Source organism: Mesorhizobium sp. M8A.F.Ca.ET.202.01.1.1, assembly GCF_004791595.1.
GTDB lineage: Bacteria > Pseudomonadota > Alphaproteobacteria > Rhizobiales > Rhizobiaceae > Mesorhizobium.
The window spans coordinates 114559-157343 of sequence record NZ_SRUN01000016.1 but is presented as its reverse complement, the minus strand read 5'-3'; the positions used below and the strand labels follow the sequence as shown (position 1 = coordinate 157343).

The 42785-nt window shown below is 60.8% G+C and carries 48 protein-coding genes, 2 pseudogenes and 1 riboswitch (1 of these 51 running past the window's edge); of the genes and pseudogenes, 41 read left to right on the top strand and 9 right to left on the bottom strand.

Annotated elements, in window-relative coordinates; translation table 11 throughout:
* A pseudogene (locus tag EN845_RS29125) lies at nucleotides 1-307 on the top strand (integrase); the annotation flags it as partial.
* Nucleotides 308-438: 131 nt separating this feature from the next.
* Here EN845_RS29125 and EN845_RS29120 read toward each other — a convergent pair.
* Complete coding sequence (locus EN845_RS29120) at nucleotides 439-996, bottom strand: dihydrofolate reductase family protein (RefSeq protein ID WP_127873267.1); 558 nt, start codon at nucleotides 994-996, stop codon at nucleotides 439-441.
* Nucleotides 997-1362: 366 nt separating this feature from the next.
* On the opposite strand from EN845_RS29120, the gene EN845_RS29115 reads away from it, so the two are divergent.
* Nucleotides 1363-2112 (top strand): outer membrane beta-barrel protein, encoded by a 750-nt coding sequence (locus EN845_RS29115; RefSeq protein ID WP_245511834.1) that lies wholly within the window; start codon nucleotides 1363-1365, stop codon nucleotides 2110-2112.
* 473 nt (nucleotides 2113-2585) lie between these two features.
* On the opposite strand, the gene EN845_RS29110 is transcribed toward EN845_RS29115, so the two are convergent.
* Together EN845_RS29110 and EN845_RS29105 are read right to left on the bottom strand one after the other, a co-directional pair.
* Complete coding sequence (locus EN845_RS29110) at nucleotides 2586-3467, bottom strand: hypothetical protein (protein ID WP_135897777.1); 882 nt, start codon at nucleotides 3465-3467, stop codon at nucleotides 2586-2588.
* 253 nt (nucleotides 3468-3720) lie between these two features.
* Nucleotides 3721-4065 (bottom strand): annotated as a pseudogene (locus tag EN845_RS29105) (transposase); the annotation flags it as partial.
* 144 nt (nucleotides 4066-4209) lie between these two features.
* Here EN845_RS29105 and EN845_RS29100 point away from each other — a divergent pair.
* Nucleotides 4210-4779 (top strand): hypothetical protein, encoded by a 570-nt coding sequence (locus EN845_RS29100; RefSeq protein ID WP_127873264.1) that lies wholly within the window; start codon nucleotides 4210-4212, stop codon nucleotides 4777-4779.
* Nucleotides 4748-4873 carry a hypothetical protein gene (locus EN845_RS36670; protein ID WP_281040993.1) on the top strand — a complete coding sequence of 42 codons (126 nt, stop codon included), beginning with the start codon at nucleotides 4748-4750 and terminating at the stop codon, nucleotides 4871-4873. Before EN845_RS29100 ends, EN845_RS36670 begins: the two co-directional genes overlap by 32 nt.
* Nucleotides 4874-5227: 354 nt before the next feature.
* Here the strand turns inward: EN845_RS36670 and EN845_RS29090 are convergent, their stop codons facing one another.
* Nucleotides 5228-5845, bottom strand: a complete 618-nt coding sequence (locus EN845_RS29090; protein WP_127873262.1) for a methyltransferase domain-containing protein — start codon at nucleotides 5843-5845, stop codon at nucleotides 5228-5230.
* A 348-nt stretch (nucleotides 5846-6193) separates the two neighbouring features.
* Here EN845_RS29090 and EN845_RS29085 point away from each other — a divergent pair, with 348 nt between their 5' ends.
* On the top strand, nucleotides 6194-7963 hold the full coding sequence (locus EN845_RS29085) for a portal protein (protein ID WP_127873261.1): 1770 nt from the start codon (nucleotides 6194-6196) through the stop codon (nucleotides 7961-7963).
* A complete protein-coding gene (locus tag EN845_RS29080) occupies nucleotides 7960-8283 on the top strand; it encodes a hypothetical protein (RefSeq protein WP_127873260.1) in 324 nt (107 codons plus the stop codon). The genes EN845_RS29085 and EN845_RS29080 overlap by 4 nt, the downstream gene beginning before the upstream one ends.
* An 82-nt stretch (nucleotides 8284-8365) precedes the next feature.
* On the opposite strand, the gene EN845_RS29075 is transcribed toward EN845_RS29080, so the two are convergent.
* On the bottom strand, nucleotides 8366-8740 hold the full coding sequence (locus EN845_RS29075) for an endonuclease domain-containing protein (RefSeq protein ID WP_127873259.1): 375 nt from the start codon (nucleotides 8738-8740) through the stop codon (nucleotides 8366-8368).
* Nucleotides 8741-9017: 277 nt separating this feature from the next.
* Here EN845_RS29075 and EN845_RS35585 point away from each other — a divergent pair, with 277 nt between their 5' ends.
* The 9 genes from EN845_RS35585 to EN845_RS29030 all read left to right on the top strand — a co-directional run bounded on the left by EN845_RS35585 (nucleotide 9018) and on the right by EN845_RS29030 (nucleotide 17176).
* Nucleotides 9018-11597: a hypothetical protein gene (locus EN845_RS35585; RefSeq protein ID WP_189522903.1), complete on the top strand. Its 2580-nt coding sequence runs from the start codon at nucleotides 9018-9020 to the stop codon at nucleotides 11595-11597.
* A gap of 3 nt (nucleotides 11598-11600) precedes the next feature.
* Nucleotides 11601-12038, top strand: coding sequence for a hypothetical protein (locus EN845_RS29065; protein WP_127873258.1), 438 nt, complete (start codon nucleotides 11601-11603; stop codon nucleotides 12036-12038).
* Nucleotides 12039-12126: 88 nt separating this feature from the next.
* Nucleotides 12127-12522: an SMI1/KNR4 family protein gene (locus tag EN845_RS29060; protein WP_127873257.1), complete on the top strand. Its 396-nt coding sequence runs from the start codon at nucleotides 12127-12129 to the stop codon at nucleotides 12520-12522.
* The gene (locus tag EN845_RS29055; protein WP_127873256.1) at nucleotides 12519-12719 is read left to right on the top strand and encodes a hypothetical protein; all 201 of its coding nucleotides are present in this window, start codon (nucleotides 12519-12521) and stop codon (nucleotides 12717-12719) included. Before EN845_RS29060 ends, EN845_RS29055 begins: the two co-directional genes overlap by 4 nt.
* 267 nt (nucleotides 12720-12986) lie before the next feature.
* Nucleotides 12987-13265, top strand: a complete 279-nt coding sequence (locus EN845_RS29050) for a hypothetical protein (RefSeq protein WP_127873255.1) — start codon at nucleotides 12987-12989, stop codon at nucleotides 13263-13265.
* A gap of 573 nt (nucleotides 13266-13838) precedes the next feature.
* Nucleotides 13839-14267 carry a hypothetical protein gene (locus EN845_RS29045; protein WP_127873254.1) on the top strand — a complete coding sequence of 143 codons (429 nt, stop codon included), beginning with the start codon at nucleotides 13839-13841 and terminating at the stop codon, nucleotides 14265-14267.
* A 209-nt stretch (nucleotides 14268-14476) separates the two neighbouring features.
* A complete protein-coding gene (locus EN845_RS29040) occupies nucleotides 14477-14647 on the top strand; it encodes a hypothetical protein (RefSeq protein ID WP_189522902.1) in 171 nt (56 codons plus the stop codon).
* Between the two features lie 332 nt (nucleotides 14648-14979).
* On the top strand, nucleotides 14980-15486 hold the full coding sequence (locus EN845_RS29035; protein ID WP_189522901.1) for a hypothetical protein: 507 nt from the start codon (nucleotides 14980-14982) through the stop codon (nucleotides 15484-15486).
* Between the two features lie 634 nt (nucleotides 15487-16120).
* Nucleotides 16121-17176, top strand: a complete 1056-nt coding sequence (locus EN845_RS29030) for a cell wall hydrolase (RefSeq protein ID WP_127873252.1) — start codon at nucleotides 16121-16123, stop codon at nucleotides 17174-17176.
* An 821-nt stretch (nucleotides 17177-17997) separates the two neighbouring features.
* On the opposite strand, the gene EN845_RS29025 is transcribed toward EN845_RS29030, so the two are convergent.
* Nucleotides 17998-18315 (bottom strand): YMGG-like glycine zipper-containing protein, encoded by a 318-nt coding sequence (locus EN845_RS29025; protein WP_127873251.1) that lies wholly within the window; start codon nucleotides 18313-18315, stop codon nucleotides 17998-18000.
* Nucleotides 18316-18626: 311 nt separating this feature from the next.
* Between EN845_RS29025 and EN845_RS29020 the strand changes: the two genes are divergently transcribed.
* From EN845_RS29020 to EN845_RS28940, 16 genes are all read left to right on the top strand, one after another.
* Complete coding sequence (locus EN845_RS29020; RefSeq protein ID WP_127873250.1) at nucleotides 18627-19199, top strand: hypothetical protein; 573 nt, start codon at nucleotides 18627-18629, stop codon at nucleotides 19197-19199.
* Between the two features lie 80 nt (nucleotides 19200-19279).
* Nucleotides 19280-20191 carry a hypothetical protein gene (locus EN845_RS29015; protein ID WP_127873249.1) on the top strand — a complete coding sequence of 304 codons (912 nt, stop codon included), beginning with the start codon at nucleotides 19280-19282 and terminating at the stop codon, nucleotides 20189-20191.
* Nucleotides 20192-20234: 43 nt separating this feature from the next.
* Nucleotides 20235-21224 (top strand): Coat protein, encoded by a 990-nt coding sequence (locus EN845_RS29010; protein WP_127873248.1) that lies wholly within the window; start codon nucleotides 20235-20237, stop codon nucleotides 21222-21224.
* A gap of 316 nt (nucleotides 21225-21540) precedes the next feature.
* A complete protein-coding gene (locus EN845_RS29000; RefSeq protein WP_127873246.1) occupies nucleotides 21541-22140 on the top strand; it encodes a hypothetical protein in 600 nt (199 codons plus the stop codon).
* Nucleotides 22140-24608, top strand: coding sequence for a hypothetical protein (locus tag EN845_RS28995; RefSeq protein WP_127873245.1), 2469 nt, complete (start codon nucleotides 22140-22142; stop codon nucleotides 24606-24608). Before EN845_RS29000 ends, EN845_RS28995 begins: the two co-directional genes overlap by 1 nt.
* Before the next feature lie 97 nt (nucleotides 24609-24705).
* Nucleotides 24706-25407 carry a hypothetical protein gene (locus tag EN845_RS28990; protein ID WP_245511832.1) on the top strand — a complete coding sequence of 234 codons (702 nt, stop codon included), beginning with the start codon at nucleotides 24706-24708 and terminating at the stop codon, nucleotides 25405-25407.
* A gap of 15 nt (nucleotides 25408-25422) precedes the next feature.
* Nucleotides 25423-25944, top strand: a complete 522-nt coding sequence (locus EN845_RS28985; RefSeq protein ID WP_245511831.1) for a hypothetical protein — start codon at nucleotides 25423-25425, stop codon at nucleotides 25942-25944.
* A gap of 1 nt (nucleotide 25945) precedes the next feature.
* Nucleotides 25946-28429, top strand: a complete 2484-nt coding sequence (locus EN845_RS28980) for an HNH endonuclease (RefSeq protein WP_127873244.1) — start codon at nucleotides 25946-25948, stop codon at nucleotides 28427-28429.
* 5 nt (nucleotides 28430-28434) lie between these two features.
* On the top strand, nucleotides 28435-28728 hold the full coding sequence (locus EN845_RS28975) for a hypothetical protein (protein ID WP_127873243.1): 294 nt from the start codon (nucleotides 28435-28437) through the stop codon (nucleotides 28726-28728).
* A gap of 8 nt (nucleotides 28729-28736) precedes the next feature.
* On the top strand, nucleotides 28737-29051 hold the full coding sequence (locus tag EN845_RS28970; protein WP_127873242.1) for a hypothetical protein: 315 nt from the start codon (nucleotides 28737-28739) through the stop codon (nucleotides 29049-29051).
* Between the two features lie 103 nt (nucleotides 29052-29154).
* Nucleotides 29155-29628: a hypothetical protein gene (locus EN845_RS28965; protein ID WP_245511829.1), complete on the top strand. Its 474-nt coding sequence runs from the start codon at nucleotides 29155-29157 to the stop codon at nucleotides 29626-29628.
* 352 nt (nucleotides 29629-29980) lie between these two features.
* Complete coding sequence (locus EN845_RS28960; protein WP_127873240.1) at nucleotides 29981-30229, top strand: hypothetical protein; 249 nt, start codon at nucleotides 29981-29983, stop codon at nucleotides 30227-30229.
* Nucleotides 30230-30445: 216 nt separating this feature from the next.
* Nucleotides 30446-30925, top strand: coding sequence for a hypothetical protein (locus tag EN845_RS28955; RefSeq protein WP_245511828.1), 480 nt, complete (start codon nucleotides 30446-30448; stop codon nucleotides 30923-30925).
* Between the two features lie 139 nt (nucleotides 30926-31064).
* Nucleotides 31065-31757 carry a T6SS immunity protein Tdi1 domain-containing protein gene (locus tag EN845_RS28950; RefSeq protein WP_127873239.1) on the top strand — a complete coding sequence of 231 codons (693 nt, stop codon included), beginning with the start codon at nucleotides 31065-31067 and terminating at the stop codon, nucleotides 31755-31757.
* A gap of 61 nt (nucleotides 31758-31818) precedes the next feature.
* On the top strand, nucleotides 31819-33687 hold the full coding sequence (locus EN845_RS28945) for a hypothetical protein (protein WP_127873238.1): 1869 nt from the start codon (nucleotides 31819-31821) through the stop codon (nucleotides 33685-33687).
* A 38-nt stretch (nucleotides 33688-33725) separates the two neighbouring features.
* Nucleotides 33726-34499 (top strand): hypothetical protein, encoded by a 774-nt coding sequence (locus EN845_RS28940; protein WP_127873237.1) that lies wholly within the window; start codon nucleotides 33726-33728, stop codon nucleotides 34497-34499.
* Nucleotides 34500-34634: 135 nt separating this feature from the next.
* On the opposite strand, the gene EN845_RS28935 is transcribed toward EN845_RS28940, so the two are convergent.
* Complete coding sequence (locus EN845_RS28935) at nucleotides 34635-34919, bottom strand: hypothetical protein (protein ID WP_127873236.1); 285 nt, start codon at nucleotides 34917-34919, stop codon at nucleotides 34635-34637.
* A 177-nt stretch (nucleotides 34920-35096) separates the two neighbouring features.
* On the opposite strand from EN845_RS28935, the gene EN845_RS28930 reads away from it, so the two are divergent.
* The 6 genes from EN845_RS28930 to EN845_RS28905 all read left to right on the top strand — a co-directional run bounded on the left by EN845_RS28930 (nucleotide 35097) and on the right by EN845_RS28905 (nucleotide 37523).
* Nucleotides 35097-35837 (top strand): glycosyl hydrolase 108 family protein, encoded by a 741-nt coding sequence (locus EN845_RS28930; protein WP_127873235.1) that lies wholly within the window; start codon nucleotides 35097-35099, stop codon nucleotides 35835-35837.
* A gap of 2 nt (nucleotides 35838-35839) precedes the next feature.
* Entirely contained in the window at nucleotides 35840-36040 is a 201-nt protein-coding gene (locus EN845_RS28925) for a hypothetical protein (RefSeq protein WP_127873234.1), read from the top strand.
* Complete coding sequence (locus EN845_RS28920; protein WP_127873233.1) at nucleotides 36037-36276, top strand: ABC transporter permease; 240 nt, start codon at nucleotides 36037-36039, stop codon at nucleotides 36274-36276. The genes EN845_RS28925 and EN845_RS28920 overlap by 4 nt, the downstream gene beginning before the upstream one ends.
* Nucleotides 36261-36455 (top strand): hypothetical protein, encoded by a 195-nt coding sequence (locus tag EN845_RS28915; protein ID WP_127873232.1) that lies wholly within the window; start codon nucleotides 36261-36263, stop codon nucleotides 36453-36455. The genes EN845_RS28920 and EN845_RS28915 overlap by 16 nt, the downstream gene beginning before the upstream one ends.
* A gap of 103 nt (nucleotides 36456-36558) precedes the next feature.
* Entirely contained in the window at nucleotides 36559-36876 is a 318-nt protein-coding gene (locus EN845_RS28910) for a hypothetical protein (protein ID WP_127873275.1), read from the top strand.
* Between the two features lie 176 nt (nucleotides 36877-37052).
* Nucleotides 37053-37523: a GNAT family N-acetyltransferase gene (locus EN845_RS28905; protein WP_127873231.1), complete on the top strand. Its 471-nt coding sequence runs from the start codon at nucleotides 37053-37055 to the stop codon at nucleotides 37521-37523.
* A gap of 178 nt (nucleotides 37524-37701) precedes the next feature.
* On the opposite strand, the gene EN845_RS28900 is transcribed toward EN845_RS28905, so the two are convergent.
* The gene (locus EN845_RS28900; RefSeq protein WP_127873230.1) at nucleotides 37702-38409 is read right to left on the bottom strand and encodes a hypothetical protein; all 708 of its coding nucleotides are present in this window, start codon (nucleotides 38407-38409) and stop codon (nucleotides 37702-37704) included.
* Nucleotides 38410-38586: 177 nt separating this feature from the next.
* Between EN845_RS28900 and EN845_RS28895 the strand changes: the two genes are divergently transcribed.
* The 3 genes from EN845_RS28895 to EN845_RS28880 all read left to right on the top strand — a co-directional run bounded on the left by EN845_RS28895 (nucleotide 38587) and on the right by EN845_RS28880 (nucleotide 42235).
* Nucleotides 38587-40155 (top strand): glycosyltransferase family 39 protein, encoded by a 1569-nt coding sequence (locus tag EN845_RS28895; RefSeq protein ID WP_245511827.1) that lies wholly within the window; start codon nucleotides 38587-38589, stop codon nucleotides 40153-40155.
* 176 nt (nucleotides 40156-40331) lie between these two features.
* Nucleotides 40332-40850 (top strand): peptide-methionine (S)-S-oxide reductase MsrA, encoded by a 519-nt coding sequence (gene msrA / locus EN845_RS28890; protein ID WP_127873229.1) that lies wholly within the window; start codon nucleotides 40332-40334, stop codon nucleotides 40848-40850.
* A 569-nt stretch (nucleotides 40851-41419) separates the two neighbouring features.
* Nucleotides 41420-42235, top strand: a complete 816-nt coding sequence (locus EN845_RS28880; protein ID WP_168247830.1) for a formyltransferase family protein — start codon at nucleotides 41420-41422, stop codon at nucleotides 42233-42235.
* A 57-nt stretch (nucleotides 42236-42292) separates the two neighbouring features.
* Here the strand turns inward: EN845_RS28880 and EN845_RS35580 are convergent, their stop codons facing one another.
* Nucleotides 42293-42550: a hypothetical protein gene (locus EN845_RS35580; RefSeq protein WP_167531512.1), complete on the bottom strand. Its 258-nt coding sequence runs from the start codon at nucleotides 42548-42550 to the stop codon at nucleotides 42293-42295.
* Nucleotides 42545-42658: riboswitch (TPP riboswitch) on the top strand. It overlaps the preceding gene by 6 nt.
* Here EN845_RS35580 and EN845_RS28875 point away from each other — a divergent pair.
* Nucleotides 42649-42785, top strand: the 5' portion of a protein-coding gene (locus EN845_RS28875) for a YkoF family thiamine/hydroxymethylpyrimidine-binding protein (protein ID WP_127873227.1). Its footprint extends 472 nt past the window's final position; only the first 137 of its 609 coding nucleotides appear in the window; its start codon is at nucleotides 42649-42651; the stop codon falls past the right edge of the window. Its footprint overlaps the riboswitch before it by 10 nt.

Genomic DNA, 42785 nt, shown 5'->3' with positions numbered 1-42785 from the left:
CACTCCAGCCCAGCATTACCGCCCGTCACAACGAGCCATGCCAAGGACGCCACCCGAGCCCGATTATCCGCAAGAGGCCGCGGTTCGCTGGGTGCGCCACAATGGCGAGATCAGGTGGAATGGCGGCTTCGTCTATGTCTCGCAATCACTGGCCGGCGAAGCCGTCGCGGCCATCGAAGCCGAGGACGGCCAATGGGCACTTACCTTCCATGATTATCCGCTTGGCATCATCGACACCAGACGTATGAAGCTCGTCCGCCGCAGCGCCGCGCCAACCAAACCGCTTGGCGCTGCGGCGGATGCATAGGGGGAGAACTGTTACCTATGTATCCGGTTCAATCTGTTACCCATCTATCGGCTGGACACAATCTCCCCCCTCGTGGACCGGTTGGGTGTTCCGGCCACGGCCATTCTGGGCGCCGTGGCAAATGAGTACGGTCAGCGCGCGCGGCGGTAATGCATGGCGACCACGCCGCTGCGGAGCGGCTTGGCCGAGATCAGCTCGAGCCGTCGCGTGCTGGGCAGCCCGCTCTGGTAGAGGGTCGGGCCGTGGCCTGCGATCCTGGGGTGCACGAGGAGCTTGTACTCGTCGATTAGATCCAGCCGGTCCAGCTCGGTCGCGAGCTTGCCGCTACCGAGGAGCACGCCGGCCGGGGTCGCATCCTTGAGCCTCTGCACGCCGGTGCGCAGGTCGCCGCCGATGTGGTGGCTGTTGGTCCACGGGAAGGCCTTTCGCGTCGATGACACGACGTATTTCGGCTTTGCCTCCAGCTTGACCGCCCACTCGCGTATCGCCGGCGGCGCCTCCGCGTCGCCGCGGGCGACTGCCGGCCAGTAGCTCTCCATCATCTCGTAGGTGACGCGACCCCACAGCATTGCTCCGCCCTCATCCATGAGGCGGGTGAAGAAGGCGTGCGTCTCGTCGTCGGCAATTCCCTCCTGGTGGTCGACGCAGCCGTCCAGGGTGACGTTGATGCTGAAGGTCAATAGTCCCATGCGGCGAGTCTAAGCCATACAATGGAGAACATGAAGGCCGATTGCTCACGGTTGATGTTGAACTTCCGCAATGGGTCGGCACACGAAGTGCACGAATTCCCGCCGTTCTCACGACTCCGCCGGTTGTCCGGTGATCCAATCCAGAAATGCTTCTTCGCCTGACGGACAGCCGCGCTCTTGTCGATGCTACGTCGTCAAAAAGTGCACTGTCACCATGTATATTAGAATCTGCTTAATTATTGCGCGACATATCTTCGAATGTTTGCGAGCTTCTCATTTTGGCGAAGTGATGCTGAAATAGCACAGTAAAGTATCGTGCTTTGACATATTCTCAAGTTGAGGGTTTCTGTGGGGCGGGAGAAGGCAGTGTACAAATTTCTTGCAATTCTTGCGGTTGCTGGGCTCGGCGCAACTGGCGCGTCGGCAGCCGACATGGCGGGGCCCGTTGTGGGCTCGGCTTACGATTGGAGCGGCTTCTACGCCGGCGCGCACCTTGGCGTAGCAAACGGTGATATCACCGCTACCGATGTCACGGAGCCATCCGGGGGCTTTTTTACAGACGCGGTTCCCGCGGGCACGGAGGGTTTCGATTTCAACAAGGCCGGCGTTGCCGGAGGCGCTCACATCGGCGCCCAGTATCAGTGGAACCAGTTCGTCCTGGGTGGCGAAGCGACCTGGACCGCGACGGATATCAAGAAGACGATCGTCAGCCCCTACTTCCCGGACAGCGATACCGAGACCGGCAAGATCTCCAACTACGTCACGGCAGTCGGGCGCATTGGCTATGCCTTCGATCGGGTCCTGATCTATGCGAAGGCCGGCTATGCCGGCGGCAAGGTCCGGTTCACGGCGCGCGACAACGATGCCTTGGTTACATATGAGAAGAACGACTGGCAAAACGGCTACGCGCTCGGCGCCGGGCTCGATTATGCCATTACCGACAACATATTGCTGGGCGTGGATTACACCCATGTCGATCTTGGGTCCAAGACCAGCACCGGCAACAACGTGTTCGATGACGGCTCTCTTGGAGCAAATCCGGAGACCTATCGTACCGATGCCAAGGTGGATGCGGTGATGGCGCGCATTACATACAAGTTCGGGATGGGTCAGTAGTCTTTCGAGCCCAGGTCCGTGTAGCATTACGGCGACAGCGCACTTTTTGCTGCTGTCGCCTGCCTCGGATGGCGGTGGCAGGTGCACGAATTCCTGTCGCCGGCCTGAAGGCCCCCGGAGCGATGGTGGCATGTGCGACAATTAGGAATTTTTTCCTAATTATATGCGTGACATAGCGATTCTCCGCTGTTATGGTTCGAAGGAACAGGCCGGCATGTAATGGAACTTAGGAAGATTTCCCGTGGCCAACGACAAAGCAGGACGTGCGAGGAAAATCTTAGCTGCTAGGCTTGCCGATCTGGCTACGGTGCACGGAAATGATTAGCCCGAGATCGTGAACGGGCTGTTAGATAACAATGCTGGTTTGCTCGTTGCGAGTTTGCTCGCGAGACAATTTCAATCTTCGGGGTGTGATCGAAAGCCTCGGAGTATGCGAACAGCGCGCGATAGAGCACTTTGCCGAGATCAGCCCGTCAGAGCGCTACTAACCGAAGATCAGCGCTTACATCCAGCGGTTCATTGTATTTGTTCCCCGCGTCAACACTCAGCGCGGGATCACAACATTCGCTCGCGAGAAGGTCGGTATCAAAAACTGGCACGACGGCGCTTCCGAATGCACCTATCATGTCCCATTCCCCCGCCGCAGCTACACAGAGATTACCGTTTTTTCGGATTCCGGCGCTCAGCTTGGCGACTCGACCGCTTACAAGGGTCATTTCTGTGCCGTGCATCGTGGCAATTGAGAATAGAACGAGGCCGCGTTCGACCGGCTTGAGCAGCTTTTGTTCTCTGTCTTCCAGAAGATTGTTCTTCTTGAGAACGAAGCAAAAGTCCCGCCATAAGGCTGCTTGTGTAAGCGTCGGCGTTGGCATCATTGAATTGAGGGAAGTCGTGAGGATTGCAGCCTCGTCTTTGGTCCTTGCAGATGTCAAACTGAGTTCGCCATTGGGGCCGGTGGAAAACTTCTGAAGTACGGCTTTTAGCGCCAACTCCGCCGCCTTCCGATTGAGCCCGGTTGTTCGGTTGATCTCCGACGAGTCCAGCTTACGGAACCGCTCCATTACGATTGAAGGGAAATCCGGAGGCAGGTTTTCTAGCTTGATTTGGAGGAAGGCTGGCTTCTTGCCTTGTTCGTTTAGGTTTGTCGAATTCATCCGCAGTTCTAAATATCGGAAAAAATCTCTTAGTTCCTGGGTCACGGCCCCTTTCGTCTTTGTGTCCGAGTGCGCCACGAAATCACCGATCTCGCGTATTGATGAGACGCCATAGCTTCGCTCTCGCAACCACAGAAGCAGTTTTGTGATATCGTCGTGGCGAAAGCCTTCGGCCAGAAGCCGTTCGACCCTCTTTCGCATCTCGTCGTTTCTGGCCATTGCCAACCTGATAGGACTGAATTGATACGCCATGACACCAACGGGACAAAGCGAACCGCACGATCAACGGCTTGACGAACGATAGAGCAACGGCGCGACGACGCATTACGTCGCGCAATGAAAACCCCTCCGTCCAAGCACGAGACGAAGGGGGAAGCCAAAGAAACAGAAGAGTCAATCTTCGGATCGAAAGCGCTGACGCTTCCGCCAGCGCAAGAATGCCTTGGCCTTCTGCCTAGGCGTGGCCGGCTTGGTCAGTTTGTAGATAGGTCAGCCGCTTGCCGGTCGTGCCGCGAATGAGGTCGTCGGCCCGCTCGGTATCGGTGACGCCAAGAGCCGTGCGGCGATTGTAGCGGAAATCGAACTCGGCAAGGTAGCGGTGCAGATGATCTTCGCCGCAGTGCTGGTAGACGCCGACCATGCCGCGCTTGAAGACTGAAAACACGTTCTCAATCGTGTTCGAGTGGATTGACACGCCACCCTCGTAGCGAGCGTATTCGCCAGCGAAATGATTGGTCGCCTTGTGTGAGGCATATTCCTCGCCGGTCACGGTGTAGAGCTTGGATTGGTCCGTGCGGAGAATTTATTCCTATAATCCTGTTGACTGCGTGAGGGCAGCAATGGTATATTTTATCCATGGTGCTGATTTGCGCCAACGACCCGCCCACGAGGCGGGTTTTGTTTTTTGGCGATGGTGCTTTCAGTCCCAGAAGGGGTGCGCCTCATGACCCTTCGCATCATCCCCGCCACGCTGCGCGATCTCTCCTACGTCGCCGCCAATCTGCGCCCCGAAGACCGCGCCGAGATCGACTGCCAGCTCGACCAGTGGTCGCCGTCGCTCTTGGCGCTGACCGCACTGCAGGGCTTTGCCTATGTCGCCGAGCTCGACGGCAATCCGGAGGCGGGGTTCGGCGCGGCCGAGCAGCGCGGCGGCCTGTGGATCGCCTGGAGCTGGGGTACGCGCCGCATGCGGCGCTGCGTGCCCGGGATCACCGAGTTCTTTCACGCCGTGCTTGGGCCTCAGGTGGCGGCGCGGGGCGCCTGGCGGGTCGAGGCGCGGGCGCTTGCCGCCAATGATCTGGCGCTGCGCTGGCTTGGCCGGCTGGGCGCCACGCAACGCTGCCTGTTGCCGGGCTATGGCCGCAACGGCGAAGATTTCTTCCTCTATGACTGGACAAGAGAAGGCTGGAACCATGTGTCTGTTTCAAAAACCACCGGAACTGAAGCCGCTGCCGCCGACGCCGACCGTGCAGGACAAGGATGTGCAGGCGCGCGAGGCGGCCCTGCGGGCTGAACTCGAACAGCGCCAGGGCACCGCCAGCACCATCAAGACCGACCTCGCACCGGGCAGCCTCACCGGCCAGCGCCGCGTGCTGCTTGGAGTGTGAACCATGACCGCGATGAAGCGCAGTTTTCGAAGGCGCGTGCTGGACTGGTGGTACTGGCGCCGGCACGCAAGGGCGGTGAAGAGGCGGGGTGGGTGAGGCTGCCGATCTCCCCCCTCGTGGGGGAGATGCCCGGCAGGGCAGAGGGGGGCGCGAAGGAACGCCTGCCGCTCCGGTTTGTAGCGTAACAACTTGCAGGACGGATGGGCCGGCGGGACAGTGCCCCCTCTCGCCTGCCGACCCGGCCCTTCGCTTTCGCTTCGGGCGTTCGTCGTTCGGAAAGCCAAGCAATTGGCTTCCCGTCCGCTACGCGGACCACTCCTCACCCCACAAGGGGGGAAGGCAACAGCGCCGCGCTCACCCTTTTCTTGCGAACGCCCAGACCATGAGCGGGTATTCCTCGTCGTTGCTGAGATCCCGCCATAACCCGTAAGCCCGTACCGGGCCGCCGATGTGGGCGCGGGCGCAGGCCTTGTTGCCCCAGCCATGGACCTTGACATTGGCTTCGGGGAAGCCGCCCTCGACCATCAGCTGTTTCAGGCCGGCGGGCGTCCATCTGTTGTAGTCGTGCGGCCTGGCGTGCACCCGAAACAGAAAGGGTGTCGCCACCATCGCCCAGCCTCCGGGCCTGGTCATGGCATGGATGTTCCGCACCGCCGCTTGCGGGCGCTGGACATGTTCCAGCACCTGGTCGGCGATGACGATGGAGTATTGCTCCTCGGTACGATCCTTGCAGATGTCGAAGGCGGGGAAGTCGACCGACCGATAGTTCGGGCACATCGCCCGCCAGTATCGGTTCCAGCCGGGCGAAACCTCGATGACGTCGGAGGCCTTGCGGTTTCCCGCTTCGAGGAAAAGGCTGAACGCCTCGATCTGGCGGATGCGCAGCCAGTTGCGGCTGTCATAGCCAATCAGCCGCTTGGCCACTTGTTTGCCGCGGTTTTTCAGGGTGCCGGCAAGGCTTGTCGTCGTCACATCGACCTCCTCGAAAACCCGCCCGCAAGGACAGCCTAGCCCCAGGAAGTGGGCAAAAGATGACAGGAAGAGGTGATCTCCCCCCAAGTGGGGGAGATGCCCGGCAGGGCTGAAGGGGGCGCTGTCCCGCCGGCGCTTCCGCCAAGCTTCTTCGATCTGTTCACCTGGCCAAGTTGGCTGAATTCACTTCAGAGGTCGGCGCTCTACGGCACCCCCCTCTGGCCTGCCGGCGTTCGTCGCTCAGAAAGCCAAGCAGTTGGCTTTCTGTCTGCTTCGCAAACCGCTCCTCAACCCCCGCGAGGGGGGAGATGGCAGCTCCAACCTCCGCGCAAACAAGCGAGGCCACCCATGACCGATTCCCGTGCCCGCGATATTCTTTCGCGCCAGTCCGAACTCGAGACCGAACGCAGCCAGTATGAGGCGGTTTGGGAGCAGGTGGCGGAGTTTTGCGACCCCGATGCCCCCGACATCTGGAACGGCCGGCGCGCTGGCGGGCCGGACTCGCAGGCCGAGCGGCAGGAGCGGCGCGGGTCCCGCGTCTACGCCAACACCATCAACTCGGCCGCCAATCGGCTGGCCGCGGGCCTGGAAAGCCTGATCATTCCGCAGTCGGAAAAATGGCATGGCCTGTCGACCGCCGCCATGAACGACGAGGAGACCGACGAGGAGAAGGAATGGGCCGAAAGCCTTCGCGATTTCCTGTTCTCGCTGCGCTACTCCGCCAATTCCAACTTCGTGCCGGCAACGCAAGCCTGCCTGCGCAATGTCGTGCGCTACGGCCCGGCCTATCTCTATGCCGAGGAAGGGTTCGGCGGCACGCTGATCCGCTATGCCTCGATCCCCGTGGTCGAGGGCTATCTCTGCCGCAACCGCTGGGGCCAGGTCGACATCTTCCACCGCCGCTACGAGCGCACGGCGCGGCAGGCCGCGCAGCTGCTCGGCTACGAAAAACTGCCGGCGCGCATCAAGGTGCTGGTCGACGATCCGGCCAAGTGCGAGGAAAAGATCTCGCTGATCCAGTGCATCCAGCCGCGCGACGAGCGCCAGCTATACGGGCAGGGCGGCCGCACCCGGTATCTCGACATGGCGTTCGCCTCCTATCACGTCATCGAGGACGAGGAGGAAATCGTCAGGGAAAGCGGGTTCCGCACCTTCCCGGTGTCGACCTTCAACTGGCGCCGCTATGAGGGCGACCCCTATGGCGTCTCGCCTGCTATCGAGGCGCTGACCACTGTGCGCGAGGAAAACGCCGTGCGCCGCTCCGGCCTGCGCGCGCTGCAGCAGATCACCGATCCGGCCACCGCCTCGAAGGCCAGGCTCGACTATGTGCCGGTGCTCAATCCCGGCGAGAATTATCCCGGCCTGATCGACGACAATGGCCGGCCGCTGATCCAGCCGATCTCGACCGGGCAGAACCCGACCTATGCCTTCAACTACGCCCAGAGCCGCGCCGACGAGATCCGCGACATGATGTTCGTCAACCTGTTCCAGACCCTGGTGCAGAACCCGCAGATGACGGCGACCGAAGCGCTGATCCGCCAGGAGGAGAAGGGCGCGCTACTCGGGCCCTCGGGCTCGATCATCCAGGCGGGCTTTGCCAGCAATCTCGACCGCGAGCTCGGCATTCTCGAGGACAAGGGGCTCTATGACGAGGACAGCCGGTTCGTGCCGCCGGAAAGCCTGGTCGGCAAGGCGGTGCGGCCGACCTTCACCGGCCCGCTCGACGTGCTGCGCCGCTCGGCCGAGGCGCGCGACACCATCCAGCTGGTGACGACGGCCATGCAGATGGCGCAGTTCGACCCCGGCGTCATGGACAACATAGACAGCGACGAGGCGATCAAGATCGTGCAGAGCGCCGGGCGCAGCCCGCAACGCATCTTCCGCCGCAAGGAAGAGGTGGAAGGTCTGCGGGATGCCCGCACCAAGGCACAGACCGCGCAGGCCGGCATGGCTGCGATCGCCACCGCCGGCAAGGCGGCCAAGGACGCGGTGCCGGCCGCCGTGCAGGCGCGCGACAGCGGGCTGCTCGACGGCCTGCAGCAGATGATGCAGGGCGGCGCGGCACCGGTCGCGGACGCCGGCGCCCAGGGCGCGATGCCGGCGGGTGGCGGCGCATGAGCCGCAAGCGTTTCGCCCACGCGGCGCAAAATGGCGGCCCGGCCAAGGCGCGCGAGGCGCTGGCCAAGGCCTATCTCCGGGCCTTTTCCGGCGAGGACGGCGAGATGGTGCTGGCCGATCTCACCGCCACGGTCGGCTATTTCAGGCGCCCGTCCTATGGCGAGTGGATGGCGCGGACCAGGACGCCCGCCGGCTTCGAACTGCACAGCGCGCTCAGCAATGCGCGGGCCGAGGTGGTGCAGCACATTATGGGGTTCCTGATGCTGGACGAAGCGCAGCTCGCGGCCCTGGAAAGGGCGGCGCGGGCGGAGGAGAGGTGAGGCGTCGAAGCTGCCCATCTCCCCCCTCGAGGGGGAGATGTCCGGCAGGACAGAGGGGGGCGCTGGCCCGCTGACGTATCCGCTATTCAACCGCGCCGCCGAGGCCAGCCGCGATCACGACATGCTGGCAGACATTGTCGATGTCGCGGATCACATCGTCATTCCAGAACCTCAGGACGGTCCAGCCGTCCTGCTCCAGGCGCACCGACCTTGCGTTATCGGCTGCCGCGGCATCGGCTCTGGCATGCTGGGAGCCATCGACTTCGACGATCAGCTTCTTCTCTGGGCACGCGAAGTCGACAATGTAACCCGCGATCGGAAATTGTCGCCGGAAGCCGAGCCCCATCAGCCTGTGCGCCCGCAGCTCGTTCCAGAGCTTCAATTCTGCATCGGTCATGACCTTGCGCATGGATTTGGCGTTCAGGCGCTGTCGGGGAGGCAATGGCGTATGAGGCAATGCGGTTCCCCTAGGGTGATCACGGTTGGCGCTCTACGGCGCCCCCCTCTGTCCTGCCGGACATCTCCCCCACGAGGGGGGAGATTAGCCGCTTCGCCGCCGGCGTCTCAACAATTGCCGTTGTAGCACCGGTCGTTAAGCGGCGGCAGTCGTCTGAAAATCCGCATACCCCGCCACACCCGCCGAAACCCACCATCCGCACTGCCGAACCGGCTGCCATCCCGGCGGCCCGTCGCTGCCTGCGCGCCTCTCAAAACCAGCTGGCAGGAAACAGCCAATGGTCCACGTCATTCCCCTTTCCGTCGGCCAGCGCCGGCTCGATACCGGCAATGCGGTGCAGTACCCGCAGGGCTCGCCGATCGGCGGCGCCATGCAGGGGCTGGGCGATCACCTCTCTGCCGTCGCCGAGCGCTACCAGCAGATGATGGCCCAGCAGGAGGCGTTCGACGCCGAGCTGGCGCGGCGCAAGTTCAATGGCCAGATCGCGCAGGCGGAAGACGAGGTGACGGCCAACGCACCAGCCGACGGCACCGGCCTGCATGAGGCCATGTATGGCCAGGTCAATCCGTACGACGGCCGGGTGGTGAAGGCCGGGCTGTTCGACAGGCTGTTCGCCGCCGCCTTGCCCGGCATGCCCGAAAGCCAGCGCGCCAACTTCGCCAGGCAGAAAGAGGCGCTGCGTGAGGCCGGCTCGCTTCGCATGGCGGCACGGCAGCTTCAGCGGCGCAAGGATTATGAGCAGGCCGAGGTCGACACGGCGCTGAAGACCAGCGCCATCGCCATCGGTAGCGCCGATCCCGACGATCACGTCACCTTCGAAGCGGCCCGGCAGCAAGGGCTCGACCTGATCGACAAGATGGGTGTCGACCCCGGCATCAAACAACAGAAGGCGAAGGACTGGTTCGGCACCGCGGCCAAGACCCGGTTCGAGGCGCTGATCGCCAAGGACCCGCAGCGGGCGCTGGCGATGTTCGGGGTGGGGATGGCGAAGGCTGGGAGCGACGGCGATACCGCGCAGGCTGACGGCAGTTCCCTTGCGGACGGCCCTAAGATGGCCGGCGGGAAACAAGGCCGCGTCGGCATTCAAACACCGGATGAACGCATAGCACAGGCGTTCAGGGACGACCTGCCGCGGCAGGAGCAGGAGGCGCTGGCTCTAAAGGCAAAGGTGGCGAAGTTCACCCAGGACGTCGAGCTTCGCGTCGCCATCGCTCGCGCCGAGGCGGACGCGCCAGACGAGATCGCGCGAACGGGCGCCTATTCCGGCGAGCTACCGGGCGAAGATGCTTACAAGATCATCTATGGCCGCGACGAGGGCATCAGGCGCCGGCAGGGTCTCGAATGGCAGACCGATGTCGGGAAGCAGATTTTCGACATGGGGACCATGCCGAACCAGGCGATCCATGCCGCCCTTCGCGATGCCGATGCGGGGCCGAATACGTCACCGGAGGACCAGGCGCGCCGTGAGGCAACCGCTGTCGCGGCAAAGCTGGTCCTGGAGAGGAGACGGGCCGATTCCGGTGGCTACGTCAGCGACTTGTCTTCAGACATTTCCACGGGTTGGAACGCTGTATTTGGCAGTGGGCCTTCCGATCCAGAGGCTTACGACCAAGACACATATGACAGAACGATAGAATTGTCTGTCGCCAAGCAAAAGGCACTGGGCATCGATGATGAAAATCTTCAGCCCGTGCCGTTCTCCATTCTCCTCAAGCTTGCCGAAGCTCGCGACAGCGGAGGCATGTACTTCATGGACAATTACGCCAAGGCAAGCGAGCTGTTCGCGCGCACGAAGGGGCCTGTGGCACGAGCAACCCTGGTCCGGGAATTGGACGATGCCGGTCTGGGCGGGATTCTCCCCGGCGGCAAGCCACGCCTTTCGGCGATCGAGGTGTTGCCAGCGGACGCCAACGCCCTTGGCAAGGTAGCTGCGAATGCCGGGATCGCTGTGGCCAACGTAAATGATTGGATTGCCTATGGCATGTCCGGAGGAACGATCAGCCCTCCAGACTACAAGGATGCCTACTACGAGCCTTCGAACAATGTCGAGAAGGTGATGATGCGTCAAGGCAGTGACGCATTGGGCTGGGCGATACCGATGCCCGCTTTCGGTCGAACCGCAGAGGCAGCGATACCGCGAGCAATTGGGTCGGTTGGTTCTGGTGCGGCAAAGCGATCTACAAGTAGCCTAGAAACCGCGAGTGCGCCAACCTCCGACGTTGCTGTTGGTCGGCTTGAGAAGGTAGGTGGCGGTGAGGGCACCGAGTCAGCCAGGCCGGCGAACGTACAGCCGGAGGATTTCAACAAACAATTCACGGAGTCGCTGGATGCAGCCGGGGGACTTCCGACCGTTGACTCCAACGCCCTCTCTGACGCTACGATGCCCAGCCCCGCTCAAGGCGTGCGCCGAGCGATCCGTTCGCCTCGGAAGTCAAAGCTGGACCGCCGGATATTCGCCGAAGTGGCAAGCGAGCTATTCGCCAGAGACGTCAATCGCGTAGAGCATCCTGGTGCGAAATTTGGCGAGGCGACTACAAATAACTACCGGAAAACGTATGCTGAGGCGAATCCAGACGTGGACATCAAGGATTTAGTTATTCATCATCAAGCCGAGCAGCAATTACTTAACAGGATTCTAAGCTTTCTGTCTGATAAAAAGATGAATTCGATAGAGAATCTTCGCGGAATCCCTAAGAAAATAAACGATATTCTTCATCTTGTTATATTAAGAATGGAAAACGACAAATTTCATGAAATGTTCCCTCACCCGACAGAGCAACAGATCCTGGATCATTCGACAATGATGGACAAGAAATATGGGCATCTTTTCGTTCCGCCCGTTGGGAAATATAGGTGAGTAATGGATTATTATTATGTGCAGCCATTCGTCGCTGGCGACTTTGGCAAAAATACGGTTCTCGACAACCGTGTTCATCCGCCGATTGTGCACAAGCTTCACTACGAGATTGACGTTTGGATCGGAGATGTCCTGATAAGAAGCTTTCCCTGTTATCTTGTCACGGACGAGGCTGAGCGGGAATTGTTGAAGATAGGTGTTTCTGGGGTGACATTTGCCGATGTCGAGGTCACTGCCTCGGAGCTGTTTCGTCGGCTGCAGCCAGAGACGAAACTTCCACATTTCGTCTGGATGAAGATCCATGGGCGGCCAGGTCATGACGACTTCGGCATGGCTCCGAACCACCAACTTGTCGTCTCAGAGTATGCTCTGGACGTGTTTGAGCGCCTCGGCAATCACTCGGCTGGGATTCGTTTATTCGACGAGCCGGAAAAGGATTGAATGATCTGGCATTACGGTGACAGTGCACTGTCTCGGGTCTCCAACAAGTCACTGGGTCAAGCTGCCTGAAAGACCTGGGAGGATAGCAGTGGCATATAGTTTAACTGAGGGGCAGTTCGACGCACCGGCTGAATCCGCAATCGTCGATGGCCTGTCCGCACGCTTGGGTGTCTATCTGCCCAAGGATTACACCGACTTCCTCAAAGAGCATAATGGGGGTGAAGGCTTCGTTGGCGACAACTACATTATTTTCTTCAAAGCCGAAGAGTTGGCAGACTTCAATCGAGAATATGAGGTTGAAAAATACGCACCAGGCATCCTGTTGTTTGCGTCAAACGGAGGAGGGGAAGCCTATGGCTTCGACACCCACGATGTGGAAATGCCAATCGTGCGCATCCCGTTTATATTTATGGAACGGCAATCCGCCGAGACGATAGCGCGAGACCTCGCCGAGCTATTTGCTACGCTGGAGGACTTGAAATGAGCGTACAAGATACAGCTTCTCGCTCCAAGGGCATGGAACTGTTCGAGATCAAACCGATTGCGGTTGGTGGCGATCCAGTTAGTTTGGAGAACAAGATCTGGTTGACCAGACAAGAGCATTTTGAAGTGGTGCGCTTCTGGAATCGAACTATCGAAAATCAGCGCAAGTCGTCGCTGGATCCACCATCAGGTGATTAGTGGAATATTCTTACATAAAGCCAGATGTTTGGGGAGGAGGAATATGCTGCGGCACTGTCATGGACATAAGCATTCATCCCCCTCTTGTCCGAAAACTTGTCTATCAGATGGAAGGATGGTTCGGTGATGTTATGATAACAACGTTCCCATGTTCCTCGTCGTGGCTGAGGTCAAGCAGGCGTTGCAGATTCCCGCATGATCCTGAGACTATCTTTCAGAAAACACTGCATCCGAATGGCCGAGGAGGGTTTTCCCTATGGGGAAAAAATGAAGTTGCTGGATATCGTTGGGCGGTTGTCGGAATTTGACGAGGAGGACCCGGTCTACGCAGCGGAGCCTTGGACAGAGGATTCAGACGCAATGGTTTTGCCTCAGCAGGATGGGGTGTTGGTACCACGCGAGGCAGCTAAAGAGGGCCTGGCATACTTTCTCGAAATCAACCTTGCGATCGAGATTACCGAGGCTTTAGTTGTATCGCAGAAAGAAAAGCCAAACATTTCTGCCATCTGCGAACGCGTTATCTATTATGCCACCTATGATGCGTGAGAGGTTAAATGTCGACTAACCCACGTTATGACGGACAGCCGCTGCTTAGACTGCTGGATGTTTATGTGCTCTGGGCGATCGGAGAACTTTCTCAAGAGTCGGAGGAGGGCCTGAAAAGAATGGCCCCCAAACTGCAATCTCTATTTGGTGGTGATGGACAATGGCATGATGCAGTCGCCCAGTCCATGCACATGCCCGAGGGAATGCCGGCAGCAATCCGGATATGTGGCGGAGGAATGTCGAAATCGCTCGCGTCAACGGCACGACCCTCTCGCCCGAGAGATTTGCCGAGATGTTCGTGGACGAGAATTTCAGAAGTTGAACGTTTCCCCTATCCTGCCTGACGTTCACCCTTGCCTGATTTCACAGCTCGGCGCATGACCGCAGCGACTGGATAGAATTACGAATTACGGTGACAGTGCTGGACTGCAGCCCATCAGTGAGACACGGCAATCTCTGTGACAGGGTGTTTTTACCGACGCGTCCATGTGGCTGGCGTGAGCCACCGGACCGAGACATAGGCAAAAAGTGCACTGTCACCGGAATTCCTTTTCAACCGTCAGTAGGTAAGAAATGAAATATTATTATCTCGAGCCAGAGGTTTCTGGCGGGCCTGGTGAAAACGCCACTATGGACACAACCGTCCATCCTCCTCTCGTAACCCATTTGCATTATGAGTTTGATGGCTGGTTGGGCGATGGGATGGTGACGTCATTCCCGTGCTACTTGGTCACTGAAGATGTCAGAGATAAGATTATCAAGAGTGACTTTTCCGATGTGACATTCGACACGGTCGAAGTGACCACTTCCGAGTTGTTCGAAGAAATGCAACCGGACCAGAAGCTTCCCCCCTTCGTATGGCTGAAAGTGAACGGGAATGCCGGCCGCGATGATTTCGGAATAGCGCAAGACTACCGCCTTGTCGTTTCCGAGCGCGTTCTCGATGCCCTCAAGCCATTAGGAATCTCCAATGCCTTGACTGAGCCTTTCGAAGCGCCTTGACGTCGTCAGTCTTGGCGGCCCTGTTGTCGGTAGCTCGACCCGAAAATGCTTCTTCGCCTGGCGGACGGCTGCGCTCGGACGTGTTTGAGCGCCTCGGCAATCAGTCGGCTGGGATTCGTTTATTCGACGAGCCGGAAAAGGATGAATGATGGCAAACAATCAGCGTCCATAGCTTGCATGTACAAGATACAGCTTCTCGCTCCAAGGGCATGGAACTGTTCGAGATCAAACCTATAGCGGTTGGTGGCGATCCAGTTAGCTTGGAGAACAAGATCTGGTTGACCAGACAAGAGCATTTTGAAGTGGTGCGCTTCTGGAATCGAACTATCGAAATTCAGCGTAAGATGGCGGTGGAGAAGGCGGCGCGGGCGGACCGGTAGGGGGTCCGCACTGCCTTGCGGGGGGCCACGCCCGCTTCCGCCGTTTATTGTCCAAGGAGTCGCAGCTCGCGGCCCTGGAAAGGGCGGCGCGGCGGAGGAGAGATGAAACGCTGAAGCTGCCAATCTCCCCTTGTGGGGGGAGATCGGCTGTTTCGCGGCCGGCGCCTCAATCCGTTCACGCACGCCAGCGGCATCGCCACTCCGCGATTTTTAAGAAACGCCAATCCAACCAAGCCCGCGAAAATCAGCCCCAGCCTGCGCGCGATCCGGCCGTGCCGCGGTCGCCGGCGCAACGCGCCCTTTTTCAAAACCATTCGAGCAGGAAACAGCCAATGGTCCACATCATCCCCCTTTCCGTCGGCCAGCGCCGGCTCGATACCGGCAACGGGGTGCAATACCCGCAGGGCTCGCCGATCGGCGGCGCCATGCAGGGTTTGGGCGATCAGCTTTCCGCCGTCGCCGAGCGCTACCAGCAGATGACAGCCCAGCAGGAGGCGTTCGACGCCGAGCTGGCGCGCCGCAAGTTCAATGGCCAGATCGCGCAGGCGGAAGACGAGGCGACGGCCAACGCGCCGGCCGACGGCGCCGGGCTGCATGAGGCCATGTATGGCCAGGTCAATCCGTATGACGGCCGGGTGGTGAAGGCCGGCTGTTCGACAGGTTGTTTGCCGCCGCCTTGCCCGGCATGCCCGAGAGCCAGCGCGCCAACTTCGCCAGGCAGAAAGAAGCGCTGCGTGAGGCCGGCTCGCTTCGCATGGCGGCACGGCAGCTTCAGCGACGCAAGGATTATGAGCAGGACCAGTTATCGCGGGTACACGCCGTCGAGCTCAACAATATAGTGCGGAGCGATCCGAACGACCACGCCGCCTTCGATGCCGCGCGCCGGCGCGGCCTCGATCTCATCACCAAGATGGGCCTTGATCCACAAAGCAAGGCACAAGCCGAAGCCGCTTGGTTCGACCGCTCGGCAAAGACCCGATTTGAAACTCTAATCGCCAGGAATCCGCGAACAGCCCTCAATCTACTGGGGCTGAAAATGGCGCAGGCAGCGGAAGCGACCTTCCGCCTGAGGCTGTTGACGAGGTCACAACCGGCTCTGTTGCACAAGCCGACAGCTTTGGCGCGTCAAACGGGAAGGAAGATCGTATTCGCAAGGTCGACCCAAGTGAGCGAGTTGGACAGGCGTTTCAGGACAATGTTCCGGTCGACGTGCTGCTTGCACAGCTATCGCCTGAGTCATACGGCGACCTGGTTCGCCAGGCCCGCAGCGCCGATGCCGCGAGCTTCATATCCATGCATGCCGGCCTCAACACTGACACGCAGAAGGCAAAGGCGGCCCTAGCCAATATGGAGCCCTATTCCGGTTCAAGATATGACGATTCCGAATTCGCCCATTTTTTTGGCGCGGAAGAGGGCGGCAATCGATCCAGGAATTTCAACTGGAGGGCGGATGTCAGCCCATAGGTTGCCGATATGCGTGTTACGCCCACCAGTGAAGTAGATGCGTCTATCTTCGCGGCAAAGCCGGTCCCGAACCGCTTCGCGCCGAAGCAAGACCCCGAAATGTACAAGCAGGACCAGGCGCGCTTTGAACGAGATCAGAGACGCTATGAGCTGAACGCGGATGCTGCCGCATTCGTCATACAGCAAAGGCAAGTCGACCCGGCCGGCTATGCCCGCAAAGTCACGCCCGCTCTCGACGCTGCCCTCAAGGATTTATCGACGCCAGAGAGCCTGCGGACCGCGCTTGCGCTGTCATTCGCCTCCCAGCGTCAGTTGGGTATTGCAAAGCCTCAGCCGCTGCCCCAGTCCGATGCCGAGGGTTTGCTCAAGACCTGGGCCGATGCGCCTGATCCCGAGCAAGCGCGGCAGCAGGCGCTGAAGGGAATAGTGGACCCGAAGTGGCGCAAGTCGTTGGCCAAGCAGTTGGATGATATTGAGGCGGCTCGAGCACAGCCGCCTGCTGCGCTTGATAGTGACCGAATTGATGACGTCGATTCCGAACGCCCAGCTGAATTCGCGAAATCCATCCACCTTTCGCCAGCAGACATTATTCGGTTGAAGAAGACGCTGATGACCGAATGGTTCGTCAAGGACGGCGATGACGAGGCCAAAGGTGTCATCGATACGATTCTAAATCGGTTGGCGTCAGAGCATTGGGGGCACAATATCTCAGACGTGGTCAATTCCTGGGCACAATTCTCGGACGTTAACAGCAAAAACACTATTCCTCTTGGTCGAAACGACATCGACCAACTGTCGGTCGATGATCCTCGCTTTGCCAAGGCGTCAAAAATGGTCGATGAGTATCTGTTACAACGGGCAAGCGGCACGCCGTCCAAGGTTGGCGACAATTTGAACTATGCCAACCCGAAGGTGTCGGATGCGGCGAATCTCGTCTGGATAAATAAGCTTGACGGCCCGAGACTTGGACAGCACTGGCACGGTACGACCGATGAAAATCAGCGATACCGCCCCGGCAAATTCCGTATCAACCTGCCCAAGGATTATTACCCATTGGCGAATTAGACATCGAGCAAACCCCGCAACAAGGCCTTGCGTCGTTGTTGTGGTCCGTTTGCAAGTGAATTAGATGTGATCACATAAGATTGGATCAGGTCGAGAGGTTCACGAACGTGCGTTTAGTCTTGTTAGCCTTTTTGCTCGTGGGGCTCCATGTAACGCCGGCTGTCGCAATCACCCTTTCCGCCAAAGAGTGGAGGGCATTCTCTTGCGTACTGAAGAAGGCTCGTAATCAAGGCAATCCCGACGTGGCGGCCGGATATGCAATCGACGAATGTCCGACCGGAGGCCTCAATGAAGCACAGAAGGAGCGTATCAGAAACTTGGTCACCCGCCGGCTGATGAAGGAATACGGAATGACGTGCCTGGGGACAGGGTGCGGCCCCAAGTAAGTGGGAAGCAGCATTATGGTGCACAGCGGTGACGGCGCACTATTTTGCTTGATGGTACGTTGCTGCAGCTTTGCTTTTTGCCCCAGAGTCGATTTGTCTTTATTTGGTGATTAGGCGGGGCGCAAAAATCACAGCCGAAATTGCAATTTGCAACAAGTCAGTGCTCGCTCTGGCGGCAGCTTTGGGGGCGGATGCCCTTGATTCCGAACAGGGGGAACCCAGTGAGTTGTTAAGGTTCACCTCAGTTTGTCGAAGTGAAATAGTGCACTGTCACCGTAAACCCACGACAACAACGGCCCAACAATTTGCCGAGATGTTGGTGGCAACAACTTCGCGGGTTGAGCGTTCGGCGGCACCGGCTTTTCAGACCTTGGCGCTGCCCCTCATCCCCCTCCGGGACCTTCTCCCCGTGAACGGGGAGAAGGCGGCTAACGATCAATAATTGCCGTTGTAGTAGCGGTCGTCGCAGGGCGCGGTGTAGATGCGGCCGTAGCGGTCCTGGTAGCGGCAGAGCTGGTCCTCGCGGCGCTGCGGGGTGGTGGCGGAGCCGACGACGGCGCCGAGCAGCGCGCCGCCGGCCGCGCCGATGACCGTGCTCTTGGTGTTGCCGCCGATCGCCTGGCCGACCAGCGCGCCGCCGGCGCCGCCGAGGAGCGCACCGGTGGTGGCGCGCTGCTGGCCTTCGGTCTGCGACTGGCAGCCTGCAAGCGCGGCGGTCATGAGGACGGCGGCCATTGCTTTGTGAAAGATCATGCGAGGTCTCCCTTAAAGGTCTGAAATCCCTATAGATCGTCCCGTGCGGCCGCATTGCGGCGGAACGGGGGCATGGCTGCTCACGAAGTGAGTCATGGTTTCTCGGGCGTTGATGGGCCAGGGCGTCCGAAACAACCCTTTGGAACAAGGCGATAGCGCCGATCCCTGCCAAAATGATTCAGTCTTGTCGATACGATCCGCGCCCTGGCCTGCGTCGGCCGTCCACTGTCGCCGCGGGCGTTCGTCATCTGAAAAGCCAAGCGGTTTGGCTTCCGCGCGCTGCGCGCACCCACCCAACAATGGAGAATGAAATGACGCGTGGTCTTCCCCGCACCCTTGCCCGTGCCGCCGCCCGCGAGGCCGGTCTTGCCCCGCCCAAGCTCGGCCTGAAAGCCGTCACCACGGGGCAGGGCGGTTCTTATCGCACTGTTTTCACCTTTGCCGGCATGCAGGTGCCGGTCACCGATGCGCTGGCCTATGCCTCGCAGAAGATCTTCGATTTTTCCGACGGCAAGCTGCGCATCAAGGGCGGCACGGCCAGGCTGCAGTTCGCGGTGCCGACCACGCGCGCATCAACCATCAACGACGCCGCCGCGCTTACCTGGTCGCTGGGTTCGGCGGCCGCGTCGAGCGCCACGCTTGCCGGCACCATGGTCAATGTGCTGGCGTCCACCGGCCGCACGCTGGACGGCGCGGGCTCCGCGCTCTCCACCGCCTCGACCGCCGACATCGCCGCCGCCTCGACGCTGGACGGCACCACGACGCCGGCCGACCTCTATCTCAACCTCGCCTTTGCCACCGGCACCGATATCGATGCGGATGGCACGTTGGCCGTGACGGGGACGGTGACGCTGCTGTGGGAGAACTGGGGCGATAACAATTAGCGATCTCCCCCACGAGGGGGGAGATTGGCAGCTTCGCCGCCGGCTCCTTTTCTGAAATCTCAAACAAAGGAATCTCACACATGACAGATCTGGCAGACGCCGGGTCCGTGGCGGCGCGTGCGCAGCCGGCGGGCAACCCAGTACGGCCATCGGCAGGCGCGGACAACGGGTCCGCCGCGGCTGTCGCCCAAAGTTGGTTTGACGGTCTTTCCGAAGGCAACCGCAAGCTCGCTGAAACCAAGGGCTGGACCAAGGCCGAAAACCTCGATCGGGTTTTCACATCCTATGCGGAGCTGGAACGGCAGCAGGGCGAAAGCCTGCGCGTGCCGGGCAAGGACGCATCCAGGGAAGACTGGGACAAGTTCCACGCCCGGCTGCCCGAGGAGATGCGTCCGCTGACATCGGCCGAGAAGGTCGAGTACCGGCGCCCGGAAGGCCTGCCGGAGAACTTCGCCTATTCGGACGAGCTCGCTCAGGCGTCCAAGGCCTGGGCGGTCGAAGCGGGTGCAAGCCCGAAGATCGCGCAGGCCTATCACGACAGGTTCGTCGGCTACATGGCCGAGCAGGCGCAAGCGCAGCAAGTCGCGCTCGCCCGTTCGGTCGAAGCCACCCATGACGACCTCGTCAAGGACTGGGGACCGACCGACAGCGACGGCTTTCGCCAGAAGCTGGAAGTCGCCAACCGGGCGATGAAGAAGCTCGGCCTGGTCGACGCCTACAAGGCGAAGGGCATCCTTCTGCCTGACGGGGCGCTGACCGATCCGCAAATCGCCAAGGCGTTCCAGGCGATCGGCGAAGCGATGTTCAGGGAAGACACGATCGACGGCGGTGCCCGTTCAAGCGGAGCCAATCCGTTCAAGCGCAACGCCGCCGGCGAACGCAACCTGACGGCCATTTCAGCCCTCGTCAAAAGCGACCCCGCCCGCGCAAGGCGGCTGGCCCGCGAGGCTGGAGAGAACCCCGACCGCTGGATGCCGAACAACCCGCTTTGACTCTCAAACTCACCGCCAAACCCCAAGCTGAAGGAAGACAAAAATGGCAGATGCCTACACCCGCATCGCGGACGCGATCGTTCCGTCCGTCTATGCGCAATACGCTTTCGAGGAACATGTCCAGTCGCTCGAGATCTATCAGGCCGGAATCCTGTTTTCCGACCCGGCCATCTCGTCGAAACTGTCGATGGGCGGCCGCTCCGTCGACATGCCCGGTTGGAAGGATCTTGGCAATGACCCGTCCGAACCGGTCAATGACGACCCGGCCGATTCCATCGAGATGAAGAAGGTCGGCTCGCGCCGCGAGGTCGCCGCCCGCAACGTCCGCGCCCAGGCATGGGGCGTTCCGGACCTGACCTCGATCCTGGCCGGCGACGACCCGCAGAAGCTGATCGTCAAGCGGCAGACCGAGTACTGGCAGCGCGCCAACAAGCTGACGTTGCTCGGCATCCTGAAAGGCGTCGTCGCCGACAACATCGCCAATGACGCCGGCGATCTCGTCCGCACCACCGGCGCCTCCATCGTCGACACCGACATCATCGAGGCGGCCTATCTGATGGGCGACCGCGCCGACAAGTTCAAGACGATCTGGATGCACTCCAAGCAGATGAAGGCACTGAAGCTCGCCGACCTCATCGACTATGTGCCGTCCTCCGAGCAGGGCGGGCCGCTCATCCCCTACTACATGGGGCTGCGCTGCGTGGTCGACGACGACATTCCGGTGGCGGCGGGCGTCTACACCGCCTTCATGTTCAAGGACAAGGCGATCCTGTGGAACGAGCTGCCGGTCAACACCGAAGGCGGCCCGCTCGAGTTCGACCGCAAGCCGCGCCAGGGCCATGGCGGCGGCGTCACCGAAATGGTCGGCCGCCGGCATTTCGTGCCGCACGTGCCGGGCACCCGCTTCCTCGACGCCGCCTCGGCCGGCGAGTTCGCCACCGACGCCGAACTGGCGCTGGCGGCGAACTGGGACCGCACAGCGTCGAGCGTCAAGAACATGACGTTCATCGCGCTGAAGACGACCGAGGCATGACCGGCTGAGGCGAGGGGCGGGGCTGGCGCTCCGCCCTTTTTCTAAGGCTGAGTTCTGCCGCGCCCCCCTCTGGCCTGCCGGCCATCTCCCCCACGGGTGGGGAGATTGGCAGCGTTGACGGCCGCGCTTTTTCTTCAACGTCGAGAGTTGGCGAAAGCGATGCCACATGCAATCTCCCCCCTCGTGGGGGAGATGGCCGGCAGGCCAGAGGGGGGCGCCGTAACACGCCAGCCATGGCGAATAGCAAGTACGTCAAGCCGCCTCCGCGCGGCTTTTTTCATGTCCGCAACAACCACGACCCACGAGGTGCCGACCCATGGCCATCACCCCGACCGATATCGCCAACATGGCGCTCGCCGTGCTCGACGAGGCACCGATCGACAGCCTCGACCAGGACGTCAAGGCGGCGCGGTTGCTCAATTTGCATTTCGACCTCGCGCGGGAAGCGGAGCTGACCAAACATGCCTGGGTGTTCGCGATCCTGCGCGCCACGGTGGTCGGGTCGATGACCGCCGGCGGCGATTGTGGCTTGAACGTTGCCTATGAGCTTCCGGCCGACTGCTTGCGGCCGCTGCCGCTGACGCACAATGGCGAACCCGACGGCGTGCCGATCTCCTGGCGCCAGGAGGCGGGACTGATCTATTGCGACCAGCCGGGTCCGCTCACCATCCGCTACGTCGCCAACCTCACCGACCCGAATGACTGGGACGCGCTTTTCACCGAGGTGCTGGTGGCCGCGCTCGCCATCAAGGTCGCGCATCCGCTGACCCACAAGTCGGGCATGATCGACATTGCGCGCTCGGCCTATGACCGGGCGCTGGACGCTGCCTTCAACGCCAACGCCATCCAGCGCGGCGGGCGTCTCTACACCGCCTCGTGGTCAAGCCAGCGCGGCGACAGCAGGGGTGCGCGCTGATGGCCACGCTCTATCCGGTTCAGGACGTCTTCACCCGTGGCGAAATCTCGCCCCGCCTGCATGCCCGCGCCTCGCTCGATTTCTATCGGGCGGCCCTTGCCCGATGCGAGAACTTCGTCACCTTGCCGCATGGCGGCATCCGCAAGCGCGGCGGCACCTATTTTGCCGGCGAGGTCAAGACTTCGGCCAGGAAGACGCGGCTGATCCCGTTTATCTTCTCGGCCGACCAGGCCTACGCGCTCGAATTCGGCGACCAGTATATCCGCGTCTACGCCTACGGCGCGCGTGTCGGCACGGTGGAGGTCGCTTCGCCCTATCTGGAGGCGGATCTGTTCGAGCTGGCCTACGTCCAGTCGGCAGACCAGATGTGGATCAGTCACCGGGACTACCCGTTGAAGGTGCTGACCAGAACCGCGCACACCAGCTGGGCCCTGGCCGACTTCAACTTCCTCGACGGTCCCTATGACGACATCAACACCACGTCGACGACGCTGAAGCCGGCGAGCACCGGTCATGCGACGCCGAAGATGACTTCGGCGACAGCCCCGAGCGGCACGGTTACGGACAATGGCACAGGCACGAACAGCTGGAGGGTATTTGACCGCGCGATCAATGGCGTCGTCACCATATCGACGGGCAGCAGCGGCCTTCTGCAGTATCAATTCCCGGCCGGCCAGGGAAAGGCGGTGAACGCCTACTGGATATCCGCATCCGAAGATGCCGCAAAATGGGGCGACACGCCGACGCAATGGAAGCTGTCGGCCTCCAACGATGGCGTGAACTACGTCTCATTGGACGGCAGGACATCGGAGCGCGGCTGGTCCGGCTCCGAGGTTCGCTTCTACGATTTCCTGAACTCGACCACCTACGAGTATTACAAGTTCGACTTTTCCGGTGGCGGTGGCGACGATGCCAACAACACCTCGCTCTCCGAGATCGCACTGACCGAGAACGGCGACCTGATGGCGCCCTTCGACCTCACGGCATCGGCGGTTGCCGGGATCAATGACGGCACCGGGTTCCAGACAAGCGACATTGGAAGGTCGGTCCGGCTGCTTGGCAGCGACAATGTGTGGCGTTGGGCCAAGGTCACCGGCAGGACGAGCACCACTGTCGTGCAGATCAGGCTCTATGGTCATGCCTTGCCCGATCTTTCGCCAATCACGCGGTGGCGGCTGGGTACTTTCGTGCCCGGCAAATATGTCGAGAGCGGCTCGCTCTATGAAGAGCGCCTGGCCTTCAGCCGGAAGTTCTCGGTCTACGGATCGAAGACCGGCGACTTCGACAATTTCGCGCTCGGCGAAAATGATGACGATGCGCTGGAGTTCGTCCAGGCCGGCGGCGGCCAGGCCAACGACATTGTCTGGATCGCCGATTCCGACGGTGCGCTGTTGATCGGCACGTCCGGTGGCGTGCGTGCCTTGTCGGGCTCGGGCATCGACGAGGCGCTGACGCCGTCCTCGTTCAAGAACCGGCGCTCGCGCACCTTCGGCTGCGCCCGCATCCGCCCGGTCGATGCCGGCCAGTCGTTCCTCTATGTGACGCGCTCGCGCAAATCGATCGCCGAGCTGACACAGACCGCGCAGAGCCGGTTCACCTCGGACGATGTCGGCCAGATTTCCGAGCATATTCCCAAGCAAGGCGTGGTCGAGCTGGCCTTCCAGACCGACCCCGACCCGATGCTGTGGTTTCCGCTCGATAATGGCGAGCTTGGCGGCTACACGCACCAGCCATCCCAGGATGTCAGGGGCATGCATCGTCATCGCCTGGGCGGCGCCTTCAGCGGCGCTGGCTGGGCGGTCGTCGAAAGTGCTGCCGTGACGCCTGGCCAAGACGGCAATGACGACCTGTGGCTGGTCGTCAAGCGCACCATTGGCGGCGTGACCAAGCGCTATATCGAGATCAAGACCGCTCCGTTCGAATATGGCGCCGTCGCCGACGCCTTCGAGGTCGATTGCGGGCTGACCTACACGGGCGCCGCGGTGACCACGGTGGGCGGCGCGATGCATCTCGCCGGCCAGTCGGTCGATGTGCTGGCCGACGGCAAGGTCTATCGCGGCCTGGCGGTCAGCGGCGGCGGAACTGTGACGCTGCCAGGCGGCTCGATCGCCGCCAAATGGCAGCTCGGACTGCCCTATGCGGCGGGCGCCGACACGCTGGAACTCGATGTCGGCGGCCGCGACGGCTCCATCATCGGCCGCCGCAAGAAGGTGGCGAAGGCCATCCTGTCGCTGCTCGAGACCGATATCACGGGGCTCCAGGTACAGTCCTTCATGCGTGGCCGCTGGGAGCCGGTGCGCCTGCCCTCGATCGTCGCGCCGGACGGGAGGGCCACACTGTTCACCGGCAATGTCGAAGTGCCGATCGACGACAGCTGGGAAGGCCAGGGCCGCGTGCGCATCCGTCATGTCAACCCGACGCCGTGCACGATCCGGGCGTTCACACCGGTGTTCGACGCCGAGCCGTAGTTGATCTGGCGAAGGCCGAGGTGACGGCCAATCTCCCACAGGTGGGGAGATCGGCAGCTTCGCGGACCGCCTCTCTCCCCAAAAAAGGACAACCCCAATGACATCTCCCCTTGCCGAGCAGCTCGGCAGGGCGCGGACGGCTGCCGAATTCGCGGCCGTCATCGCCTTGCTCGACACCGACCTCAACGACGCGCTCGTGCGCAAAAGCGAACTGGCGCAGGCCGAGGACCGCGCGGTCTTCGGCGATGGCGATCTTGCCGCCGCGCGCGCCGCGCTCGACGATTGCAACGACCGGATCGCGCTTCTGGAAAAAACCATCGACGCCGCCGGCAAGCGCCGGGCGGAGGCGGCGCGCGGCCAAGCCCGCGCCGACATCGCCGCGCTCGGCGAGGACATCAAGGCCAGGGCGGCAACGCTGACGCAGCGCTGGCGCGGTGTCCATCGTCTGGTCGAGCAACTGCGCCAGGAACTGTTCGAGGCCGATGCGCTTGCCCGTGCCGTCGCCACCGCCAATGGCCTTTTCGAGGCCGCCGGCGTGACCGAACTGAAGGTGAACCTGACCACCACGCGCCGCGCCGCGATGGCCGGCCCGCGCGCCGCGGCGCCCGCCCGCCTCAGCCGCCCGGCGCTGCAGGCCGACAGGCTGTTGCTCTCCTTCCTCAGCGCCGGCGGCGCACTCGACCCGCGCCCGGCGCTCGGCGCGCCGATCAAGAGCAACAAAGCCAGGCACTTGGAAGGCAAGCAAGCCGAAGGCCGGGGCGCCAAAAGCCAATTCATCCCCGCAAGAAAATCCCTTTAACGAACGAGGTTGACCATGTGCACACTCGCCCTTCTAGGGCTGGCAGGGACGGCCCTGTCGGTCGGCGGCTCTCTGCTCGAGGGCCAGCAGCAGAAGCAGATGGCCGACTATCAGGCCAGGGCCTATGAGCAGCAGGCGCGGGCCGAGGCGCAAAGTTCTGCCTTCGAGCAGAGCCAGGAACGTCACAAGCAGGATCTGCTGCAGGCCCAGGCGCGCGCCCAGGCCGGCGCTTCCGGCGTCGGCATAGCAGGCTCACCAACCGAGGTGCTGGCCGCCAATGCCAGGCAGGGCCAGATGGACCTCAAGGCGCTTCAGTACAGCTCGGACCTGCGCCAGAACAACCTTAACAGCCAGGCCGCCATCTCGCGCTTCTCCGGCAAGCAGGCGGCCACGGCGTCGATCTTCAGCGCCGGTAGCGCGCTGGTTGGCGGCCTCTCCAAAATCTACGACCCGACCAAGGCTGTGACCTTCGGCGGTTCGATGCTTTCACCTCGGGCGAGCGCGGCCATGGCCAACGGCTATTCGGGGCTCTACTAAAATGGTCCACGTCATTCCCCTTTCCGTTGGCCAGCGCCGGCTCGATACCGGCAACGCGCCGCAATACCCGCAGGGATCGCCGGTCGGCGGCGCCATGCAGGGTTTTGGCGACGAGCTTTCCGCTCTTGCCGAGCACTACCGGCAGATGACAGAGCGGCAGGAGGCGTTCGACGCCGAGCTGGCGCGCCGCAAGTTCAATGGCCAGATCGCAAAGGAGGAAGACGAGGCGACGGCTAACGCTCCGGCCGACGGCGCCGGCCTGCATGACGCGATGTATGGCCAGGTCGACCCGCGCAACGGCCGGGTGGTGAAGACAGGCCTGTTCGACAAGCTGTTTGCCGCCGCCTTGCCCGGCATACCCGAAAGCCAGCGCGCCAACTTCGCCAGGCAGAAGGAGGTGCTGCGCGGGGCCGGCTCGCTTCGCATGGCGCAGCGGCAGCTTCAGCGGCGCGACGATTATGAGCTCGCCGAGTGGACCAAGGTCGACACCATGTCGACGAGCGCCATCGCAAATGGCGACCCGAGCGACACCGCGACCTTCGAGGCGATCCGGCAGAGCGGGTCCGACCTGATCGCCAAGATCGGCAACCCGCTTGCCCGGCAAGCGGCGGAAGCCGCCTGGCGCACCAACACGGCCAAGGCGCTAGTCCAGGCGATGATCGCCCAGGACCCGAAGCGGGCCGCCGAGATGCTGGGCGCGGCGCAGGGTCGGAGGAAGGACGACACGGCAGAGGTGGCTGGTGGTTCGCAGGCAAATGCCACAAGTTCTGTTGCGCCAAAGGGCGATCGCCTTGGCAGGCTCACGCCGGACGAGCGAGTGGCGCAGGCCTTCCGGGACGACATCCTGCCTGAGGACCGGTCGGCCTTAGCCCAGCAAGCCCGGGCCGCCGACGCGTTCCGGCAAGTCGAAATGCGTACCGGTATTAGCCTGGCCGAACAGAACGCGCCGGCCGCCATCAGGGAAACCGGAACGTATTCTGGCCCAACTCCCACTCCGGAGCAATTCGTAGCCCTCTATGGCGCCACCGAAGGCGCCAGGCGCTTCCAAGCCTTCAATCAGGCGATCGATGTCAGTCGGCAATTTTACGGCATGCGCGGCATGTCGAACGAGGGCGTACGGGCCAAGATCAAGGATTCTGCAACGAGGGCGGACAGTGCGAACCCTGAGGAAGATAAAGCGCGTCATGACGTCATCGTAACCGCCGCCGACCTGACCTTCAGAGCCAGGCAAGGGGATCCCGGCGACTATGTTCGCAAGACATTCGCAAACCTAGACGCAGCCTGGAACAACCTGTCGAAGCCGGAAGACTATCGGGCGGCGATCATCGGCTCGATCGCCGCCCAGAAGCAATTGGGTTTCGACACCGTCCAGCCGTTGCCGAATTCCGTGGCAGGCAGCGTCGTCGGCGAACTAAAAAACGGAACCAAACCGCAAGATCACATCCTAGACAACATCTTTGCTGCGCTCCCTACCGAAGCTGCCCAACAGGCAATGCTAGACCAGCTAGTTCGGACAAGTGCTGACCAGACAGAGAGAAGCCTAGCTGAGCGAACACGTCGCGATTGGATAGTCGACCCCAAAATGCTGCTCGACTTGGGCAAAGCAGCCGAGTTGGGGTTGCGGGACTCGAATGTAGAAGTCACGAATTACATTCCTACACCTCAAGATAAGCTTGGTCGGCTTATCGTGGGCGATAGTAAGCCAGAAAGTATGCGGCGTAAGCTGGCACGGTTGCTGGTTGGCTCCGAGGGAGCCGGCGAGCAGGGCATTTCGCTGCTCGGTATCACGCCCATGGTCGCTGCCGATAAGGCTGTTGCGTCCGCGATGTCTGGGAACGTCGGCGACACGGTTCTCAATGCCTTAGGAGTAATTCCCACTGAGCGACTGGCGTCCGTCGGTCTGCAACAAGCCGGCAAGATTGCGGGGCCTTTGGTTAAGGAACTCGCGCAGATATTGAAGCGGCCCGACGACCTGGCTGAGGGAGCCGAGGCGCTTGTTCTGGGAAGCCGAGGTAAGCTCCCCAACTCGACTGAGGACGTTCTTTCTGAAGGATTAGACCTTTACAAAGGTATAGACGATTTACCTGCGCCTGGGTCCGAACTGCTGACAGAAGAAGCAGGTGACGGCGCTAGTCGAGGGCCGACGGGCCAGTTCTATAGCGTGGTGTTCGAAACAAGGCTGGATCCTGCCTTATATCCAAACGTTTCGCGCCCGCGCCATTTCCAGGCAGCCAACGAAGCCCTGTTGGTTCTGATGGAAAGAGAGCAGGATTTCGCGAAAGTTATGCAAGAAGCAGGAATTAACCTTCAGCGCACAAAGAGGGGCCTCGTTCCCCGCAGAGCACCCCCTGGCTACACGTGGCATCACGCCCCGGAACCCGGTGTGATGCAACTCGTCCCTAGATCACAACATGATCCTGGGACTATCTTCCAGAAAGCACTGCACCCGAATCGCCGAGGAGGATTTTCTTTATGGGGAAAATAAGCAGGTTGATCGACATCGTTGGCCGGTTGTCTGAATATGACAATGACGATGAAGATGAGGACGAGACTTACACGATCTATGTGTCGGAGCCTTGGACCGAGAATTCAGACGCGATGGTTGCGATTGCCCCGGACGATGCATTGGTGCCAGCGAAGGCAGCCAAGGCAGGCCTGACATATTTCATTGAAGTATACATCGCGATCGAATTTACCGAGGCTTGGGTAGCGTCGCTGGATGAAAAGCCCAGCCTGTCGGCCATCTGCCAACGCCTCATCGAATACGCCACCAATGATGCATGAGGGGAAAAATGGCGACGCACCCACGTTATGACGGAAAACCGCTGCTCAGGCTTCTTGAGCTATACGTGCTCAAGGCGATTGGAGAGCTCTCTGAGGAATCGGAAGATGGCCTGAAAGCGATGGGTCCGAAACTGCAAGCCATCTATGGCGGCGACGGACGGTGGGACGACGCAATCGCCAAGGCTCTTCACATGCCTAACACGATGCCTGAGGCAATCCGGGATATGTGGTCAAGGAACCTGAAAATCGCCCACGACAACAACGTAACACTCACGCCCCAGCAATTTTCCGAGATGTTTGTGGACAACAACTTCGCGGATTGAGGCTTAGGGAAGATCTCATTCGGCACCACAACAAAGCTGGGGATTTTCAGCGCTGGGCCAAGAGACGATGGCGCCAGAAAAAAACGAGTATTGGAGAGACGTCGTGAACGCAGCTATGCCAGACCTCAGTAAAGTCAGTCGTTTGCCGCTGGCTGCCAACGATCCTGACTCGGGGGATGATATTGACGCAGCTCTTCTGGAAGCCCGTCAATACCTCCGGTCTTATAACTGGGGGAAAAATATTAAAGCCGAGTATCTTGGGTATGGCGCCGAGGGTATAGTATACATTTTTCTCTTCGAGATTTTACCTGGAAGGCCAGATGTGCCTCAATGGATATGGGTGATCGTGGGCGATGTGCCTCCGGCCTATATGCCCGGCGATGACGTCCAGACACCGTATGAGGTGCTGGATGGTTACATCGGTGCAATGGAAGATTGGGTTGAAGCTGCGCGGCAAGGGAAATCCGTAGCGAAATTGATACCTGTCAATGTCGATGCCAATCCCGCCAACGCCGAAATGTTGGCGAGCCGGCTCGCGTTCCTCGATGAAAAGGTTCTGCCACTGCTTCAAGAGTGATTTACTGAATTTTCCCGAGATGTTCGTCGATGAAAATTTCGGGATTTGAATGCTATTTGGAATTGCGATGACAGTGCACTTTTTCAATTATATTCGTATGACCTAGAGTGAGGCCTGGAGTAGAATAAAGGTAAAAGTGCACTGTCACCGTAATCCCGGTTTGATACTTCCGGCGGCCGGCATATCGTCTGTCATTGGAGCGGGCGGATCAAACGCGCCAGATACGCGAACTCAAGCTCTCGGATCGGATAACGGACTCCCCAGGAATGCGCGTTGAAAGGTGCATCAACGGTGGGTACAATGGGCGCGTGCGGGATTTGTGCGTGATCGCGGTCCGATGGGAGTCGCAAAAATGCGGAAGCCGACGATTGAATACGAGAACATTTCCCCCGAGATGCAGAAACTGCGCGACGAGCAAAAGGCAGCCCAGATAGCTTGGCGCTTGCGGTTGGCCATCAGCGATCCTGCGGAGAGAAAAGCGCTGGAAGCCCAAAAAACGCAAGAAATGGCCGAATGGCAGGAGAAGACCGGAGTTACGTTTTTCTTGAATCTCGGCGGTGTCCTTGATTACGTCAAGAAACATAAGAAGTCTCAGGGTTAGACGTTCTGCTTCCTGCTTCTACGGCAATTCATCCAACTGAACAGTCTGGTCGCTATGGTTGGTGGTGCCGAATTATGGTCACAGTGCACTCTTAACGATCTCCACGTGATTGGAGTGAACCTCTGGACCGAACCGTGGAAAAGAATTCAATCACATAGAGCGGCATCGGGATGCCGGAGACCATTCACGCTGGCCTAGACAAAGGCGGCAAGGGAGTTGGTCATAGAGAATAATAGCAAACCCGACCTGAGCAGCGTCACACGCCTGCCTTCGGCTAATATCAGCACCGGCCACGACGAGCTGGATTCTGCCCGGATCGAGGCCCGCCAATATCTCGAATTCTACACTTGGGTATCGGCCATTAAGGACGAATATCTTGGTTGCGCCGCGGAAGGGATAATCTATATTTTCCTTTTCGAGATAGAGACCAGTCGACCGGACGTGAATCCATGGACTTGGGTGATCGTCGGGGATGTGCCGCCGACGTACCTGCCAGCTGATGACGGAAAGACGCCTTTCGAGGCGCTGGATGGTTATCTCGGTGCGCTTGAAGACTGGGTTGAGGCTGCACGCCACGGAAGGTCCGTAGCGAAATTGATACCGGTCAATGTCGATGCCAATCCCGCCAACGCCGAGATGCTGGCGAGCCGGCTCCAATTCCTCGACGAGAAAATCCTGCCAGAGCTTAAAAGGTAATGCGCAGGATTTGTTGAGAGATTTGCGGCAGCTCTATTGTGTTTGGTGCAACCTTGGGTAGAATTTGAGTTGCGGGGTTTATTGGCGCAGACATTGCGGGGACAGCTTAGGCTGAACGGCAGATATAATGGGGGGTGCGTTGTACGAGACATTTCGACAACATTTTCCGGTTGAAAGTAGGATGGCGGCTGGCGGAGGCAATGCGGCTTTCGACGCGAAAATATTTGGTTTAAGCGAATTGCTGACCAGCTTCGGCGGGGCTTCGTTCAGGAAAGGTCTCTACCGGGTCATCCGCGCACAGGACGTGGCACTTTGGAACGCCAGGGTAACCTTGGGTTTTCCGGAGTTTGTCGGCCGGATCACTTGCTTCGGGTACGATTGGCAGGGCTCTGCGTTTGCAGTTGACGGTGAGAGACTTGAACAAGGGCAACCTGGAGTGCTCCTGTTTGAGCCGGGTACAGGCGAAGCGCTTGAAATCCCTGCCAACATCGAGACTTTCCATGATGTTCTGGCCATAGAAGATCCTGATGCCGCGCTGAGTGCCAATATATTTGTGGAGGATTGGCTGGCGGCTGGCGGGGCACCGCCAACCTACGACCAGTGTATTGGTTACAAGATACCGCTGTTTCTTGGGGGAGTGGACGACGTCTCAAACCAGGAACTGACGGACCTTGAGGTCTACTGGCACATAATGGGCCAAGTCATAGCCAAGATAAAAGGGTTGCCGCCGGGCACGCCTGTAAACATCCGCAAAGCCCCTGAACCAGAACTCGCAGCACCGAAGAGTTCCATGCTGGGCAAATTGTGGAGATCATTCACCAAGCAGGCCTGATCGCCGGCTGCGCATTTGTGGCCGCCGTGATGGCGGTTTCTGCCGACCTTCGCACGATAAGTTGGCATCGATACTCAACCTTCTTCAAGCCTCGCTTTCGCGGGGCTTTTTTCATGGAGCAAGCCTCATGGCCCGACCTGCAACCGCCGCCGTTCGCCTGTTGACCGGCGAGCGTGAACCCGTGCGCCTGGCGACCACGGTCAACATTGCCCTTTACGGGCTGCAAACCATCGATGGCGTGGCCACCGAGGTAGGCGACCGGGTGCTGGTGAAGAACCAGGCCGATGCAAGCGAGAACGGCATCTATACGGCGAGCGAAGGCCAGTGGTTCCGCGCCGCCGACGCACGCACCGCGCGCACCATGCAGAAGGGGACCACGGTGCATGTGCAGCAGGGCGCCGTCTCGGCCGATTTCGTGTACGCCTTCGAAACCTTGAACCCGGTAATCGGTGTCAGTGACATCGTGATCAACTTCTATATATCGGACGATATTGTCGGCGACCTCAACGAGTCTGGCGCGCCTATTCTAGCTGCTGCCGAGGCAGCTCGTGATGCTGCCTTGGCAGCGGCGGCCGGTGTGAGTCTGCCGCCCGTCGTGGCTGACAGAATGCTTGTCGACAACTCTACCGGCACAGCGCGCGAAAGCAAAACATTCGCCCAAGTTCGCACGAGGCTTCAGTCGATCGCCTTCTCAGACCTGCCGGTAATAGAGGCATGGAACAACAACGTTCCCGGCGATGCTACCGACCAGACTGCGCGGCTTACCACGCTCATCAATTCGATGCCGGCCGAGGGCGGAAACATTTTGTTGAAAGGCGATGTGCGTGTGACTGCCCCGTTCACGGCTCTCCAGGGGAAGCACAATGTCCGCCTGATGGGCCTGGGCGGTCTCGGCACTGGATCCGCACAACAGACTTATCTTCGCTCATCCGCCGGTGCTGGTGTGGGCCGGGTGCTAGACCTGCGGGACACGTTTAATGTGTCGCTTGAAAAACTTTGGATCGAAGCGCTCGACAAGACAGTGTTCAATGCGGCTCTGATTGATTACGGCCTGATCGCTACGGGCTCGTCTTACATGCACATGACGGACTGCTTTGTGTTGGCCGATAGCGCAGCAATTGGCTGTCGTGGCGTGAGTCTATATGGCTCGACGCAGGGGTCTTTCAAGGACGTGTCGTTCAACGGCAAGGCATCGGGCGGCGTCCTGGCGCTACAGGATACGAATGCCGTCGGCTTCTGCAACGCTCACACCTTCACGTCCTGCCACTTCAAGGGAGCGAACGGCAACTACCCGGTGCACGGGTCTGGCGAAGGCCTTACCTTCATTGGGTGCAACGTGCAGGCCGGCGCAGATGGCATTGGCCGGTTCTGGTCTGGGTCGACGATCCAGGACTTTCGAGGCATCGGTATTCTCGGCTGTACTTTCTATGATCAGCTCGCCGGCGGTGGCGAATGGATCGCAGCTTATCGAGGCAACGCACTCAACGTTATTGGGTGCCGCTTCGGCGGGTATGATACAGCTGGCGCCTACAGTGCTGCTGTTCGACTTGGCGGAGCTGCGGCGGGCAACGGCAACGACGGCGTGCATGGCGCAAACATCTGGGGCAACAATTTCGACCATTGTTCGCCTGCGGTGTCGTTTGCCGGTGTGGTTGCGAACCGCACGCATGCAATGGAAGTCGACATTCGCGGCAACCAATTCGTCGGCCTGACAAACAACCTTGTGGGTTCGATTACTCTTGCCGAGAGGCTAAGCTTCGGGCCGAACAACATCAACGGCACAACTGGCACCCTTGTGGGTGTAGACGGCGCGATGATGCAGCTCTACAAAGTTCTCCCTACCAGCGCCGGCACTGCGCCAGTGGGTGCTAAGTCCGGGGTACTGTGGGTGGACACGTCAGCGGGTAACGTTGTCAAAATCATCCCATAACCCCTTGTGGCACTTGATCTGCAAGCTAGGGATGTGTTTTGAACGCTGCTGTGAAAGAATCAATTTTCGCCTCTATCCTAATATGCCTTGCGCTGGTGAGTGCGGGCATTTCCAGCCAGCATTTTTCGACGATTTGGCAGCTAGATGCGAGCAAAGAAGCGGCCATCCCGATATCCAGCGTTCCGAACGATGCGCTAGACTTGGAACCTGGCGAGAGCCAACTAGGGTATGTCAAGCGCATCACCGAGACCGTGCACAATGCCACCGGCCACTGCGAGCCCACAAGTTATCAATTGAGCGTCCTTGAGCAGATGGTCGTACGGCTGTCCGGAGGCCCTGACGCGTTCGCAACAGAAGGGGTTTTGGTCAAAGACCGCTTTACATGTGGGTTCTGCCATCAACGGGCTTTTCTCGTTCACCAGGCACTGCAACAAAACGGTATTGACTCGGAAGTCTTTGGCCTGACGGGCCATGTTGTTGTCCGAGCCTTGATCGAAGGCAATCAGTATTTCACCGACCCAGACTATGGGGTCGGGCCATTTCCGGCGATGGCCGAGATGCTGGCCGGCAACGTTCGGAGTTCTTACAATTCGTTTGGAAATGTGGATGAACTGGTGGGGTATTACACAACCCCGAATGACAACGAAGCATATGGCGGCCTAGACAGCGTTTTTGAGCAGCAATCGACTATCGTCCACACTGCCAGTGACGCCGCAAAGTTGCTTTTGGGACTATCCATGCTATGCCTTTCCGTATGCGCTCTCGTCACCCGTCGCAAGGCCAGCATGTTTCTAAATCGCAAATCCTTCTGATCTGCGTGGCAGGCGCCTTGGCCGCCTTGGTCTGCGCGATGACAATTTATCAGATGGGGAACAGTGGTCCGCCACCGGCACTTTCGAAGTGCACTGACAGTCCGCAGTGCATTAGCTTTTCGCGTAAGATCTAGCTTACAGCTTCAGCGAGGTAGCGTTGTGAAGGGCCCGCCAAAGATTGCTGGTATATTCGCGCACCGAGCCGTCTTCCAGTCGAATCCATCCGAAGCCTGAACCGCTTTCGTAAACCACCAACCAGTTCCGTTGTTCTCGAAGCATTCCCGCTAGGATCGCTTCTCTGTCGCTCGACTGCACTAGGCGGTCACGGGTGCCATCGCTCAAGCTAATTGTGTAGCCGCTGGTCAACAACCCGTCGACAACGCGGCCGACCACCGACTTCTCAACGCTTAGCGCTGTCATTGATTTCAATCCCCAAACTGCCCACCTGCAATTTATACGAAATATCGGGCAAAGTCACCTTGCCGTGAGCGGAACGGGCCGCGCGATTCCCGTCCGGTACGAGTTCGACTCCATAGTTCCCCGTCGGCCCGGCTATCAGGCGCCGACAATAGCCATCACCATCCGAAAGGAACCCCCATGGACCGCAACTTCGTGCGGGCGCTTGCGCTCGTCTTGAAATCCGAAGGCGGCTGGTCGGACAATCCGGCCGATCCGGGCGGCGCCACGATGAAGGGCGTCACCCTCGCCAATTTTCGCCGCTACGTGAAAGCCGACGCCACCAAGGCCGATCTGAAGAAGATCGACGATGATCAGGTGGCAACGGTTTATCGCCGCTTCTATTGGGATGCCGTGCTCGGCGCGGAACTGCCTGACGGGGTGGACTATGCCGTCTTCGATTTCGCCGTGAACAGCGGCCCGGGCAGGGCGGCGAAGTATCTGCAGGCGATGGTGGGGGCTCTTCAGGACGGCCGCATCGGGCCGGCCACGTTGGCGGCGGTCAGGGCAAGACCGGCCGGCGTCGTGATCGACCAGCTCTGCGATGCGCGGCTGGCGTTCCTGCAACGCTTGCCGACATGGGCGACATTCGGGCGCGGCTGGTCGGATCGGATCAAGTCGGTGCGGGCTCACGCGTTGCTGATGTCGAGCCCGGCGGCAGTGCCCGCGACTGCGCAATTTGCAAAGCCGGCGCCGGACGTGACTCGATCAAACGACACGGTGCCTGCCGGCAACGCGCCGGCCGTCGAGCCCGCGTCGCCGGCGCCTGACAAATCCGGGATGCCGATGGCGGCAAAGGCGGGCGGGATCATCGCTGCCTGCCTATTCGTCATCCTCGCCGCGTGGCGCCACGTCGCCGCCGCCCTTGAAGGGATGTTCTGACCATGGCCAGCGTTACCCAGCCGACCATCCGTCCAACCAACAAGCTGACGGCCGCCACGATCGCCGCTGCCGCAGTTTCCGTTTCCGGCGTCTTCGTGCGCAATCTCTGGCCTTCCTGGTACGACGCCGAGACATGGGCCACGCTTCTGCCGATCGCGGTCTTTGCCGTCGGCTATCTGGTCAAGGATGAGCCAAACCAATGAGCGCGCTGATTGATTTCCTGCTCACCAATCCGACCGTTCTGGCCATTGGTGCCGCCATCCTGGCGGCATTCGGCTGGGGTGTTCGCCTGCGGCTGGCCGGCGAGCGCGCGGAGCGCGCGCGACAGGCCGCCACCGAAGCCGCGGCGCGCGAAGTTGCCGACCAGATCCAGAACGACATCGGCGCACTGCCGGCCGCCGCCGCCCGAAAGGAGCTCGGATCATGGGCAAGGGAGTGATGCTCGCCTCGGTCGTGGCCGCGCTGGTTGGCTGTACCACCGCCAAGGGCGGATTTTGCGCGGTGTCGAGCCCGCTGCGCGTGTCGGCGGCCGCGATTGACGCGCTGTCGGATGCCGAGGTCAAGGCGCTGCTGGCGCACAACCGCAAGGGCGAAAGACTGTGCGGGTGGAAGCCATGACTGTCGTCTTCCTTCCGATGGGCTCGGTCCTGCTGCTTGGCGGCGTGATCATTTTCAGCGCCGGATCGATCTTCGGCTTTCTCGTTGCGAGGGCGGTGAAATGATGCACGACCTGTTCGACCTGCTCGGCATCAAGGGGCCGGTGGTTGCCGCTGGTCTCGCCGGCGGCGTCCTGCGGGCGTTGTCGCGTCATCGCTACAAGCTGCGCGAGATGGTGGCGTCGCCAATCTGCGGCGCGCTGGCCGCGGCCTATCTGACGCTGCCCGTGGTCCAGTATGCCCGCGCCACCGGGCTGCCGCTGGCCAATGACGACACGACGACGCTGGCGGCGGCTTTTCTTATCGGCGTCTGCGCCATGTGGATCTCGGATATTCTGTTCGAGGTGATCGTGCGGAGGTTCAGGCCCGCGGCGGAGGAATAGCCCGACACTTTGCTCGGCGTCGAAAATCTGCACCTGTCGGCTCTATCGAGCCAAAGCCCGCCTCGGCTCGCGCCGAGGCGGGCTTTTTTGCATTTGTGGCTCCCGACCGGCCACTGCTATATCCCGACGCAAGGCTGCCGCGTTCGCGGCGGCGTTGATTCAGTTTGGGTTTGCGGATGCACATTGAACGATATGACGGGGACCGCGACGCGTTGCGGCCGCTGTTTGCCCTTGCCGACGATTCAGCCATGCAGATCTCCAGCTATATCGGTCAGGGCGAGGTGCTCGTCGCGCGGGATGGCGGGAGGATCGTCGGCCATGCGCAGATCATCGAGACAGGCGACGGCGGTGTCTTCGAACTCAAGAGCCTTGCCGTGCGTCCGGCAAGACAGAGCGAGGGGTTGGGGCGTGCCCTTGTCGCGGCGGCAATCATCCGCTGCCGCGAGTGCGGCGGCCGACGTCTGATCGTTTCGACGGCGAGCGCCGATATCGGCAACCTGCGATTTTACCAGCGGCAGGGCTTTCGGATGTACCGCATCGTTCGGGATGCGTTCGGGCCATCGACCGGTTATCCCGAAGGCCTGCTCGTGAACGGCATTCCGTTGTGCGACCAGGTGGTCTTTGAACGGGATCTCGGCGCCGATTGACGGCGGCGGATTGCCGCCTGCGATGCAATGCCATTGGACTAGCGACAGCCATCGCACACAACCAATAGCCCGCTCCGGTTCGCCGGGGCGGGCTATTGGTGTTTCTGGGCCTAACGCGCATCTTCGGATTTTTCATGCATGGCGTGCTCCAAAGCCGGGTTACTTCGGTAGACCTGCCTTAGGCCAGGATGTTGACGGCGCGGGCCGCGACCAGCGCGATCGTCAGCAGCGAGATCATCGCCTCCGCCATCATCAAAAGCTTGGCGCGCCGGGAAAGCGGCAATGTGTCGGTTGGTGAAAACGCCGTCGCATTGGTGAAGGCGAGGAAGAAATAGTCGACGAAGCCGGGCAGCCAGTCGCGGATCTCGCGATCATTCAGGGTCATTTGCGGAAACAGGAAATCGGCATGGGCGCGTTTGACCAGGCCGCAGGTCGGCGGCCCGCCCCGGTCGGTGCTCCAGAACCACAAGGCAAAGACGATCACGTTGGTGACCCAGATGTTGAGCGCGTCGACCAGCAGCGTCTGGCCGCTGGAGCCGGCATGGCCAGCCAGCAAGGCACGCACCAGGAGCACCAGCGAACCGCAATTCATGACGCTGACGACGCCGGTCATCACCAGGGCCGTCCGGCGGATCATGACGCGAAACCGTCCGACCAGATACCAGTGCTCCTCCTCGACCGCTTTCTGGGTGGCGGCCTGCGTCCAGGCGGTGGCCACGGACAGCGGCGCGAGCAGGGCGGCCTCCAGCGCCGGCGCCAGCCAGCGGGGACCGAATGAAAGATCGTTGATGACCAGAAGCTGCAGGCAGATGATGACGAGGACCGCCGCGCGCGCCAGCCAGAAGTCGAGCGCGCGGTGGTGGATGACGGCATGCGGGTGACGCATCGAATATCCGGGATTTTCTAGTGGGATCAGGTGTGCGGGCTGTTCTGCCCGGTAAGGGCAACGGGACGCCGAAGTTCCCGCTCAATCTTGGTCTTGCAATGACCTGCAAGTATACTTTTTTGTAAGCTTTGACGTTGGGGCTGTTCGGCAAACCGGGCAATGTGGTTTAAGCCGCGCATGGCGGGAATTGACGACTCCATCGATCGTTGGGTGCCGGCAGGGCTGCCTGCCGTGGCGCTGGACTCGTCGTCGTTCTGGTCCGCCCTGCTTCGGCACCCCTGGGGTTTGCTGGCACTTTTGTGTCTGGTGCAGACGCTGTGCTGGACCGTGGTGCCAACACTCATCGATCCCGCACCGCCCGGCGATGTCGTGGAAGGCTTCATGTGGGGCCGCGAATGGGTGCTTTTGACCTACAAGCACCCGCAGCTCCCCGGCTGGCTGCTCGAGGCCAGCCATCTCCTGACCGGATCGTTCCGCTGGCCGCAATATCTGCTGGCCCAACTGACGATCTCGGCCACGTTCGTCCTGGTCTATCTGCTGGCCCGCGACATGCTCGGACAACGCCGCGCGCTGGCCGCCGTGCTTTTGATGCCATCGGTCTATTTCTTCGGCTGGCCGACGCCGCAATTCAATCACGACTATGCGCAAATGCCGTTCTGGGCCGCGATCTGCTGGCTGCTGTGGCGCGCCGGCCGCGGTGGCGGGCCAGGCTGGTGGCTGGCGCTCGGACTGGTGTCGGGCGTCGGGCTTTATGCCAAGTTTTCCACCGGCCTGCTGCTTGCCTTCGGCGCTCTCTGGCTGCTGTCCGACGCGCGCGCGCGCAGTCGGCTGGCGACGCCCTGGCCGTGGCTTGGCCTGGCCGTTTGTCTCGCGGTCGCCGCGCCGTTGGCCATCGCACTCTACCGCATCGATTTCCTGCCGTTGACCTATTTCGCCGGCCGCGATGCCTGGGTAACCGAGCACCGTGCGCGCCTCTACTATATCGGTGTCCAGCTGGCCGGGTTTTCCGGCTTCCTCCTGGTGCTGGCGATATCAGGGCTGCTGCGGCGTACGTCGGCTCCGCAGGACCCCGTCGAGCGCGGTAAGCTGGTCTATCTCACCTGGATGGGACTTGGGCCGGCGACGCTGATCATGGTCGCCTCTTTGTTCACCGGCACCGGCGAGGCCTGGGGCGCGCCGATGTACAATCTCGTCGGCGTCGTCGCGCTCGCCTTTCTCGGTCACCGGCTCGGTGCCCCCGAGATGCGAAGGTTGGCGATCTGCGCCTTCATCTGCATCGTGGCCATGTCGGGGGCCTATGCGGCCATCCGCTGGACGGATTGCAATGTGCGCGGGCGGATGGACGCCGTCTGCTGGCCGGCGCGGCCGATCTCGGACGAGGCCGAGGCGGTGTGGCACGCCGCGGTGCCCGGCCGGCTCGACATTGTCGGCGGCGATACCAATCTTGCCATGCTGGCGGGCCTCAACGCCTATGACAAGCCGTCGATCTTCACCGATCTCGATATGCGGTTCGCACCCTGGATCACGAGGCAGCGGTTGCGCGACCATGGCATGCTGATGGTTTGGTCGGGTCCTCACGTGCCGTCGCAGCTGCGGGCATGGTTGGACAACGTTCCGGTCAAGACCGTTCTTTTCAACTGGTCGCGCGAGGCGCCGCCTGTGGCGATCAGTTTTGCGGCCATTCCGCCTGGTATCCGATATCTGCCGGTCGCCGCCAGCAGCCGGACTCGGCATCCGCGCATCTAAGGTTTCCCCGTTCCTTAGGGGGCGCCTTTCACCGGTATAGCCGAATGGCCCGCTCGTCCGACTGGACGAAGCAGGCGACAATGCCCATTTATGGGACTATCCAAATTTGTTGTCGCGCAATTCCCCGGGGAACGCCGCTACAGTTTTCCCGGAATTGCCTTTTGAGGAGACGTTACATGGCGACTTCGAGCGAACGTGCAGTGCTTGCCGGCGGCTGTTTCTGGGGCATGCAGGATCTGATCCGGCGCATGCCGGGCGTCCTCGCCACGCGTGTCGGCTACAGCGGCGGCGACGTGCCGAATGCCACCTATCGCAATCATGGCACGCATGCCGAAGCCATCGAGATCAGCTTCGATCCGGCGAAAATCAGCTTCCGCCAGCTTCTGGAATTCTTCTTCCAGATCCACGATCCGACGACGCGCAACCGCCAGGGCAACGATGTCGGCATGAGCTATCGCTCGGCAATCTACTACACCAGTGAGGAGCAGAAGCGTGTGGCGGAGGACACCATCGCCGATGTCGATGCCTCTGGCCTGTGGCCCGGCAAGGTTGTCACCGAGCTCGCTCCAGCCGGAGCGTTCTGGGAGGCCGAGCCCGAGCACCAGGATTATCTGGAGAAGTATCCGAACGGCTACACCTGCCATTTCGTCAGGCCGGATTGGAAACTGCCGGTTCGTGAAAAGGCCGTTTCATAAGGCTCGCGGATCAGTCTTTGCGGCAGTGGGTTTAAGCGCCCGCCGATTGCCGCGAGGCCATATCAATAGCGGCTGTCAGCCCCGCCCGGCGGTTGACAGTCCGCGGCACTGCTGACCAACTGCGCGGGTTGATTGATTTCAGGGGGAGCATGAGGAAACTCTACGAAAAACCTGTGTTGGTGAAGCGGGAAAGGCTCTCAAGTGTCGCCGCGGCAGGACCGCTTTCTCCCAAACCAGGCTGACGGCTCGGCCGGTCTTTTGGTAGTGACTGGACCGGTTCGTTACGGTGCTCGGATTGCCGGGCGATGTCTTGCCCCGCCGGATCTGAAAAGATGATTTCTTTCGAGCCTGTGGCCGGCGCCCGGCAGCTCAATGCAGTTTTCATCCTGGATGTTTCTGCTTACACCGGGCCTCTGCTTTCCGGCTGGATCGAGGCGGGAAACCGTATTGGCGCGATCATCGTGCCTGGCTTTCAGCGCCCATCCAGAGGCTTCAGCATTGGCAATTTTCGACGCCGGCTGAGGCGCCAGCTTCTGCTCAGGCGCTATCTCGGCAACACGCCGGTAAAGTTGATCGAATTCGGCCGGCCTTACGACTGGGACGAGCTTGGCCGGCAATTGCCTGACGTCGCCGCGGATGTACTGATCTGCTACGCTTTCCCGACCCTGATCCCGCAACAACTGCTCGGCCTCTTTCCCAAGGGCGGGCTTAATTTTCATCCAGCGCTGCTGCCCAACTACCGGGGTCCGCATCCTCTCCATCGCCTGGTCGCGGACGGCCAGCATGCCGTCCATGGCGGCGTGACATTGCACAAGATGTCCGCCAATTTCGATGACGGTGACATCCTCGGACAGGTGCCGTTCTGCGAAGCACACTGGGCAACGCGGCGGGATGTGGCCGACAGCGTGGCGACCGCGATGCGCGCGTTGGTGCGCGAGGTGGCGCCAGCCTATTGCAAGGATTTGGTGTCCGGGACGCGGCAGCCAACCGGTGATTTCGTCTGGGCGCGACTTGAGCGGAACCACATGGCGATTTCATCCGACATGTCGATCGAGCACGTTGCCCGATTGTGGCACGTCCTGGGCGGCAATCCCGGTATCTATCTGGACGTTGCCGGCCGCGAGGTTCGGTTGGCCTTTCAGATCGCGCGACTGGGTCCGCCAACTGGAAAAGGTCCGGTCAGGCGATGGGGGAGGGTGGAGTTCGATCTTGCCAATGGCCGGGTTCGATACCTCACCTATGGCCGCCTGCTCAAACGGCTGATGAAAATGCACACCGCATTCGCACGGCCAAAAGCCGGAAAACCGTGCCCCGAAATAAGAGTGTATGGCAAAGTAGCCAGCGAATCGGCGCCAGAGGTACCGCCGGCCGGTCGTGGCGGATAGTGAAGCCAATGCGCATGGCGGAACTTGCGTCCGCGCTTTTCCTGCTGCGAAAACTACTTACCGCAGTTCTTGTCGTTCACGGTCGGCGCGGTCGCCCTGCCATTGGCATCCGTCCGCGTGCTGGTCGGGCAATTCTGGTCCGCGTTGGAATTTCATGTCGCCCGGCGTGATGGTCGGGCTGTTGGCTGCGCCCGGATCGAGACAAATTTCCGGGCCGCAACACCCGGTTGCGCCTGCGCTGGCGCAATGCTTTTGGCGCAGCTTGCTGAAAAAACAGCTTCCCCAACCGATCGAATGGTGCTTTAACGCCGCCATCCACAGGGGTGCTCCGTACGGTCGGGGCTGAGACGGGGGCGGCAAGCCCACAGACCCTAGAAGCTGATCTGGGTAATACCAGCGGAGCGAGGCGGGCGATGTTTTCAGGCGCACAGGTTTCCCTATATCCCATGGCCGACGATTTTGTCGGCGTCATCCTGGGTGCGCTCGGCGTGCTCGATCCGTATCGCGACAAGCTCAGGATCGAGACCGACGACATCTCGACCTTGCTGGT

What these genes read in the sequence shown, in the direction of transcription:
- EN845_RS28980 (WP_127873244.1), top strand. Translation starts at nt 25,946, where the DNA reads ATGGTCCACGTCATTCCCCTTTCCGTTGGCCAGCGCCGGCTCGATACC.
- EN845_RS29100 (WP_127873264.1), top strand. Translation starts at nt 4,210, where the DNA reads ATGACCCTTCGCATCATCCCCGCCACGCTGCGCGATCTCTCCTACGTC.
- EN845_RS28985 (WP_245511831.1), top strand. Translation starts at nt 25,423, where the DNA reads ATGTGCACACTCGCCCTTCTAGGGCTGGCAGGGACGGCCCTGTCGGTC.
- EN845_RS28920 (WP_127873233.1), top strand. Translation starts at nt 36,037, where the DNA reads ATGAGCGCGCTGATTGATTTCCTGCTCACCAATCCGACCGTTCTGGCC.
- EN845_RS29030 (WP_127873252.1), top strand. Translation starts at nt 16,121, where the DNA reads ATGCGTGTTACGCCCACCAGTGAAGTAGATGCGTCTATCTTCGCGGCA.
- EN845_RS29000 (WP_127873246.1), top strand. Translation starts at nt 21,541, where the DNA reads ATGGCCATCACCCCGACCGATATCGCCAACATGGCGCTCGCCGTGCTC.
- EN845_RS28910 (WP_127873275.1), top strand. Translation starts at nt 36,559, where the DNA reads ATGCACGACCTGTTCGACCTGCTCGGCATCAAGGGGCCGGTGGTTGCC.
- EN845_RS29050 (WP_127873255.1), top strand. Translation starts at nt 12,987, where the DNA reads ATGAAGTTGCTGGATATCGTTGGGCGGTTGTCGGAATTTGACGAGGAG.
- EN845_RS29025 (WP_127873251.1), bottom strand. Translation starts at nt 18,315, where the DNA reads ATGATCTTTCACAAAGCAATGGCCGCCGTCCTCATGACCGCCGCGCTT.
- EN845_RS35580 (WP_167531512.1), bottom strand. Translation starts at nt 42,550, where the DNA reads ATGGCGGCGTTAAAGCACCATTCGATCGGTTGGGGAAGCTGTTTTTTC.
- EN845_RS29040 (WP_189522902.1), top strand. Translation starts at nt 14,477, where the DNA reads ATGGAACTGTTCGAGATCAAACCTATAGCGGTTGGTGGCGATCCAGTT.
- EN845_RS29065 (WP_127873258.1), top strand. Translation starts at nt 11,601, where the DNA reads ATGGATTATTATTATGTGCAGCCATTCGTCGCTGGCGACTTTGGCAAA.
- EN845_RS28900 (WP_127873230.1), bottom strand. Translation starts at nt 38,409, where the DNA reads ATGCGTCACCCGCATGCCGTCATCCACCACCGCGCGCTCGACTTCTGG.
- EN845_RS35585 (WP_189522903.1), top strand. Translation starts at nt 9,018, where the DNA reads ATGGTCCACGTCATTCCCCTTTCCGTCGGCCAGCGCCGGCTCGATACC.
- EN845_RS29035 (WP_189522901.1), top strand. Translation starts at nt 14,980, where the DNA reads ATGGTCCACATCATCCCCCTTTCCGTCGGCCAGCGCCGGCTCGATACC.
- EN845_RS28970 (WP_127873242.1), top strand. Translation starts at nt 28,737, where the DNA reads ATGGCGACGCACCCACGTTATGACGGAAAACCGCTGCTCAGGCTTCTT.
- EN845_RS28905 (WP_127873231.1), top strand. Translation starts at nt 37,053, where the DNA reads ATGCACATTGAACGATATGACGGGGACCGCGACGCGTTGCGGCCGCTG.
- EN845_RS29120 (WP_127873267.1), bottom strand. Translation starts at nt 996, where the DNA reads ATGGGACTATTGACCTTCAGCATCAACGTCACCCTGGACGGCTGCGTC.
- EN845_RS28990 (WP_245511832.1), top strand. Translation starts at nt 24,706, where the DNA reads ATGACATCTCCCCTTGCCGAGCAGCTCGGCAGGGCGCGGACGGCTGCC.
- EN845_RS28925 (WP_127873234.1), top strand. Translation starts at nt 35,840, where the DNA reads ATGGCCAGCGTTACCCAGCCGACCATCCGTCCAACCAACAAGCTGACG.
- EN845_RS28960 (WP_127873240.1), top strand. Translation starts at nt 29,981, where the DNA reads ATGCGGAAGCCGACGATTGAATACGAGAACATTTCCCCCGAGATGCAG.
- EN845_RS28895 (WP_245511827.1), top strand. Translation starts at nt 38,587, where the DNA reads ATGGCGGGAATTGACGACTCCATCGATCGTTGGGTGCCGGCAGGGCTG.
- EN845_RS29010 (WP_127873248.1), top strand. Translation starts at nt 20,235, where the DNA reads ATGGCAGATGCCTACACCCGCATCGCGGACGCGATCGTTCCGTCCGTC.
- EN845_RS28995 (WP_127873245.1), top strand. Translation starts at nt 22,140, where the DNA reads ATGGCCACGCTCTATCCGGTTCAGGACGTCTTCACCCGTGGCGAAATC.
- EN845_RS29080 (WP_127873260.1), top strand. Translation starts at nt 7,960, where the DNA reads ATGAGCCGCAAGCGTTTCGCCCACGCGGCGCAAAATGGCGGCCCGGCC.
- EN845_RS29045 (WP_127873254.1), top strand. Translation starts at nt 13,839, where the DNA reads ATGAAATATTATTATCTCGAGCCAGAGGTTTCTGGCGGGCCTGGTGAA.
- EN845_RS29015 (WP_127873249.1), top strand. Translation starts at nt 19,280, where the DNA reads ATGACAGATCTGGCAGACGCCGGGTCCGTGGCGGCGCGTGCGCAGCCG.
- EN845_RS29085 (WP_127873261.1), top strand. Translation starts at nt 6,194, where the DNA reads ATGACCGATTCCCGTGCCCGCGATATTCTTTCGCGCCAGTCCGAACTC.
- EN845_RS28935 (WP_127873236.1), bottom strand. Translation starts at nt 34,919, where the DNA reads ATGACAGCGCTAAGCGTTGAGAAGTCGGTGGTCGGCCGCGTTGTCGAC.
- EN845_RS29020 (WP_127873250.1), top strand. Translation starts at nt 18,627, where the DNA reads ATGACGCGTGGTCTTCCCCGCACCCTTGCCCGTGCCGCCGCCCGCGAG.
- EN845_RS28930 (WP_127873235.1), top strand. Translation starts at nt 35,097, where the DNA reads ATGGACCGCAACTTCGTGCGGGCGCTTGCGCTCGTCTTGAAATCCGAA.
- EN845_RS29110 (WP_135897777.1), bottom strand. Translation starts at nt 3,467, where the DNA reads ATGCGAAAGAGGGTCGAACGGCTTCTGGCCGAAGGCTTTCGCCACGAC.
- EN845_RS29055 (WP_127873256.1), top strand. Translation starts at nt 12,519, where the DNA reads ATGAGCGTACAAGATACAGCTTCTCGCTCCAAGGGCATGGAACTGTTC.
- msrA (WP_127873229.1), top strand. Translation starts at nt 40,332, where the DNA reads ATGGCGACTTCGAGCGAACGTGCAGTGCTTGCCGGCGGCTGTTTCTGG.
- EN845_RS28915 (WP_127873232.1), top strand. Translation starts at nt 36,261, where the DNA reads ATGGGCAAGGGAGTGATGCTCGCCTCGGTCGTGGCCGCGCTGGTTGGC.